General features: G+C 66.3%; 59 protein-coding genes and 1 tRNA gene (1 of these 60 running past the window's edge). 31 read left to right on the forward strand and 29 right to left on the reverse strand.

Features of this window, described 5'->3' with window-relative positions:
* Window positions 1–123 (reverse strand): manganese catalase family protein (locus IEW34_RS30830; RefSeq protein WP_244642303.1); only part of this gene is annotated, 123 nt, incomplete at its 3' end.
* 310 nt (window positions 124–433) lie between these two features.
* Here IEW34_RS30830 and IEW34_RS29050 point away from each other — a divergent pair.
* Genes IEW34_RS29050 through IEW34_RS29060 form a run of 3 tightly spaced genes read left to right on the forward strand, consistent with a single transcriptional unit; the run spans window position 434 to window position 1,779 of the window.
* On the forward strand, window positions 434–949 hold the full coding sequence (locus tag IEW34_RS29050; RefSeq protein ID WP_188612756.1) for a ferritin-like domain-containing protein: 516 nt from the start codon (window positions 434–436) through the stop codon (window positions 947–949).
* Window positions 946–1,206, forward strand: coding sequence for a hypothetical protein (locus tag IEW34_RS29055; protein ID WP_188612757.1), 261 nt, complete (start codon window positions 946–948; stop codon window positions 1,204–1,206). The genes IEW34_RS29050 and IEW34_RS29055 overlap by 4 nt, the downstream gene beginning before the upstream one ends.
* Window positions 1,207–1,266: 60 nt before the next feature.
* On the forward strand, window positions 1,267–1,779 hold the full coding sequence (locus tag IEW34_RS29060; RefSeq protein WP_188612758.1) for a DUF4142 domain-containing protein: 513 nt from the start codon (window positions 1,267–1,269) through the stop codon (window positions 1,777–1,779).
* Between the two features lie 178 nt (window positions 1,780–1,957).
* Here the strand turns inward: IEW34_RS29060 and IEW34_RS29065 are convergent, their stop codons facing one another.
* Window positions 1,958–2,224: a helix-turn-helix domain-containing protein gene (locus tag IEW34_RS29065; protein WP_194446533.1), complete on the reverse strand. Its 267-nt coding sequence runs from the start codon at window positions 2,222–2,224 to the stop codon at window positions 1,958–1,960.
* 295 nt (window positions 2,225–2,519) lie between these two features.
* On the opposite strand from IEW34_RS29065, the gene IEW34_RS29070 reads away from it, so the two are divergent.
* Window positions 2,520–2,891: a response regulator gene (locus IEW34_RS29070; protein ID WP_188612760.1), complete on the forward strand. Its 372-nt coding sequence runs from the start codon at window positions 2,520–2,522 to the stop codon at window positions 2,889–2,891.
* Window positions 2,892–2,936: 45 nt separating this feature from the next.
* Here IEW34_RS29070 and IEW34_RS29075 read toward each other — a convergent pair whose 3' ends face one another.
* Window positions 2,937–4,058, reverse strand: a complete 1,122-nt coding sequence (locus tag IEW34_RS29075) for a PAS domain S-box protein (protein WP_244642297.1) — start codon at window positions 4,056–4,058, stop codon at window positions 2,937–2,939.
* A gap of 650 nt (window positions 4,059–4,708) precedes the next feature.
* Here IEW34_RS29075 and IEW34_RS29080 point away from each other — a divergent pair.
* A complete protein-coding gene (locus tag IEW34_RS29080; RefSeq protein WP_188612761.1) occupies window positions 4,709–4,978 on the forward strand; it encodes a hypothetical protein in 270 nt (89 codons plus the stop codon).
* Between the two features lie 484 nt (window positions 4,979–5,462).
* On the opposite strand, the gene IEW34_RS29085 is transcribed toward IEW34_RS29080, so the two are convergent.
* Entirely contained in the window at window positions 5,463–5,771 is a 309-nt protein-coding gene (locus IEW34_RS29085; protein WP_188612762.1) for a hypothetical protein, read from the reverse strand.
* A gap of 398 nt (window positions 5,772–6,169) precedes the next feature.
* Between IEW34_RS29085 and IEW34_RS30995 the strand changes: the two genes are divergently transcribed.
* On the forward strand, window positions 6,170–6,301 hold the full coding sequence (locus tag IEW34_RS30995) for a hypothetical protein (RefSeq protein ID WP_280516349.1): 132 nt from the start codon (window positions 6,170–6,172) through the stop codon (window positions 6,299–6,301).
* Window positions 6,302–6,309: 8 nt separating this feature from the next.
* On the opposite strand, the gene IEW34_RS31185 is transcribed toward IEW34_RS30995, so the two are convergent.
* Window positions 6,310–6,414, reverse strand: a complete 105-nt coding sequence (locus IEW34_RS31185) for a peptidoglycan-binding domain-containing protein (RefSeq protein ID WP_210324620.1) — start codon at window positions 6,412–6,414, stop codon at window positions 6,310–6,312.
* Window positions 6,374–6,676 carry a hypothetical protein gene (locus IEW34_RS30380; RefSeq protein ID WP_210324621.1) on the reverse strand — a complete coding sequence of 101 codons (303 nt, stop codon included), beginning with the start codon at window positions 6,674–6,676 and terminating at the stop codon, window positions 6,374–6,376. Before IEW34_RS30380 ends, IEW34_RS31185 begins: the two co-directional genes overlap by 41 nt.
* A gap of 508 nt (window positions 6,677–7,184) precedes the next feature.
* On the opposite strand from IEW34_RS30380, the gene IEW34_RS29095 reads away from it, so the two are divergent.
* Window positions 7,185–7,259: transfer RNA gene (locus IEW34_RS29095), tRNA-Gly, on the forward strand.
* 135 nt (window positions 7,260–7,394) lie between these two features.
* On the forward strand, window positions 7,395–7,649 hold the full coding sequence (locus IEW34_RS29100) for a hypothetical protein (protein ID WP_188612763.1): 255 nt from the start codon (window positions 7,395–7,397) through the stop codon (window positions 7,647–7,649).
* A gap of 364 nt (window positions 7,650–8,013) precedes the next feature.
* On the opposite strand, the gene IEW34_RS29105 is transcribed toward IEW34_RS29100, so the two are convergent.
* Complete coding sequence (locus tag IEW34_RS29105) at window positions 8,014–8,265, reverse strand: GlsB/YeaQ/YmgE family stress response membrane protein (protein ID WP_188612764.1); 252 nt, start codon at window positions 8,263–8,265, stop codon at window positions 8,014–8,016.
* 91 nt (window positions 8,266–8,356) lie between these two features.
* On the opposite strand from IEW34_RS29105, the gene IEW34_RS29110 reads away from it, so the two are divergent.
* Window positions 8,357–8,863: a YidB family protein gene (locus IEW34_RS29110; RefSeq protein WP_188612765.1), complete on the forward strand. Its 507-nt coding sequence runs from the start codon at window positions 8,357–8,359 to the stop codon at window positions 8,861–8,863.
* A gap of 110 nt (window positions 8,864–8,973) precedes the next feature.
* On the opposite strand, the gene tyrS is transcribed toward IEW34_RS29110, so the two are convergent.
* Window positions 8,974–10,230 carry a tyrosine--tRNA ligase gene (tyrS, locus tag IEW34_RS29115; protein ID WP_188612766.1) on the reverse strand — a complete coding sequence of 419 codons (1,257 nt, stop codon included), beginning with the start codon at window positions 10,228–10,230 and terminating at the stop codon, window positions 8,974–8,976.
* A 288-nt stretch (window positions 10,231–10,518) separates the two neighbouring features.
* Window positions 10,519–10,671: a DUF3309 family protein gene (locus IEW34_RS29120; protein WP_373288356.1), complete on the reverse strand. Its 153-nt coding sequence runs from the start codon at window positions 10,669–10,671 to the stop codon at window positions 10,519–10,521.
* Between the two features lie 188 nt (window positions 10,672–10,859).
* Here IEW34_RS29120 and IEW34_RS29125 point away from each other — a divergent pair, with 188 nt between their 5' ends.
* The 4 genes from IEW34_RS29125 (at window position 10,860) to IEW34_RS29140 (ending at window position 16,021) form a co-directional block, all read left to right on the forward strand.
* On the forward strand, window positions 10,860–11,675 hold the full coding sequence (locus IEW34_RS29125; protein WP_188612767.1) for an enoyl-CoA hydratase/isomerase family protein: 816 nt from the start codon (window positions 10,860–10,862) through the stop codon (window positions 11,673–11,675).
* Window positions 11,676–12,612: 937 nt separating this feature from the next.
* Entirely contained in the window at window positions 12,613–13,413 is an 801-nt protein-coding gene (locus IEW34_RS29130) for a hypothetical protein (protein ID WP_188612768.1), read from the forward strand.
* 288 nt (window positions 13,414–13,701) lie between these two features.
* Window positions 13,702–14,136 (forward strand): hypothetical protein, encoded by a 435-nt coding sequence (locus IEW34_RS29135; protein WP_188612769.1) that lies wholly within the window; start codon window positions 13,702–13,704, stop codon window positions 14,134–14,136.
* Window positions 14,137–14,299: 163 nt separating this feature from the next.
* Window positions 14,300–16,021, forward strand: a complete 1,722-nt coding sequence (locus tag IEW34_RS29140) for an AMP-binding protein (RefSeq protein ID WP_188612770.1) — start codon at window positions 14,300–14,302, stop codon at window positions 16,019–16,021.
* A 15-nt stretch (window positions 16,022–16,036) separates the two neighbouring features.
* On the opposite strand, the gene IEW34_RS29145 is transcribed toward IEW34_RS29140, so the two are convergent.
* The 5 genes from IEW34_RS29145 to IEW34_RS29165 form a co-directional block, all read right to left on the reverse strand.
* Window positions 16,037–17,584, reverse strand: coding sequence for a SpoVR family protein (locus tag IEW34_RS29145; RefSeq protein ID WP_188612771.1), 1,548 nt, complete (start codon window positions 17,582–17,584; stop codon window positions 16,037–16,039).
* 23 nt (window positions 17,585–17,607) lie between these two features.
* The gene (locus IEW34_RS29150; RefSeq protein ID WP_188612772.1) at window positions 17,608–18,864 is read right to left on the reverse strand and encodes a YeaH/YhbH family protein; all 1,257 of its coding nucleotides are present in this window, start codon (window positions 18,862–18,864) and stop codon (window positions 17,608–17,610) included.
* A gap of 21 nt (window positions 18,865–18,885) precedes the next feature.
* The gene (locus IEW34_RS29155; protein ID WP_188612773.1) at window positions 18,886–20,829 is read right to left on the reverse strand and encodes a PrkA family serine protein kinase; all 1,944 of its coding nucleotides are present in this window, start codon (window positions 20,827–20,829) and stop codon (window positions 18,886–18,888) included.
* Window positions 20,830–21,191: 362 nt separating this feature from the next.
* A complete protein-coding gene (gene hutX, locus IEW34_RS29160) occupies window positions 21,192–21,701 on the reverse strand; it encodes a heme utilization cystosolic carrier protein HutX (protein ID WP_188612774.1) in 510 nt (169 codons plus the stop codon).
* A gap of 64 nt (window positions 21,702–21,765) precedes the next feature.
* Window positions 21,766–21,933 (reverse strand): hypothetical protein, encoded by a 168-nt coding sequence (locus tag IEW34_RS29165; protein ID WP_188612775.1) that lies wholly within the window; start codon window positions 21,931–21,933, stop codon window positions 21,766–21,768.
* 273 nt (window positions 21,934–22,206) lie between these two features.
* Between IEW34_RS29165 and IEW34_RS29170 the strand changes: the two genes are divergently transcribed.
* The 4 genes from IEW34_RS29170 (at window position 22,207) to IEW34_RS29185 (ending at window position 26,130) form a co-directional block, all read left to right on the forward strand.
* Window positions 22,207–22,800, forward strand: a complete 594-nt coding sequence (locus tag IEW34_RS29170) for an SCO family protein (RefSeq protein WP_188612776.1) — start codon at window positions 22,207–22,209, stop codon at window positions 22,798–22,800.
* 189 nt (window positions 22,801–22,989) lie between these two features.
* A complete protein-coding gene (locus IEW34_RS29175) occupies window positions 22,990–23,838 on the forward strand; it encodes a transporter substrate-binding domain-containing protein (protein WP_188612777.1) in 849 nt (282 codons plus the stop codon).
* A 127-nt stretch (window positions 23,839–23,965) separates the two neighbouring features.
* The gene (locus IEW34_RS29180) at window positions 23,966–25,711 is read left to right on the forward strand and encodes a lysine--tRNA ligase (protein ID WP_188612778.1); all 1,746 of its coding nucleotides are present in this window, start codon (window positions 23,966–23,968) and stop codon (window positions 25,709–25,711) included.
* Entirely contained in the window at window positions 25,708–26,130 is a 423-nt protein-coding gene (locus IEW34_RS29185; RefSeq protein WP_188612779.1) for an FKBP-type peptidyl-prolyl cis-trans isomerase, read from the forward strand. The genes IEW34_RS29180 and IEW34_RS29185 overlap by 4 nt, the downstream gene beginning before the upstream one ends.
* 276 nt (window positions 26,131–26,406) lie before the next feature.
* Here IEW34_RS29185 and IEW34_RS29190 read toward each other — a convergent pair whose 3' ends face one another.
* The gene (locus IEW34_RS29190; RefSeq protein WP_188612780.1) at window positions 26,407–27,090 is read right to left on the reverse strand and encodes a S24 family peptidase; all 684 of its coding nucleotides are present in this window, start codon (window positions 27,088–27,090) and stop codon (window positions 26,407–26,409) included.
* Window positions 27,091–27,296: 206 nt separating this feature from the next.
* On the opposite strand from IEW34_RS29190, the gene apaG reads away from it, so the two are divergent.
* Window positions 27,297–27,689, forward strand: a complete 393-nt coding sequence (gene apaG, locus IEW34_RS29195) for a Co2+/Mg2+ efflux facilitator ApaG/CorD (protein ID WP_188612781.1) — start codon at window positions 27,297–27,299, stop codon at window positions 27,687–27,689.
* A 7-nt stretch (window positions 27,690–27,696) separates the two neighbouring features.
* Window positions 27,697–28,863 (forward strand): acetylornithine deacetylase, encoded by a 1,167-nt coding sequence (gene argE / locus IEW34_RS29200; protein ID WP_188612782.1) that lies wholly within the window; start codon window positions 27,697–27,699, stop codon window positions 28,861–28,863.
* A gap of 232 nt (window positions 28,864–29,095) precedes the next feature.
* On the opposite strand, the gene IEW34_RS29205 is transcribed toward argE, so the two are convergent.
* From IEW34_RS29205 to IEW34_RS29215, 3 genes are read right to left on the reverse strand one after another with little or no spacing between them, the layout of a single operon-like run.
* Window positions 29,096–30,142 (reverse strand): Hsp33 family molecular chaperone, encoded by a 1,047-nt coding sequence (locus IEW34_RS29205; protein WP_188612783.1) that lies wholly within the window; start codon window positions 30,140–30,142, stop codon window positions 29,096–29,098.
* On the reverse strand, window positions 30,139–31,131 hold the full coding sequence (gene argF, locus IEW34_RS29210; RefSeq protein WP_188612784.1) for an ornithine carbamoyltransferase: 993 nt from the start codon (window positions 31,129–31,131) through the stop codon (window positions 30,139–30,141). Before argF ends, IEW34_RS29205 begins: the two co-directional genes overlap by 4 nt.
* Window positions 31,131–32,333 carry an aspartate aminotransferase family protein gene (locus tag IEW34_RS29215; RefSeq protein WP_188612785.1) on the reverse strand — a complete coding sequence of 401 codons (1,203 nt, stop codon included), beginning with the start codon at window positions 32,331–32,333 and terminating at the stop codon, window positions 31,131–31,133. Before IEW34_RS29215 ends, argF begins: the two co-directional genes overlap by 1 nt.
* Window positions 32,334–32,970: 637 nt before the next feature.
* Between IEW34_RS29215 and IEW34_RS29220 the strand changes: the two genes are divergently transcribed.
* Window positions 32,971–33,498 carry a GcrA family cell cycle regulator gene (locus tag IEW34_RS29220; protein WP_188612786.1) on the forward strand — a complete coding sequence of 176 codons (528 nt, stop codon included), beginning with the start codon at window positions 32,971–32,973 and terminating at the stop codon, window positions 33,496–33,498.
* Between the two features lie 295 nt (window positions 33,499–33,793).
* On the opposite strand, the gene phoB is transcribed toward IEW34_RS29220, so the two are convergent.
* The 8 genes from phoB to IEW34_RS29260 all read right to left on the reverse strand — a co-directional run bounded on the left by phoB (window position 33,794) and on the right by IEW34_RS29260 (window position 41,803).
* Window positions 33,794–34,492, reverse strand: coding sequence for a phosphate regulon transcriptional regulator PhoB (gene phoB / locus IEW34_RS29225; protein ID WP_188612787.1), 699 nt, complete (start codon window positions 34,490–34,492; stop codon window positions 33,794–33,796).
* Between the two features lie 15 nt (window positions 34,493–34,507).
* On the reverse strand, window positions 34,508–35,224 hold the full coding sequence (gene phoU / locus IEW34_RS29230) for a phosphate signaling complex protein PhoU (RefSeq protein ID WP_188612788.1): 717 nt from the start codon (window positions 35,222–35,224) through the stop codon (window positions 34,508–34,510).
* A 124-nt stretch (window positions 35,225–35,348) separates the two neighbouring features.
* Window positions 35,349–36,167, reverse strand: a complete 819-nt coding sequence (gene pstB, locus IEW34_RS29235) for a phosphate ABC transporter ATP-binding protein PstB (protein ID WP_188612789.1) — start codon at window positions 36,165–36,167, stop codon at window positions 35,349–35,351.
* Window positions 36,164–37,009, reverse strand: coding sequence for a phosphate ABC transporter permease PstA (gene pstA, locus IEW34_RS29240; protein ID WP_188612790.1), 846 nt, complete (start codon window positions 37,007–37,009; stop codon window positions 36,164–36,166). Before pstA ends, pstB begins: the two co-directional genes overlap by 4 nt.
* Before the next feature lie 4 nt (window positions 37,010–37,013).
* Window positions 37,014–38,012: a phosphate ABC transporter permease subunit PstC gene (gene pstC, locus IEW34_RS29245; RefSeq protein WP_188612791.1), complete on the reverse strand. Its 999-nt coding sequence runs from the start codon at window positions 38,010–38,012 to the stop codon at window positions 37,014–37,016.
* 137 nt (window positions 38,013–38,149) lie between these two features.
* On the reverse strand, window positions 38,150–39,199 hold the full coding sequence (gene pstS, locus IEW34_RS29250; RefSeq protein WP_188612792.1) for a phosphate ABC transporter substrate-binding protein PstS: 1,050 nt from the start codon (window positions 39,197–39,199) through the stop codon (window positions 38,150–38,152).
* Between the two features lie 161 nt (window positions 39,200–39,360).
* Window positions 39,361–40,650 (reverse strand): ATP-binding protein, encoded by a 1,290-nt coding sequence (locus tag IEW34_RS29255; RefSeq protein ID WP_244642298.1) that lies wholly within the window; start codon window positions 40,648–40,650, stop codon window positions 39,361–39,363.
* Window positions 40,651–40,738: 88 nt separating this feature from the next.
* Complete coding sequence (locus tag IEW34_RS29260) at window positions 40,739–41,803, reverse strand: lysylphosphatidylglycerol synthase domain-containing protein (RefSeq protein WP_188612793.1); 1,065 nt, start codon at window positions 41,801–41,803, stop codon at window positions 40,739–40,741.
* 161 nt (window positions 41,804–41,964) lie between these two features.
* On the opposite strand from IEW34_RS29260, the gene IEW34_RS29265 reads away from it, so the two are divergent.
* The 3 genes from IEW34_RS29265 to IEW34_RS29275 all read left to right on the forward strand — a co-directional run bounded on the left by IEW34_RS29265 (window position 41,965) and on the right by IEW34_RS29275 (window position 43,766).
* Window positions 41,965–42,954 carry an NAD-dependent epimerase/dehydratase family protein gene (locus IEW34_RS29265; protein WP_188612794.1) on the forward strand — a complete coding sequence of 330 codons (990 nt, stop codon included), beginning with the start codon at window positions 41,965–41,967 and terminating at the stop codon, window positions 42,952–42,954.
* Window positions 42,955–43,037: 83 nt separating this feature from the next.
* A complete protein-coding gene (locus IEW34_RS29270; protein ID WP_188612795.1) occupies window positions 43,038–43,466 on the forward strand; it encodes an Hsp20 family protein in 429 nt (142 codons plus the stop codon).
* A gap of 48 nt (window positions 43,467–43,514) precedes the next feature.
* Window positions 43,515–43,766, forward strand: coding sequence for a BQ00720 family protein (locus tag IEW34_RS29275; protein ID WP_188612796.1), 252 nt, complete (start codon window positions 43,515–43,517; stop codon window positions 43,764–43,766).
* 218 nt (window positions 43,767–43,984) lie between these two features.
* Here the strand turns inward: IEW34_RS29275 and IEW34_RS29280 are convergent, their stop codons facing one another.
* Window positions 43,985–44,767 (reverse strand): alpha/beta hydrolase, encoded by a 783-nt coding sequence (locus IEW34_RS29280; RefSeq protein ID WP_244642299.1) that lies wholly within the window; start codon window positions 44,765–44,767, stop codon window positions 43,985–43,987.
* A 130-nt stretch (window positions 44,768–44,897) separates the two neighbouring features.
* On the opposite strand from IEW34_RS29280, the gene IEW34_RS29285 reads away from it, so the two are divergent.
* The 3 genes from IEW34_RS29285 (at window position 44,898) to IEW34_RS29295 (ending at window position 47,189) form a co-directional block, all read left to right on the forward strand.
* Window positions 44,898–46,094, forward strand: a complete 1,197-nt coding sequence (locus IEW34_RS29285; protein ID WP_188612798.1) for a glycosyltransferase family 4 protein — start codon at window positions 44,898–44,900, stop codon at window positions 46,092–46,094.
* A 170-nt stretch (window positions 46,095–46,264) separates the two neighbouring features.
* Window positions 46,265–46,786: a translation initiation factor IF-3 gene (infC, locus tag IEW34_RS29290; RefSeq protein ID WP_244642300.1), complete on the forward strand. Its 522-nt coding sequence runs from the start codon at window positions 46,265–46,267 to the stop codon at window positions 46,784–46,786.
* A gap of 1 nt (window position 46,787) precedes the next feature.
* Window positions 46,788–47,189 carry a hypothetical protein gene (locus IEW34_RS29295; RefSeq protein WP_188612800.1) on the forward strand — a complete coding sequence of 134 codons (402 nt, stop codon included), beginning with the start codon at window positions 46,788–46,790 and terminating at the stop codon, window positions 47,187–47,189.
* Window positions 47,190–47,216: 27 nt separating this feature from the next.
* On the opposite strand, the gene IEW34_RS29300 is transcribed toward IEW34_RS29295, so the two are convergent.
* Window positions 47,217–48,551, reverse strand: a complete 1,335-nt coding sequence (locus tag IEW34_RS29300) for a TAXI family TRAP transporter solute-binding subunit (RefSeq protein ID WP_188612801.1) — start codon at window positions 48,549–48,551, stop codon at window positions 47,217–47,219.
* Between the two features lie 272 nt (window positions 48,552–48,823).
* Between IEW34_RS29300 and rpmI the strand changes: the two genes are divergently transcribed.
* The 5 genes from rpmI (at window position 48,824) to IEW34_RS29325 (ending at window position 53,681) form a co-directional block, all read left to right on the forward strand.
* Entirely contained in the window at window positions 48,824–49,024 is a 201-nt protein-coding gene (gene rpmI, locus IEW34_RS29305) for a 50S ribosomal protein L35 (protein ID WP_188612802.1), read from the forward strand.
* Between the two features lie 35 nt (window positions 49,025–49,059).
* Window positions 49,060–49,428 (forward strand): 50S ribosomal protein L20, encoded by a 369-nt coding sequence (rplT, locus tag IEW34_RS29310; RefSeq protein ID WP_188612803.1) that lies wholly within the window; start codon window positions 49,060–49,062, stop codon window positions 49,426–49,428.
* A 268-nt stretch (window positions 49,429–49,696) separates the two neighbouring features.
* On the forward strand, window positions 49,697–50,779 hold the full coding sequence (pheS, locus tag IEW34_RS29315; protein WP_188612804.1) for a phenylalanine--tRNA ligase subunit alpha: 1,083 nt from the start codon (window positions 49,697–49,699) through the stop codon (window positions 50,777–50,779).
* 16 nt (window positions 50,780–50,795) lie between these two features.
* Window positions 50,796–53,216: a phenylalanine--tRNA ligase subunit beta gene (gene pheT / locus IEW34_RS29320; RefSeq protein WP_188612805.1), complete on the forward strand. Its 2,421-nt coding sequence runs from the start codon at window positions 50,796–50,798 to the stop codon at window positions 53,214–53,216.
* Window positions 53,217–53,300: 84 nt separating this feature from the next.
* Complete coding sequence (locus IEW34_RS29325; protein WP_188612806.1) at window positions 53,301–53,681, forward strand: hypothetical protein; 381 nt, start codon at window positions 53,301–53,303, stop codon at window positions 53,679–53,681.
* A gap of 192 nt (window positions 53,682–53,873) precedes the next feature.
* Here IEW34_RS29325 and IEW34_RS29330 read toward each other — a convergent pair whose 3' ends face one another.
* Window positions 53,874–54,069: the final stretch of a HesA/MoeB/ThiF family protein gene (locus tag IEW34_RS29330; protein WP_188612807.1), read on the reverse strand. Its footprint extends 596 nt past the window's final position; the window shows 196 of its 792 coding nt (coding positions 597–792); its start codon lies beyond the right edge, outside the window; its stop codon occupies window positions 53,874–53,876.

A 54,069-nucleotide genomic window follows, 5' to 3' on the forward strand; every position in this document is an offset into this window, starting at 1 on the left:
TTGCATGGCAACACGGATCTCGCCCTCGACGCCCCCGATCGCCTGCTGTAGCGCGCGGGCAAAAACCGGGTTGGGGGTGTCGACGCGGACCGGATACTGCAGCAACCCATCAGTGTAGAACATTTTCATAGCCTCAGCGCTGGGACATTTCGGTCAGGCGCACAATTGGGATGGAGGGCATGGCTAGCCAGCAGACGGCTGCCACGACGGCCTAACGTGGAGAACCGAGGCATGTTCCGACGTCTTTGTACGCTGTTGCTCAGAATACGCTCATCCCGTACACCTAAGGTTACGTATAAATTTCCAAGCGCCACGTTTAGACCGAGCTTGCTAATAAAAAAATTAGCCGTGGCGGCACGATTATCTGCAATTTCAGTGTAACTTCGGCGCAGCTGAACGGTTGTACCCCATCATCGAAGAAGGAAGCTACGCCATGACCGCGAATCAGGAGACCCGGAACTTCTTCGTTGTGGGCTTGCGCGACGCCCATGCGTTAGAGAACCAGGCCCTCTCCCTAATCGATCGGCAGCTTGACCGGTCAGAAAGCTATCCAGAAGTCGCTGAGATGCTTAGGCAACATAGGGGCGAGACCGAGCAGCAGATTCTCCGCCTTCGAGAGATATTGACAAAGCTGGATGAGTCTCACTCGGGCATGAAGGACGTGGCCTTGTCCTTCGTCGGCAACGTCGCTGCGCTGGCGCACACTGTAGCGGACGACGAGATCATCAAAAACTCTCTCGCGAACTTTGCCTTTGAGAACTACGAAGTTGCCAGCTACCGGAGCCTGTTGACCGTAGCGGAAGCGGGAGCGTTCGCATTCGCGACGTCTCTGCTTAGCCAGTCTCTCAACGAGGAGCAAGCGATGGCCGACTGGATTGGCAGCAACCTTCCCGCGCTGACGACGAAGTATTTGTCGTTGCGTTCGCATGGCATGCAGGCCGACCGATGAGCGGCCCGAACCCCAGCCGCGCCGATTTGGCAGGTTGGACCGTGGGTTACTTCAAGTTTGAATTGACCTGCGGTTCAGTCGTCCGCACGGTCATTAGGAATAGTGCTTCTGATTTGCTTTCTGAAATGCAGGCTGTGGACCGTCATGACGAGACGTTCAGAATTTGCGCTGTCCTTGAATTGACCTATGACCAGCTCGTTGACTTGGCGTCCGCTGAAAGCATGCAGCACGATGAACCGCTGATTTCGGGCAACTAATCGGTTGCCCTTTTGGGCTGCACTTTGATGTCCCGCCTCACCAATAGATTGGAGCATTCCATGCAAAGACGCGCGTTTATTTTGGCAGCCGCAGGCGTACTCCCGATTGTCTCTGTTGCATATGCAGCACCGCCCACGGCAACCCCGATCGGATCAATGGAGGAAAAGCATGTCCGCGACACACTCGCTGCCGGCAAGCTCGCTCTCGAAACAAGCCGGATTGCGCTCCAGAAAGCCCAGGATGCGTGGGTGAAGAAATTCGCTCAGTTCGAGGTTGCGGAGCAGGAGACGCTGGCTGACGTTCTGCGGGTGGCCAACCCTGCGGCGACGTCGACTCCGCCTGCCGGCCAACCTGATGAGGTGGGCGAGTTGGCCAAATACGCCGGTGCTGAGTTCGACGCGGCCTATGTCGGGCTTCAGCTCGACGGGCACAACAAGCTGCTCGCCATTCAAGACGAGTACCTCAAATCAGGCAAGAACCCGCCACACGTGGGAATTGCTAAGCTGGCCCGCGGACAGATCAAGGAACATATCGAGCTGCTCAACACCATAAAGCAGCAGGCCAAGGGCTGAGCAACAAGAGGGCCGTGCGGATATAGCCCCCGCTGAACGAGTTGACCCGGAGCGGCGCCGGTCACCTGGCGGTGCCGGGGCACTTGATCCGCGCCGCCGAACATAGCAGCCGCGCCACACGACAGACTTGCGCCAGGGCGGTCGCCCCCTGAAGGGTCGAGACTTGGCATCGCCCGCTTCAGCCGGGGGGCTCGCGCTGCTCAGCATGGCGGAGACGCCACTCGGTGGGTGACATGCCAGCCCAGGCCTTGAACGCCCTGCTAAAGGCGAACGCATCAATAAGGCTCACGGCGGCACCCACCTCGGCCGCGGTAATCGCCGTGCCACTCAGGAGGTGCGCCGCAAACTCAAATCGTATCTCGTCCAACAAGCGCTGGAACGTCATGCCTTCGGCCGCGCGCGTTCGATGCAACGACCGGCGGCTCATCCCAAGTTGCTGCCGCATGTCGTCGACAGAGTGGGCGCCGTCGCAACAGCGGCGCGCTGCAAACAACGCGTATGCTCGACGATGTCGACAATCTCTTCCCCCCGTGGGGCCGTGCTTGCTCTCCACCCTTGCATCCGATCCGCGGCCAATTTGAACTCGGCCAGACCACAACGGCAAGGCGTCCGAGGGCCCCGCCCGCGGGAGCGCACCTCCGTCGCGAACAATCCCCAGGGGCTATCAAGGAACCGGAAGGGCCGGCGGAGATTATGGGGGGCCGATTGAAACTCAGGTGGGCGTTCGGCGTTCTCAAACCATGTCGCGGAACAAAGCTCTTATCATCGACGACGAAGCGTTAATCCGGATGATGGAGGCTGACACGGTTGAAGAGGTTGGTCTTGATGTCATCGAATGCGGGAATGCAGAGGCCGCTCTGGATTACCTTTCCGACCCCGCCAAGGCGAACGAAGTCTGCCTTGTGGTGACAGACGTTCGGATGCCGGGGCCGATGAATGGTGTGGAGCTAGCGCAGCACATCGCGGAGTATTTCCCCTGGATCCACCTCATCATCACGTCAGGTTGCCATGACAATCTGGGGCAGCGGCCGCCGAAGGCCGAGTTCCTGCCCAAGCCGTGGCCAATCGATCGGCTCACGCAAATTGCGAAGAAAGCGCAAGCTGAGTGCTAGGTCTGCTGAGAACACTTGGCGTTTGGCTCACAATACGCCAGAATCCTACAGATCATCGATGCCAGCGCTTAGAACACTGACGGGGATGGACATACGTACTACCATGCCATCGCGCCTCCATTCCCGCAGGATGGTCATCCTGAGCGCTTGCTTGATGGACTCCTCGAGGCGGGTGCCGAACCCGGCAATACCGGTGGGCGCGGTGACGGGCGGCCCACCCTGCTCCGCCCACGTCAAGTGCAGTATGTCGCCGCCGGCGATCCGGGCATCGATGGCGATACGGCCATCGGGCACCGAGAGCGCCCCGTATTTGGCCGCGTTCGTCACGAGCTCATGGAGCAGCAAGGCCAGGTTGACAAGGTTGCGCCCTCCGATCCCGACATCTTGCCCGGTAACGGCGGCTCGCGTCCCGTCCTCATTTGAATATGGGGCAAGGAGGCCGTCGAGCAACTTGAACAGGGTGGTGCTGGGCTCCGCCAGCATGTGGTCGACGGAGAGGCTCGGAAGCGTCATTTCATGCGCACGCGCCAGCGCGACGAGGCGCTCCTTCATCGCACGTGCGAGTGACGCGGGAGAGTCCGCGGTGCGGGCGGCCAAGGTGATGATACCGCCAGCAACTGCAAACAGGTTCTTGATTCGATGATGCATCTCCCGCAGCAACAGTGCCTGGCGCTCGGCCGCCCGCCTGCGCTCCGTGATGTCACGGGCCACCTTTGAGGCGCCCACGATCCGTCCATCATTGCTGCGCACTGGGGAAATCGTAAGGGAAATGTCGAGCAGCGTCCCGTCCTTCCGCCGCCTGATCGTCTCGAAGTGGTCGACGCGCTCGCCGGCGTGAATGCGGGCCAGGATGGCCGGCTCTTCACCGAGGCGATCTTCGGGGATGAGGATGGTAACGGACTTGCCGATGACCTCTTCGCCCGTGTAGCCGAAGAGCCGCTGTGCGCCCCCGTTCCAGCTGGTGATGATGCCCCTTAGGTCCTTGCTGAGGATTGCGTCTTCCGACGACTCTACGATGGCGGCAAGGAGGGCTGCCGGATCGTGCGCCTCGGGACGACCGTCCACGGCCTCTGGCGCCATTTTCGCCTGCGTGTTCCGTGCCTCTGCCGCCCCGGCAGCGGCGCCTCTCTCACCTTTTTTCGGCTCGAGGCTCGGTAGATCTACCATTTAGAGCATGCTCGTTCGAGGAGCGCGCCCCTCGCACGCTCGCCCGAGCGTATCCGACGGCTGCCCCTGTGCATAGAACCGGTTTGCTGGTGGTGAGTGCGCGGAGCCGGCACAATCGGCTCAGAAAGCGTGGCTCGATGGGCCTTCGAGCAGGCAGAGGCCAAACGAACTTCGTGACGCTCTAGACGTTTCTTAGGCTACTCAGGGAGGAGATCATGGCCGACGGCTGGTCACTTACCATCCGCGAGCGGTTTAGCGCCGAGGTTTGGTACGTGCGAATGCGTAACGCAGTCGATGCCGAGAAGGCGCTACGGGGGCTCCTGAACCTGGATCATGGAGCGCGAGTTGATGTCCGGAGACAGGTGCCGCAGGGCATCCTGGAAGCGAAAGGCGTAAGCGAAGGCGCCATGAGCAAGATCGCTTGCCGAGAGCCTTCTCCGGCGCGCGAAACAGATGGGCCCCCCCCGCAGCGGGGCAGCCGGGGCCTAGAGGGACTCGGGCTGGGTTAACGTGCGCCCAGCATTGTGGTTCCAGACCCGACGTCCGCGCCAACCGCCCTACATAACTTTCATCGTCGGCATGGGGATTCCCGGGCGCCGGCGGCTGCGAGACCAAGCGTGCTCCCGCCTGATGGCAATGGAGCAGACGCCTTGCCAAACATCGAGCATATGCTCGAGGAACTCGAGGCCGACATCGCGGCCGGCGAGGATCAACTGGTGCGACAGCGCGAGCTCATCGCCGATCAAGAAATCCGCGGTCAGAATCCAGCCTTCGCAAAGAGCATCATCAAGGAGCTCAAGGCGATACAGGCCAAACAGGTCGCCCTGCGCGAAAAGCTGCGGGCGGAAGTGACCCGACGCGCTTGGTCAGATCAGGACATGCGTGCGGCCGAAAGCTGGACCTCGAGCGAGCGGATGTAAGTTGGTCTGCCTTTCCGGCGTCGGTTGTCCATCATTCGCCGTAACGGCCGCCTGCGTGAATGCTCTCAAGGCGGCCTGCGCGGTTTTACATCGGGAAGCCTCCTCGGCAGTTGCGTGGGCGTGCTGGCAACCAACTGCTCTGCCCTCCTCCGATTCCGCGCACAGTCTCCAGCCCGGTGTCCCGTTTCCCCCAACTAGACGGACAGTGAAGACCCGCATCCTCCCGACTCCAAATTTTAGAACGCTTATAGAGATCAAATGTCCTAACGCGGAGTTCGTCCATTCAAACTCGTGTGAGTGAAGCGCCGCCCGCCGCGAGCTTCATGCTCTCAGCCGGCGTCCTTCAGATCTTCAGCGGCTCTCCCCGATCGGGAACGGCCGGCACCGCAACGCTGGCAGCGTGCAGGGCGCCCGCGAGCTGGAGGATGCGCTTGGCAAGCTCGCGCCTGGCGTAGCGGAAGCGTGTGATTAGTGTTCATCCTGGTCAGGCCTTCGTGGCAGCGGCACCGGCCGCGAGCAGCGAGCCGTAGGCGTTGAGGACGGCAGCGCAGGACTGCACGTCGACGACCTGGCCGGCCTGGAGCGCGGTGCAGGTGGTGATGACCGCGGGCGCGACCTTGGCGGCAGCGCTCTGGACCTTGGCGTTGCCGGTGGTGGCTGCGATGGCCGCGTAGGGGCAGGCGGCAGCGGCCTTGCCGGCCGTGCTCGACACTGAGGCATCGATACGGGCGGGGTCGCACGCGGCGAGCACCAGCGCGCACACGGCAGTGGCCGCGAGAGCGGTGAGCTTCATGTCTTAGGCGTGGTGGAACTTTGCGGGGTCGTCGGCTCTTCATGCCGCTCGCGAGGAGATTTTCAATGTCGGATAGCGAACAGAGCCAGGCCGAACTCGGCACTTGGTTCGTGATGAGGGGTGACAGCTTCGCCACCGGGGGGTTGGTAGCCTTGCGACTACATCTAGTTGAGCCGAGCGCGGAGCAAGAGCGCTCTGCGCCCGCGACGGAGCGATCCCTCGCATTGTTCCTTCCGAGGGAACGCGCCGCTGCTATCGCGCGCTCGATTCTGTCCGCCACGGCGGACTTGCCGGCGGCCGGGCCTCGCGCCCACTGAACGGGTGTCAGGATATCGCAGCCCGGCCGCCGGGAACAACGAGGGTCGGTGCGGCTTCCCCAGGCGAAAGGGAGCCGACGCATGGAAAGCAGCTTTGCCGAACACCTGTGGGCGTACGCCATCATCGGCGGCCCGATCCTTCTCGGGATCATCCTCGTGCTGGGCATCATCCGGACCCGCCGGCGGCGGCATCGCCCTGGCATGGAGGACTAAGGCCTGGGCTATGTGGCAGCCGGCGGCGGCGCGGTGCGCAGCGCGCGCCAAGTTTCCGGCCCGACAACGCCATCAACCGGCGACAGGCCGGCTTTGCCCTGGAAGCTCTTCACCGCCGTGATCGTCTTCAGGCCAAAGTCCGTCCTCGCCCACGCCGATCTGGTAGCCCGTGCGCGGGAGGTCGATGTCGGCGAGCTTCGTCGCCAAACCAATGAATTGCATATGAATTTCCAGAGGCGTATGCGCGCTCGGTTGCAACGCCGGAACGAGGACTCGACGTTGCCGGAAAGGGAAGCAGAAATTGGAAAGCACTGAGTTTTCGCTTGGCTTCTTTGCCGCCTTGACAGCCGCGATCCTGGCAATTTTATATTTCACTAGACGGATCGTTTATTGATATAGACTTTTGGATAAAGGCTATCGATGGAGCGATATTCTTCTTCGGCCGCCGCGTCCTTCTTCTGAGGGACTGGCTGGACATGCAGGTCCAAGCGGAAGCGCGCGCCCAGGGGGGCAGTTCGCCAAAAGGGGAATAGAAACGGCGAGCGCCCACGCGCTATGAATCGCGCAGGGCGGGGGCTCGGCGATGATCAATCAGCTGGTTCGGATTGTGGCGACAGCAGGCTATGCAGCGGGCACAGCCGGCCTCTATTTCAGCATCTGCGCCAGGCTTCTGGGATAATCGATGGTCATCTTTGGCTGGACCGAGCCGAAGATGGCTACCCGGTACACGCAAAAAGGCCCCAACGAAAGAAGCTCGCCGGGGCCGCAATGGGCTTGATCGACGTGGGGGAAAGCTAGTACACCTGGGTCCAACTTGAGCCGGACCCTTCGGTCCAGTTGGACACTTCGGGCGAAAACATCAACGTTTTCAATGCCGAACCTAGCGGGCGTAGTTCAGTGGTAGAACGACAGCTTCCCAAGCTGTATGTCGTGAGTTCGATTCTCATCGCCCGCTCCAGTTTTCCTCAACGTTTCAAACAGATACCGGCTTATTGACGGAGCAGGCGACGGCCTCGCAGAGCGGGTGTCCGGCGATCGTGTTCCCTGCCAAGCTCGAGCGGCTGCCGGCCGTGGCGAGTTTCGCCGGCGGCTGATGGCGGTGGTGTTCAAGGCGTTTGGCGCCGAAGCTGTCTCCATCATCAGCATGCGGCCGGCGTCGCGAGCGAAAGGAGGACCTATCGTGGCTAAGATGAAGGAATTCGAACCGGGCCGCGGCTACACCAGGGCGGATTGGGATGACGCGGAAACGCCGGAGGCGACCGCGGAGGAGCTTGCGGTCGGACCGTCTGAGAAAATAATGAAAGCTGTGGCACAGGCGGGCATCGCAGACCTTCGCCAGTCGGCCTAGCAAGCGCTCTACTCGCCTCGATCTCGTTGATCTTGACCACGCGCCGGATCTGACCGCGCGGCAGGCCAAGGACGCTGCGGCGGCACGGCGCGGCCGGCCGGAGTGCAAAGGCTCCCCGACCGGCTCATCCGCTAATCCCTGCACAGCGACATGCGTATTTCCCCGCCCAGACCGGCAATGATCAGGTCGTTCAAGACCACCGGGGAAGAGCCGCGCCCGCGGTTCGCACTGGCCGGCCGCGGTCGCGCTCGTCCTCGACGATCTTCGATGCCGGCCACCACCGCCTCGAGGCGCCGATCATCGACCCGCGGTCGGGAACCGTTGTTTGTGCGGGACCGGAGATCGGGCCGAGGCGGCGACCGCCCTATGTGCGGCGCGCGATGGCACCCCACCCAAGAAGGAGGATGACGGCGCCGACCACGGCGCCGACCAAGCCGGCACCTTCGCCGGGGCGGTACCAGCCCAGGGCCTGGCCGAGATATGTCGCGATGACCGCGCCGACGATGCCGAGGATGGTGGTGAGGATAAAGCCGCTCGGTTCATTGTCACCCGGGGTGATGAACTTGGCGATGACGCCGGCGACGAAGCCGATGATGATTGTCCAGATAATTCCCATAACTTAGCCCCCTTTTTTTGCCGAGCTGACGCCTATAGGAACTTTCTCGCGCTGTTCGGGTTCCGTCAGTCCAGCAGGAGGAGCATCTTCCATGAGCCGTGGCTTCCCATCAATGACCGCTCTGCTTGGCCTGTTGGCGGTCGCCGGTTTCCAGAATCGCGACAAGATCGCAGAGTTTCTCAATGGGCTCGGCAACAGCAAGCCTGCCGGGGGCCCCGAGGGTCCGGCGGCCCAAGGTGCGCAAGGAACCGCGGCTGGACAGGGCGGGTTGGGCGACATCTTCGAGAAGTTTCGTGACATGGTGAGCGGTGCCGGGACGAGCGCCGGCGGAGCCGGCGTCACGGGTGGCCTGTCTGAACTGCTGGAGCGCTTTCGCCAAAACGGCCAGGGCGAAACAGCCGAATCGTGGGTGAAGAGCGGGCCCAACAAGTCCATCGAGCCTTCCCAGCTCGAGCAGGCAATCGGACCCGACGTGCTCGATGCCCTGGTCGAGCGAACGGGGCTGAGCCGCCAGGAGCTGTTGGCGCGTTTGGCCAATGGCCTACCCGAAGCGATCGACAAATACACGCCCGACGGCCGGCTGCCGGCCGGCGGCTGATCGTCCGGGCTTTCCAACTCCGCCGAGGTCGGACGTGCGGCATGTCGATCAAGCCGGCGCTGGAAGCGGCGCTGCTGCGTGCAGCGCCGCTTCCAGATGGTTGGCGCAGTTCAAGGGTCCGAGGTACGGACGAGCGCGTGCCGCTTGCGCCCGGCGCTGAGCTTCAGCGCACCCGTTTTCAGATCGCCGGCGTTGACGGCCGCCGCCTCGTCGCCGATGCCGCGACCGTTCACCCGTGCACCGTTGCCGGCGATCAACCGCCGTGCCTCGCTCTTGGAGCCGACGAGCCCTGTCAGCACGAAGAGTTCCGCCACGGTGATGCCGCGATCGAGGCGGCTGCGCGGCACCGTGATCGTCGGCAGGCCGTCCAGGTCGTCTCCGCCTGCGAATGCCTGTCGCGCCGTCCCGGCCGCCTCGACGGCTGCCACCTCGCTATGGGCGAGCCCGGTCGCCGCGTGCGCCAGCACCTGCTTTGCCGCGTTGATCTCGGCGCCTTGCAATGCCTCCAGGCGCGAGATCTCGGCCAGCGGCAGGTCGGTGAACAAGCGCAGGAAGCGGCCCGCGTCGGCGTCTTCGGTGTTCCGCCAGAATTGCCAAAAGGCGTAGGGAGCGAGCCGGTCGGCGTTGAGCCAGATGGCGCCCCCAACCGTCTTGCCCATCTTCGCGCCGGATGCGGTGGTCAACAACGGCGTGGTGAGGCCGAAGAGCTGTCGTTGGTCGGCCCGGCGGCCAAGCTCCACGCCGTTCACGATGTTTCCCCACTGGTCCGCCCCGCCCATTTGCAGCACGCAGCCATGACGGCGCGCCAGCTCGAGAAAGTCGAACGCCTGCAGGATCATGTAGTTGAATTCGAGCAGCGTCAGCGGCTCCTCGCGATCGAGCCGCGTGCGCACGCTGTCGAAGCTCAGCATCCGATTGACCGTGAAGTGGCGCCCCACATCTCGCAGAAGCGGAATGAAGTGCAGGGCATCGAGCCAGTCCGCATTGTTGACCAGCACCGCGTCCGTGGGCCCGTCCCCGAAGGCGAGGTAGCGGGAGAACACCTGCTGCAAGCCAGCCAGGTTCCGGGCGATCTGCTGGTCATCGAGCAGCGGTCGCCCGCTGTCCCGGAAGCTGGGGTCGCCGATGCGGGTCGTCCCGCCGCCGACAAGCACGATCGGCTTGTGGCCGCTGCGCTGGAGCCAACGCAGCGACATCAGCTGCAGGAGATGGCCGGTATGCAGGCTGTCGGCCGTGGCATCGAAGCCAATGTAGGCGGCCACCGGCCCACCGCTCAGCGCATCGTCAAGCGCGGTGAGGTCGGTGCATTGGTGAATGAAGCCACGCTCATTGAGCGTGCGGAGGAATGCGGATCTTGGGCTGTGCATCGAGGTCTCTCACAGGGTGCATGCGGCACCCGGAGACCCTCAGACAGTTATGCAGAGCCGCCGGAGTGCGGCGGCTCTTGATCGTTGCTCGCAACAGATCGCAGCCGCCCTAAGGGGACGGCGCATAATACTGTGCGACGGAAAGCGAGCGGATCATGCCGTTCTGATAGTCAGGCCCCGGCCAGGCGTCAAGCACGAGAGATCCATTCGAACGCCTCGGAACGCGGTACACCGATCCGGCGCCAAGCCTAGCGCATTTGCATTCAATCGGGTCTTGCGTGACCTCTCCTACAGCTTGCCGGTGAGCAGCAAGACAAGCACGACGACGATCAGCACGCCGATGATGCCGGATGGGTAATAGCCCCATCCTGCCGAGTACGGCCAGGACGGGAGACCCCCGATCAGCAGAACGATGAGAATGAGCAGGAGGAGGATCGTCATCAGGCCCATGGGCGGATCCTTGGCTTGGCAGGCTGGCACATAGCGTCGGGGCAACGATCCGGACCCTTGCCGGCGGCTCTAGGCATGAGGCGCCGGGCCAGCATACACCCGGACCTCCGCCGCGCTCACTTCTTGGTGCCGCCAAACGCGTTAGACTGCCCCGACTGAAAGAACCACGAGGAAACGCCATGACTTACCAGACGATCTCGATCCGGCAGGACGGCCCGGTGGATTGGCTGACCCTGAACCGCCCCGATCGTCTCAACACCATCACCGGCCGGATGGTGGAGGAGCTTTGCGGCTACTTCGACGGGCTGAAACAGGACTACGGCGTCCGCATCGTCGTGATGCGCGGCGCCGGGCGGGGCTTCTGTGCCGGGCTCGACATCAAGGAGCACCAGCACGGCGAGCGCATGGACGGGGGCGGCGGCACGCTGCATCCGGGCTACCCCCTGTTCGACATCGTCAAGTTGATGCGGGATTGCCCCCAGCCCATCGTCGCCCTGCTGCACGGGCCGGTGTGCGGCGGCGGCATGGGTTTCGCGCTGGCCGCCGATATCCGCATCGCCGGCGAGAGCATGCGCATGAACGACGCCTTCGTGGCGCTGGGTCGCTCCGGCTGCGAGCTCGGCGTCACCTATTTCCTGCCGCGGATCGTCGGTCTCGGGATCGCGACGGAGCTCATGTACACCGGCGCCTTCATCGGCGCCGCCCGCGCCAAGGAGGTCGGCCTCGTCAACAAGGTGTCCGCCGACGACGACATGGAGGCCGCCGCTGCGGAGTATCTGGAGCCGATGCTTCGCACGGCCCCGCTGGGCCTGCGCATGACCAAGCAGACGCTGAACCGGGCCCTGCGGGTGAACGATCTGCTCGCGGTCATGGACCTGGAATGGCACGCGCAGGAGGTGTGCGGCGGCGGCCCCGACTTCGACGAGGCCATGAATGCCTTCATCGAGAAGCGCTCCGCCCGCTACACGCTGCCCGACCGGCGCACCTCCGCCTGACGGGCAGGGCGACGGCACAGGAAGCGCGTCCCAGCAACATCCGGTCCAATCGCGAAACACGCCGGCGATCGCGGCGCCGGGCAGCGGGTGCTGCGCCGGCTCTGCGACCCCTCCGCGGCCCCTTGGCCAGACGCAACAAGATCCCGCCCGCAAGCCGATGGGCGCGGCATGCCTTCCGGGGACAGGCCACGCGCGGGACATCGGATCGCCCGGCGGCAAGGAAAATCCGTCATGAACACAGCCCCGACGACCTGAACCGTTGAGGAATTGCAGCGGGACGCCCCCAGGGGTGTGGAGGCGCCGTCCCATGATCGCCTCCGGCGACGCTGCTGACCCGGTGCCATCTCCGGACCCGCGCTTGGTACCGGTCAATCCCACAGGCGCAGGCTGCGCACGCCCCGGCTACCTCATTCGGGCAGATTGCAGATCGACCCGCAGCCGCTCACCATCGCCCCAGGTTGGAGCTGCAGGGGCGGAGTGTGGCCGACAGGACGGTTTGGATGCTGTTGATGATGGCGGCGGGGCTGCTCACGTGCACCGTTTGCCTCTTCCTGGTCAACGCTCTGGTCGCCAGCGGATAGGTGAGGAGCCATAGCGCTGGGCCAAGCGGGACGCAGCCGCGTGGGGACGGCAACCCTGGTCGACCCGAGTGCGCCTCGCGATTGGGCGGAAATCACGCCATCGCCAGAGAAGCGGCTCAGATTCAATAGCTTGGATCATTTTTCCCAATCGGGAAATGCTCTAAGCACCCTGAATCCGGGCGCCCGCACCGATCGCCAGGTCCATCCGAGGGGTGAGTGATGCCTCGATCGGGGCCGTCGGCAACCGCGGGGCGGGTTGTGGCTGAGAAGAAGCTTACGCATGATCGTGGCGCGATGCGGCCACGGGCGACCGGCCGGCGTTGCTGCGGCTAGAACCGAAGGGGAACCGGATTTTGTTGAACCCTGTCGACCGCAGCTTCGGTGTTTCGCTCGCCCTCGCCTCCGAGAACGTCGTTCTCACAAGCGTGAAACCGCGGACGGGCGCCACCGAGGCTGGTGTCGCACTGCCGGCGCTCGACCTGCCGCTCGATCACGAGAAGGCGAACGAGGCTTCGGCGTGCATCGGGCACCGGGAGATGCTCATCGTCGAACGCATCGAGGCCGGGCTTCCGGATCGCAGCTATCACAACGTCAATGACATGATCGCGGCCCATGGCGGCGAGCTGGTGGCGGGATGGATGCTGGAATACGTTCCAAACGTCCTTATCCGCGCAGCGCGCCACGCCGTCTGGCGGGATCAGGACGGCGTGCTCTTCGACGTCACACCGGTCCGCCGCCCCGCCGACCAGACGCGGTCGACCTTCGCCCCGGACGAGGAGACATTGCTCGACTACATCGCGTCCCTGCCGGTCGAGGATCGCTATGTCGTCCTGGCCAGGGATGCCGACGTGCGCTCGGTGGCCGTCCAGTACAAGCGCAACATCGCAGCCCAGAGAAAGCTCCTGGCGCGAATAGTTGCCGACTTCAGGTACGAGATCCGACCGGGCGGGGGCTTGCAAGGGCCGTCGCTCCTCGAGAATTATCCGGATCTCAGCCAGGAGGTCGACGACAGTTACTTCAAGATGCACCGCTACCGCCGCCGGGTGCTCCAGCGTTACTTTCCCGAAGAGGCTGCCGCACTGGCGGCGATGGCGCCTTCGGCACGAGCGCGCAAGCCGGTCCCGACGTCAGGAAGGCCGAGCACCGCCGGCAGCTAAAGCGATTTGCGACGGGTGGAATCAGCCGATCGGCTTCGAAAAGCGGGAACATTTTGCTGCGGTCGGATGATGCTCGTCCAATCGCGAAATGCTCCTGGCGGCCGCGTGCCGCTGGCGCACTGGGGGCGATGAGCGACGATGACTGGGGGCGCCTCGCGCCCTTCGTCGACGCCGACGCCGGCCGGACGCCGCACTGCAGGTCGGCTTCGTCGGCTGGCTTCAGCGCGAGGCGAGCGCCGACGATCGGCACCGCGTGGCGGAGGGCTGGAACTGGGACCGGGACCGGGGGTGCTGGAGCGGATTGGGGCGCGGCCGGACTGCGAGCCGGCGACGGCCCTGCTGCTCTTCTGGCGCACCGCACCGGATTTCGACCTCCGCCATCCGCCGGACGATGCGTCCGCGAACGATGAGGCATGGCAGTTGCAAGAGCTGATCAGAGGCCGCTGGCGGCGCGGCCGCTACCGCCGCGCCGAGCTGTCGTTCGACATCGAGGACATTCCGCTCGTGAGTGACAAGGCATCGTACAATGCGGCCGCGCGGGCGCTGGAGGCGACGACGACGGCCGCGGAGCAGTTCGCCGAGCTTGAGCACCAGCTCGGACCCGACGCCGTCGCCGGGGCCATGCCGCCTTCCATGAGGATCTCGCTGCCGGTCCGGACGCCGGTGGGTGAACGGCTGATCGAGGGCATCCCGGCGCGGTTCTGGCCCGCGGCGTTGCAGTGACGGACCGAGCCGATTCGAGCGGAGATCCATCACACAGCAGCGGGAGCCCGGTTGCGCGCCCTCCCTTGGCGCAAGGCGCCCATTCGCTGAGCGCAGCTGGCGCGACCGCCAGGCCGTGCCATGGTCGTGGACGCTCCGCCCGCATGACGCCGACGAGGTTTCCATGGCACCCCCCCAGCCGATCGACGAGAATGCCTACCTCGGCGAGCTCCAGGCCCTCTACGCCAAGGCTTGGCCGGCGGGGCTCGACCGCACCATCGCCTATACGCACGGCGAAAGGCCCCTCACCGACTATCTGGGAATCTGGGCCCGCACCCGGCCGGACAAGCCGGCGGTCATCTTCTATGGCGCGGTGATGACCTACCGCGAGCTTGACGAGCTCAGCGATCGCTTTGCCGCCCTCCTGGCCGGGCACGGCATCGGCAAGGGCGACCGGGTCTCGCTGTACCTGCCCAATTGCCCGCAATTTCATGTCGCCTTCTTCGGCATCCTCAAGCTGGGCGCCGTCCACTGCCCTGTGAGCCCCCTGTCGAAGGCGTTCGAGCTCGCCTATCAGGTCAAGGATTGCGGCTCCCAGGTCATCCTGGCACAGGACCAGCTGATGCCGGTGGTGCGCGAGGTGCTGGTCGAGACGGGCATCCGCAAGATCTTCGTGACCAGCTTCGCCGATGTCGTCCCGGCCGAGCCGTCGATCCCAGCCCCCGCCGCCGTGCGCGCGCCTGCCATCCCCTGCCCCGACGCCATCGACCTGATGCCGGCATTGGCCGCCATCGACGACGCGACCTACCCCCCCGGCGCGACGCTCGATGATGTCGCCGCGCTCAACTACACCGGCGGCACCACCGGCCTGCCCAAGGGCTGCGTCCACACCCAGCGCGACATGATCTACACGGTGGCTGCCAACATGTCGCTGGCGCCGCCACCGGACGATTCCGTCTCGCTGAGCTTCTTTCCCGAGTTCTGGATGGCCGGCGAGAACAGCTGCCTCGTCTTTCCCGTCTACAATGGTGCTACGCTGGTGCTGCTGACACGGTGGGACCCCGTCACCGTCATGTCCGCCATCGAGCACTACCGGGTGACGGCGACGGCGATGCCGGTGGATGGCGCGCTGGAGATCATGGACCATCCACGCTTTCACGAGTTCGACTTGAGCTCGCTCGTCAACGTCCGCGTCGTCTCGTTCGTCAAGAAGCTGACCATCGACTACCGGCGCCGCTGGCAGCACATGGTGGGCACGACGCTGGCCGAGTCGGCCTGGGGCATGACCGAGACCCAGACCTCCGACACCTTCACCACCGGCATGCAGGACGACGATTTCGACCTGAAGTCGCGGCCGACCTTCGTCGGCCTCCCGGTGCCCGGCACCCAATTCAAGATCTGCGATTTCGAGACCGGGGCCATCGTGCCGCTCGGCACCGAAGGCGAGATCTGCTGCCGCTCGCCCTCCCTGCTCAAGAGCTACTGGAACAAGCCGGAAGCGACGCGGGACGCCTTGCGCGACGGCTGGCTGCACACCGGCGACATCGGCGTGATCGATGCACAGGGCTACCTGTTCTTCCTCGGACGCCGCAAGGAGATGATCAAGGTCAAGGGCATGAGCGTGTTCCCGGGCGAGATCGAGGCCATCCTCGGCCAGCATCCGGCGGTGGCGGCGAGCGGCGTCGTGCCGCGGCCGGACCCGGAGCGCGGACAGGTGCCGGTCGCCTTCGTGCTGCTGAAGCCCGAGCAGACTGCGGGCGCCGAGCCCGGCGCCATGGAGGCCTGGTGCCGGGAGCGCATGGCGAGCTTCAAGACGCCCGAGGTGCGCTTCGTCGCCGCCCTGCCCATGACGGCGACCGGCAAGGTCAAGAAGAACGAGCTGGGCGAGCTGCTGAAGCCCGCGTAGCGAAAGGCGTCGCGGTCAGGCCGCGAGTGCCGCCCGCCGCGGGCTGACGAGGTGCTCCTTGAGCACCGTATCGGAGCCGTCGACCTCCCGGAGCAGCACGTCGTAGCTCCACAGATCGGCCAGGTGCTGCAAGACGCGCTTCAGGTCCGTCTCGGCGAGCAGGCCGCCGTTCACCACGGTGTGGCGCAGAATGAGACGCCGGTCACCGGCGAGATCGACATCGACGATCTCGATGTGCGCGTCGATCCAGCCGACGTCATACTGGCGCGACAGCTGGCGGCGGATGCGCCGGTAGCCGCGCTCGTCGTGGATCGACCCGATCTTCATGCCCGCCTTGTCCGCGGGGTCGTCATTGAGATGGAACATGCGCATGCGCCGCATCAGATGCGGGCTGAGAAACTGGGCGACGAAGCTTTCGTCGCGGTAATTGGCCCACAGGTCGCGCAGCACCGCCATCGCATCGCCCGTGCCGGCGATGTCGGGAAACCATTCCCGGTCCTCGTCCTGCGGCTGGGTGACGATGCGCTCGATGTCCTGCATCATCGCGAAGCCGAGCGCATAGGGGTTGAGGCCGGAATAGCGGGGATCGTCGTATCCCGGCTGGAACACGACGTTGGTGTGCGACTTCAGGAACTCCAGAAAATCGCCATCGCCGATGGCGCCCAGCTGGTGCAGGCGGTTCATGACGCGATAGTGGACATAGGTCGCCGTCCCCTCGTTCATGACCTTGGTCTGCCCCTGCGGGTAGAAGTACTGGGCGACATGCCTGACGATGCGCAGCAGTTCGCGCTGCCACGGCGCCAGCCGCGGCGCCGCCTTCTCCAGGAAGTAGAGGATGTTCTCCTGGGGCAGGCCGGCCAGGGAGCGGCGGCGCTCCGCCTCCAGGTCGGGCGTCGCTCGCGCCGCGCCAGCCGGCAGGGTGCGCCAGAGATCGTTGAAGATGCGCTCGTTGTGCGCCTGGCGATCGCGTTCGCGCCGCTCCTCCTGGCGCAGGTCGAGCTTCTTCTTGCCGGCATAGCGGTGGACGCCGTGCGACATCAGCGCATGCGCCGCATCGAGGGTGCGCTCCACCGCGGCCGGCCCATAGCGCTCCTCGCAGCGGGCCACGTAGTTCTTGGCGAAGTCCAGATAGTCGAGGATGCCCTCGGCGTCGGTCCACAGCTTGAACAGATAGTTGTTCTTGAAGAAGTGGTTATGTCCGAACGCGGCATGTGCGATGACGAGCGTGTGCATGGTCGCCGTGTTCTCCTCCATGAGGTAGGAGATGCAGGGCGAGCTGTTGATGACGATCTCGTAGGCGAGCCCCATCAGGCCCTTGCGGTAGAAGGCCTGCTGGTGGGCGAAATGCTTGCCGAACGACCAGTGCTTGTAGAACAGCGGCATGCCGATCGAGGAATACGCGTCGAGCATCTGCTCGGCCGTGATCACCTCGATCTGATTGGGATAGATGTCGAGCCCGAGCTCGGACACGCCCACCGTGTGGCAGGCATCGTAGACGCGCTGCAAGGTGGCGAAGTCCCAATCGGCCCCCTGGAAAAGCCGCTCCATGCTCGTGACGGCCATGCTCACAGCCCCCTCAGAACCGACTACGCCGCACGACGCTGGAACAGCTCGTGGAACACCGGATAGATCTCCGTCCGGCTACAGACCCGGCGCAAAGACAGCAGCGGCCACTGCGTATTGATGCGCTCGTAGAGGGTCCACAGCGACGAGCCGGAGACCGGCGAGCTGCCCATCTCGTCGACCTCCAGATAGGCGAAGTACTGGCAGACCGGCAGGATGACGTCGTTCATCAATTGCTCGGTCGCAGCCGCGTCCGAATAGGAGTTGTCGCCATCCGAAGCCTGCGCCGCGTAGATGTTCCAGTCGGCCGGCGGATAGCGCTCGGCCACCACCTGCTGCATGGCCAGCAGCGCGCTCGATACCTGGGTGCCGCCGGTCGCCGGGCTGTGGAAGAAGGTGTCCTCGTCCACCTCCTCGGCACGGTCCGTGTGGCGGATGAAGACGATCTCGACCTGTCGGTACTGCCGGACGAGAAAAATGTAGAGCAGCATGTAGAAGCGCTTGGCGAGGTCCTTCATGTGCTCCGACATGGAGCTGGACACGTCCATGAGGCAGAACATGACCGCCTGTGCCACCGGCTTCGGCTCGTTCTCGAAGTAACGGTAGCGAATGTCGATCGGATCGATATAGGGAATCCGCCGCACCTTCGACTGCAGCGCCTTGACCTCGGCTTCCAGCGTCAGGCGGCGCTCGTCGTCATCGCAATCGGCGATCTCGGCATTCAGTCGCTCCAGGGTGTCCTGTTTGGGGCGGTGCAGGGCCACCCGTCGCATCATGGCGAGCCGCATGGTGCGGTTGACCGCGATGTTGGCGGGGGAGCCGACCACGGCGTAGCCGGCCCGCACGGGCTTGACCTGATCGGCGTTGGCCAGCTTCGTCTTAGCCAGGTCGGGCAGTTCCAGATCGTCGAGGAACAGGTCGAGAAATTCATCGCGCGACAGGATGAAGCGGAAGGCGTCCTCCCCGTCTCCACTGCCGCCCTCCCGCGGGTCACCACCCCCGCCCCCGTCGGGCCGGGGAATGACGTCACCCTCGATGAAGTGCTTGTTGCCGGGCAGAATATGCTCGCGCACGCCCTTGGCGCCGCGGTGCAGGCGCGGCTCCTCCAGACCGTCGAGTGGAATGCTGATTTCCCCGCCCTCCAGGATGTCCTGGATATTGCGCCCCTGGGCGGACTTGGCCACAGCGCGTTGCACCAGCGCCTTGGCCCGCCGCAGGAACTTCTGCCGATTCTCCAGGCTTTTACCGCCTGGATTCAAGCGCCGGTCGACAATGTGCATTCCCGCTCTCTTGGTTACCGCTCAGCCGGCCTGCTTCACCCGCATGTACCACTCAACGAGGCGGCGGACCTGCCGCTCGGTGTAACCGCGCGACGTCATGCGTTCGACGAACTCGCCGTGCTTCTTCTCCGTATCGCCGTCCTTCTTGGACCCGAAGGAGATCACGGGGAGCAGATCCTCGACCTGCGAGAACATGCGCTTCTCGATGACCTCCCGGATCTTCTCGTAGCTGGTCCAGCTCGGATTGCGGCCGGCATTGTTGGCCCGTGAGCGCAGGCAGAATTTGACGATCTCGTTGCGGAAATCCTTGGGGTTGGCGATGCCGGCCGGCTTCTCGACCTTTGTCAGCTCCTGGTTGAGCAATTCGCGATCGAGCAACTGCCCTGTGTCGGGATCCTTGAAGTCCACGTCCTCGATCCAGGCGTCGGCGTAGTCGACGTATCGATCGAACAGGTTCTGGCCGTAGTCGGAGTAGGATTCCAGATAGGCCTTCTGGATCTCGTGCCCGATGAACTCGGCGTAGCGCGGCGCCAGCTCGCTCTTGATGAACTCGAGATACTGCTTCTCGGTCTCGTCGCGCAGCTGTTCGCGGCGAATGGCCTGCTCCAGCACGTACATGAGGTGCACCGCATCGGCGCCGACCTCGGTCGTATCGTGATTGAACGTGGCCGCCAGCACCTTGAAGGCAAAACGGGTGGAGACCCCCTCCATGCCCTCGTCCACGCCCGCCGAGTCCCGGTACTCCTGCACGCTGCGCGCCTTCGGGTCCGTCTCCTTGAGGCTCTCGCCGTCGTAGACGCGCATCTTGGCGTAGGGCGTCGAGTTCTCGTGCTTGGCAAGCCGCGACAGCACCGAGAAGCGCGCCATGATCTCCAGCGTCGCCGGCGCGCAGGGTGCCTCGCTGAGCTCCGAGGTCTTGATCAGCTTCTCGTAGATCTTCTGCTCCTCGGTGACCCGCAGGCAGTACGGCACCTTGACGACGCAGATTCGGTCGAGGAACGCCTCGTTGTTCTTGTTGCCCTTGAAGCTCTTCCACTCGGCCTCGTTGGAGTGCGCCAGGATGATGCCGGAGAAGGGGATCGCGCCGATGTTTTCGGTGCCGATGTAGTTGCCTTCCTGCGTCGCCGTCAGCAGCGGATGCAGCATCTTGATCGGCGCCTTGAACATCTCCACGAACTCGAGGATGCCTTGGTTGGCGCGGTTGAGGCCGCCCGAGTAGCTGTAGGCGTCGGGATCGTTCTGGGCCAAACTCTCCAGCTTGCGGATGTCGACCTTGCCGACGAGCGAGGAGATGTCCTGATTGTTCTCGTCGCCCGGCTCGGTCTTGGCAATGGCGACCTGGCGCAGGCGCGACGGCTGGATCTTGGCCACGCGGAAGCGCGAGATGTCGCCGTCGAAGGCTTCGATCCGCTTCAGGCACCAGGGGCTCATCAGCCCGCTCAGACGTCGCACCGGGATGCCGAAGCGCTCCTCGATCATCGGCCCCATCGTCACCGGATCGAACAGGTTCAGCGGGCTCTCGAACACCGGGCTGAGCTCGTCACCAGCCTTCAGCACGTAGATCGGGTGCTCCTCCATAAGCGTCTTGAGCCGCTCGGCCAGCGAGGATTTGCCGCCCCCGACCGGCCCCAGCAGGTAGAGGATCTGCTTGCGCTCCTCGAGCCCCTGAGCCGCGTGCCGGAAGAACGAGACGATCCGCTCGATCGTCTCCTCCATGCCGTAGAAGCCGGCGAAGGCCGGGTAGACGCGGATCGTCCGATTCAGGAAGATGCGACCGAGGCGTGCATCCCTGGACGTGTCGATCAGCTCCGGCTCTCCCATGGCGGCGAGCAGGCGCTCCGCGGCATTGGCATAAAGCAGCGGATCGTCCCGGCACGCCTCCAGGTAATCCGAAAGCGTCATTTCAGTCGCGCGCCGCGCCTCGAAGGCGCGCGCGTACGAGTTGAACAGCGATTCTTCGAACATGGCGCCTCTGCGTATCACTCTTGCAATATACGTCGGCATCAGATACGGGGACGCAAGTCCTGGTGCGTCACTCTGCGACTTTTGCCCCTTGGGGCCTATTGCACCCGCACTCGGGCGGCGCAGCAACGCATTTAAACGTGCGATCCCGCGTTTTTGTTCAGGCACATGCACAAAAGATGTGCATATCTGGCTTTTCCAGAGCACAGTGTCGCAGTGGCCACGGCAACTTCGCCACGGCCGCGTGCCAAATTTCCGAAAAATGCCGATGTCAAGGGCTATCTGCGCACGACTTGCCGCATTGAAGCCCTAATATAATCGCGAGTCGGAGCGATTGAGACGCCTCGAAATCAGCTGGTCGCGCGTCAGCCGAACCGCGCGCGTAGCGCCTCGAAGCGTTGCACCTGGTCGGGTTCGAGCTCCCGTTCGGCATTGCGGCCGACGAACACCTTGAACATGGCCTCACCATCGCCGTTCACGAAGACGAGGGAGCAGGACCGGCGGCCGAAGAACGGGCGGTCGACGAAGTAGATGGCCACGCAGCGGTCGGCCCGCAGGTGGCCGCCGATGGGGCTGTCGCCGTGAATATTGAAGTAGCCGCGGCCGAAGTTGCCGGGGGGAATCGTCCCGCGGGTCTCGAACACACCGTCCCTGGTATGGACGATGAAGGTGATGGAGCCCCACTGCACCAGATCGGCCCACACGCCCTCGAAGCGCGCGCCCTCGACCGCCACCGCCTGGCCGGTGGGCAGACAGTCGAGGACGGTGCGCAGCGGCACCCCATGGGTCTCGGCCAGCGCCTCCAGCACGCCGTCGGGCTTCTCGGCGATCGCTGCCTTGAGGGTTTCGGTCGAACCGGCTGCGGGCATGTGCATGGATTGAGCCTCCGTCCGCGCGCGAATGACCATGAACGACCGTCCCCGTCAAACGCGGCCACGGTCAGAGCAGGGCGGCCAGCAAGTCGGCGACGCCCTCGCTGAGCACGGCGCCGGCTTTGGCTGCCATGGCGAGCATCGCCGCGGCAGCGATCAGCCCGGCGATCGCCGCCGTGCCTGCGACCAGCGGCACGAGGTGGTGATGGCGGTGGATGACGGAATGGATGATCATGGCCGTCTGCCCTCGCAACGTTAAGCAAAGGTTAACCACGGGCGAGTGCGGGGCGCGTGCGCTGGAGCACCCGGGACGGCGGCCGTGCGGTTCAACGCGTTGCACCCTGCGCCCACCGCTGCGCAGGCCGTCGATGCGACGATACGGCGCCGCAGGCGCGAGCGACGGCGCTCCAATTTCGCCCAACTGGCGGCTAAAGTGCGGTGCTTCATCGGCTTACGCAGGCAGGCCCACATCGCGCCGGAGGCCCGCCCGTCGGAGGATCGCTCGCCCATGCCGGCCCTGACCCAGCGGCGCATCGCGCTTCCGCTCGCCTGTTTCGTGCTCGGCCTCGTCATGCTGGGCGGCCTACTCGCCTACGTGATGACGCAAAGCCCCTCGTCTGCCGGCGGCGGCGTCGGCGGTCCCTTCACCCTCACCGATCAGAACGGCGATGCTGTGAGCGACGCGAGCCTGCGCGGCGAGCCGTTCCTGGTCTTCTTCGGTTTCACCCACTGCCCCGACGTCTGCCCGACCACGCTCTTTGACGCCTCCGAGATGCTGCGCGCGCTCGGTCCGTCGGCCAAGGCCAAGGTCCTCTTCGTCTCGGTCGATCCGCAGCGGGACACGCCGGAGGTCCTGAAAAGCTACCTCGGCAGCTTCGATCCGCGCATCGTCGGGCTGACCGGCTCCCAGGAGGCGGTCGACGCCATGGCCAAGGCCTATCGGGTCTATGCCCGCAAGGTGCCGCTGAAGGATGGCGATTACACCATGGATCATACCGCCTTGGTGTATCTCATGGATCGGACGGGTCGTTTCGTCGGCGGCTTCGATCTCAAGCGCGCGCCGGCGGCCGCGGCCGCGGAGTACCAGCGCTACCTCTCGTGAGTGCCGGCGGGCTTTGCGCAAAGCGCCTCAGACTCGAAGGGATTTGGGCATTCCGCCAGTGGACGCACCCATCGAACGGCGAAAGGCTCTCGCCCATGACGCCGCCGGGATAACGGCGTATTGCTTTCCGGGCTCGGAGCGAACTTGCCTCCGGCCGCTGTCCCGCAGCCGCCCTTGCACAGGCAACGGATGACCAGATTCCCGGCCCTTCGGTTGCTGTCGCTCGCCGTGGCAGCCGTCCTGCTTGCCGCTGTGAACGGCGTCGCTGCCGAAAGCGTCGCCATCCCCAACTTCTGGGATCCGAAGTCCCGCCTCGACAAGCCGGACCTCGCCGGCATCCGCACCATCCGCTTCCTTACCGACGACGAGTTCCCGCCTCTCCACTTCGCCAACCCCGACGGCCGGCCGGTGGGCTTCTCCGTCGACCTCGCGCGCGCCGCCTGCGACAAGCTGCGGGTCGCCTGCACCATCCAGACGCGGCGGTTCGATACCCTGCTCACGGCGCTCGAGGAGAAGCGGGGCGACGCGATCGCCGCCGCCATCCCGATCGCGCCGGCGCTGCTGGATCGCTTTTCAGTGACCCGTCCTTACCATCGCACGCCGGCGCGCTTTGCCGTGCGCGAAAGGGCCGGGCTGCCCGCCCCCAGCGTACAGAGCCTCGCCACGCATACGGTCGGCGTGGTGCAGGGTTCTGCCCACGAAGCCTACCTCAAGGCTTTCTTCGACGGCGCCAGGATCACGCCGTTTCCGGACATGGGGGCGGCCCAGGCAGCGCTGAAGGCGAGCCAGGTCGACTATCTGTTCGGCGACGGCATGTCCCTCTCGATCTGGCTCGGCGGACGCAGCGCCGAGGGGTGCTGCGCCTTCGCCGGCGGCCCCTATCTATCGCAACGCTTTTTCGGCGAGGGCGTCGGCTTCGTCGTGCGGCGCGACGACCTCCAGCTGCAGCGGGCGCTCGATTATGCGCTGCAGGCCCTGTGGGACGACGGCACCTATGCCGACCTCTACCTGCGCTATTTCCCGATCAGCTTCTATTGAGCCGGTTGACGTCCCGGCAGCCAAGCCACATTGAGGACGCAACCGTGCGTCACAGCACTCCCGTGCATTCCTGGTCGGGCCCCGGCTCGCCGCCGGCCGGCCGCCGGACGATCCAGCCCCTGGACTCATGACGACTTCGAAGATCGACCCGCAGCTGATCGAAGCTGCCCAGACATCGTCCGCGTGGCCATTCGAGGAGGCACGCAAGCTGGTGGCGCGGCAAGCTGCCAGCGGCAAGGACCACGTTCTCTTTGAGACCGGCTATGGCCCTTCGGGCCTGCCGCACATCGGCACCTTCGGCGAAGTCGCCCGCACCTCGATGGTCCGTCAGGCCTTCCGCCTGCTCACCGGCGACAGCATCCCCACGCGGCTGATCGCGTTCTCCGACGACATGGACGGCCTGCGCAAGGTGCCGGACAACGTGCCCGACCGGGCGTTGCTCGCCGCCCACCTCCACAAGCCGCTCACCGAGGTGCCCGACCCCTTCGGCACGCACCCGAGTTTCGGCCACCACAACAACGCCCGGTTGCGCGCCTTCCTGGACGCCTTCGGCTTCGACTATACCTTCATGTCGGCGACCGAGTGCTACAGATCCGGTATCTTCGACCCGACGCTCAGGCTGATGCTCGAGCGCTACGAAGAGGTGATGGCCATCATGCTGCCGTCGCTGCGGCAGGAGCGAGCCCAGACCTACTCGCCGTTCCTGCCGATCCACCCTGTCACCGGACACGTCATGCAGGTGCCGATCGACGAGGTGAAGCGCGATGCGGCGACGCTTGTCTGGCGCGATCCGGAGAGCGGCGAGCGTTACGAGACGCCGGTGACCGGCGGCCACGCCAAGCTGCAGTGGAAGCCCGACTGGGCCATGCGCTGGGTGGCGCTGGGCGTCGACTACGAGATGGCCGGCAAGGACCTGATCGACTCGGTCAAGCTGTCCGGGCAGATCGTCCGTGCACTCGGCGCGCCGCCGCCCGAAGGCTTCAACTACGAACTCTTCCTCGACGAGCGCGGCCAGAAGATCTCCAAGTCGAAGGGCAACGGGCTCACCATCGACGAGTGGCTCGCCTACGGCACACCCGAGAGCCTGGCGCTGTTCATGTACGCCAAGCCGCGCGAGGCCAAGCGGCTCTACTTCGACGTCATCCCGCGTATGGTGGACGAATATGGCAGCTTCCTCGACGCCTATGTGCGCCAGGATGTGAAGCAGCGATTGACGAATCCGGTCTGGCACATCCATGCCGGCCGGCCGCCGGCGCCCGAGGTGCTGAAGCAGCCAGACGCCGCCGCCGGCGGCGCCAAGCCGACGCAGATCTCCTTTTCGCTGCTGCTCAATCTGGCGACCGTTGCCAACGCGGAAAGCAAGGACGGGCTGTGGGGCTTCCTGAAGCGCTACGCTCCGGAGGCCTCACCGCAGACGCATCCCCGTCTCGATACGCTGGTCGGCTACGCGGTCCGCTACTTCCAGGACTTCGTGAAGCCGGACAAGGCTTACCGGGCGCCCGACGAGGAGGAGCGGCGCGCCTTGGAGCTGCTGTCGGCCAAGCTCGGCGAGCTGCCGGCGGGGGCCGGCGCCGAGGCGATCCAGGACGTCGTCTACGACGTCGGCCGCACGGTCCCACGCTACCAGGACTTCAAGGCCAAGGGGGCCACCCCCGAGCGCCCCGGGGTGTCGAACGCCTGGTTCAACACGCTCTACCAGATCCTCCTCGGCGAGGAGCGCGGACCGCGCTTCGGCTCCTTCGCCGCCATCCTTGGGCTGCCTGAGACTCGCGCGCTGATCGCTCAGGGTCTGTCGGGCGGCCTGATCGCCGCCCACGACGCCTTTCTGGCCGGCCGCGCCGGCATCCCCTCCCCCAAGGAAGCAAGGCAATGAAACGCCACCTGTTCACCCTCGCCGCAACCGCATTCATGGCCATGACAATGACCGCATCCGCACAGAACTACGTCACCACTCCGACGGGCCTGAAGTACAAGGACGACGTCGTCGGCACGGGCGCCGAAGCCAAGGCCGGCCAGACCGTCTCGGTCCACTACACCGGCTGGCTCGACGCCGGCGGCAAGCCCGGCGCCAAGTTCGACAGCTCGCGCGACCGCGGCCAGCCGTTCTCGTTCGGGCTCGGCAATGGCCAGGTCATCGCCGGGTGGGACAACGGCGTCGCCGGCATGAAGGTGGGCGGCAGACGCACCCTGGTCATCCCGCCGGACCAGGGCTATGGCGCGCGCGGCGCCGGCGGCGTAATCCCGCCCAATGCCACGCTGATCTTCGATGTGGAGTTGCTCGGCGTCCGCTAGAGCACGTCCAGCAAAAGTGTGCAGCGATTCTGCGTCCGGAGTTGCGCCAGAACAAATGAGATAGCTCGTGTCCGGCGAACCGGGTTTCGCCGGACACGAGTTAGAGCATTTCCGCGTTTCCTCGAATCGCCGAAATGCTCTATCTATTTGCTTTGTCGCGTTTTCTTCACGCGAACCGGCGTCCACTTCGCTCGAAAACGCTCTAAAGCATTGCGCAGCTGGATGAGCATCATCCAATTGCAGAGAATACCTCACCATCATTTGAATCTGGAGTGCTCAGTGGCGCGCCCAGATGATGCGCGCCATCCACGCGATATCGCCCAGGGGTACGACGTGGACCGGCCGCGCGGGGTCGATCGGGCGCAATTCAACGGCGTGCGCCGTGCGTCCCGCCAACTCGCGCGCCGTCACCTCGCCGGCCCGCGTGCGCACCACCACACGGTCGCCCTTGCGCACCCGCGCGCCGGGCGACACGACGATGATGTCGCCGTCGCGATAGAGTGGCAGCAGCGCCGGGCCCGACACCTTGAGCCCCAGCAGCCGCCCGGCCGACAGGCCCGGGAAGCTGACCTCGCCGTCGGCGGGCGCGGGACCGCCATGGAACGCGTCGGCGGTCGCTGAATGGGCAAGGTCCACCACGGGAACACTGGCCGGCCGGGGGCGCAGCGTCGCACGTCGCTTTGCTCCCCGCGTCTCGCCCGTGGCGGCCGCAGGTGAGCCGCCCGGATCGCGCCCGGCAACGAGCGCCACGAACTCATCCAGGCTGGCACCGGTCGCCTCGAGCACCTTGGCGATCGACTCCGTCGACGGCCAGCGCAGACGGCCGTCGGCTGCCGCCCGCTTCGACCGATTGAACGTGGTCGGATCCAACCCCGAGCGCCGCGCCAGCCCCGATGGCGACAGGCCGTAGCGCGTCGCCAGCATATCGAGCGCCCGCCAGATCTGGTCGTGCGACAGCATGATCGACCAATCCCTTGGCCCACGAGTCGGATCCCTAGGATTTATTACCTCAACCCGGGTCTGACAAGCGCGCCACGGATCGTGCGATGCCGCGAAAGCGCACCCGTACCGTCATATGTCCGCGCGGCCCACCTACTGCGTTGACGCGGCGCCGCATAACACCCTACGAATCGACGGCGACGCGTGACCATGGATGGAGCCTCGCCATGTACAGGGCCGTGACCCGCGGTATCCAGGTAACCGTCACCCCGCAATTCGTGGAAGAGCAGTCGTCGCCGGACCAGGCCCGGTTCTTCTGGGCCTACACGGTGGAGATCGCCAACCTCGGCATCGAGGTCGTGCATCTGCGAACTCGGCAATGGCAGATCATCGACGGCCACGGCTCGATGCAGGAGGTGAAGGGCCCCGGCGTCGTGGGCGAAGAGCCGCTGATCCTGCCCGGCCACAGCTTCACGTATACCAGCGGTTGTCCACTGTCGACGCCCGACGGCACCATGAGCGGCCACTACTTCATGGAAAATCGCGAAGGAGAGACATTCCCCGTCGACATCCCCTTGTTTCCGCTCGACAGCCCCTATGTGACCCGTGTCGTTCACTGACGCGCCCATGGCCGGACCGCGCTACACGCCGTTGGCGATGCTTGAGCGACTGGTCGCCTTCCCGACGGAAAGCACGACGTCCAACCTGGCGCTGATCGACTTCGTCGAAGACTATCTGCGCGCCTGGGGCGTCCCCGCGACGCGCATCCCCAACGCTGCGGGCGACAAGGCGGCGCTCTTCGCCACGGTCGGACCCGCCGGCGACGGTGGCATCGTGCTCTCCGGACACACCGACGTGGTCCCCGTGGCGGGCCAGGTCTGGACCAGCGATCCCTACGCGCTGCGCGTCGCCGACGGGAGGGCTTTCGGCCGCGGAGCCGTCGACATGAAGGGCTTCGTCGCTACCGCGCTGGCGCTCGTTCCCGATTTCCTGGCGGCGCCGCTGGCCATTCCGATCCACCTCTTCCTCTCCTACGACGAGGAGATCACCTGCCTCGGCGTGGTCGACGGGATCGCCCGCATGGGCCGCGATCTGCCGACGCCGGCTATGGCGATCGTGGGCGAGCCCACCTGCCTGGCGGTCACCGACGCGCACAAGTCGGTGGTATCCCTGCGCACCACGGTGGTGGGCCAGGCGGGCCACTCCTCCCGCCCCGCGGCTGGGGCCAGCGCCGTCATGGCGGCCGGCGAGTTGATCGCCGAACTGGTCCGCATGCAGGAGCGGCTGATCGAGGAAGGGGATCCGAGCCACCGGTTCGATCCACCCTACAGCACGGTTCATGTGGGCGTGGTGTCGGGAGGCGTCGCGCGAAATATCCTGGCGCCTCAATGCCAGTTCCTGTGGGAGTTCCGCGGACTGCCCGGCCGGACGCACGAGGCGGTCATGGCCGAGTTCGATCAGTTCGCCACCGATGTCGTGCTGAGGCGGATGCGGCGCGGCGCGCCAGGCGCGGCCATCGAAACGATCTGTGAAGTGGCCGTGCCGCATCTGTCGCCCCGGCCGGGCTCGCCGGCCGAGGTCTTGGCCTTGCGACTCGTCGACAGCAATCGCACCATCACGGTGCCCTATGCGACCGAGGCCGGGCACTTCCAGGATGCCGGCATTCCCACCGTCGTCTGCGGCCCGGGCTCGATCGATCAGGCTCATCAGGCGGACGAATTCATCTCGCTAGCCGACCTGGACGCGGGCGAGCGGTTCCTGCGCCGACTGGCCCACGAGATCAGCCGGCCGTGATCGGCGGCCACCCCTGGGGCGCCTCGCGATTGGGTGGATTCACCTAGCGCATTTCCGCGTTTCTTCAAAGCGCCGAAACGATCTATCTATTTGATTTGTCGCGTTTTCTTCCCGCGAACCGGCGTCCACTTCGCTCGAAAGCGCTCTAGTCTAAGCGCTCCAGGTTCAAAGGCGCGGAGCATTTCCCGATCAAGCGGAGCCGCCGGATCGGCAAACCGCATTCGCGATCATCTCAACGGGAGGCGGCCACCTCGCGCTCGACCTCGACCGGATCGAGATCGTAGTGGCGCGAACAGAATTCGCAGGTCACACCGATGCGGCCGTCGTCCCCCACCATGTCGCTCCGCTCCTGGGCGCTGAAGCGTGTAAGCATGGACATGATGCGCTCGCGCGAGCACTGGCACGCCTCATGGACCTCCTGCGCCGCGAACACGCGCACGCCGCGCTCGTGGAACAGGCGGAACAGCAGGCCCTCGCTCGACACTGTCGGATCGATGAGCTCGTGATCCTCGGTCGTGTCGACCAGCATCCGCGCCTCGGTCCAGCCGTCGTCCTCGCCATCCGGCGCTGGGGCGTCGGCCGCGCCCTCCGGCGCATCGCCCGGCGGCAGGTCAGGCCGGCGCAGCCGGTCCTGCGCCTTCGGCATGAACTGCACCATCAGCGCGCCGGCCCGGAAATGGCCACCGGCCTCACCGGGTACCACCTCTTCGCCCACCGCCAGGCGAATGCGCGTCGGGATCTGCTCCGACTGGCTGAAATAGTGGTGAGCCGCGTCCTCGAGGTTCTGCCCCTCCAGGGCAACAATGCCCTGGTAACGGCTGGCCTCGCTGCCCTGGTCGATGGTCATGGCCAGGTGGCCGTTGCCGAGCAGCGCGCCGGTGTCGAGCGCGTGCTCCGCGGCCGCCTGCTCCAGCCGTCCGGCGTCGAAGCGGGCGCAGGCGCGCACCCGGTCCGGCGCGTCGAAGTCGACGACGATCATGTCGATCGGGCCATCCGAGCGCGTTTGCAGCTGGAAGCGGCCATCGAGCTTGAGCGAGGCGCCGAGCAGGACGGTCAGCGCCGTGGCCTCACCCAGGACACGCGAGACCGAAGGCGGGTATTTGTGGCGGCCGAGGATGCGATCCACCGCCGAGCCGAGCCGCACGACTCGCCCGCGCACGTCCAGGCCCTCGATGGCAAACGGCAGGACCCGGTCGTCGCCGGCATGGCCGTGGCCGGCGTCCGGCACCGGCGACGTGTCCGATCCTTCCGGGATGAACGGGCGATCGCCGCCGCTCATCCCTCGACCGCTCCCAGGCACCACGCCAGGATGCCCTTCTGGGCGTGCAACCGGTTCTCGGCCTCGTCGAAGACCACCGACTGGGCGCCGTCCATCACCTCGTCCGTCACTTCTTCACCGCGGTGGGCGGGCAGGCAATGCATGAAGATGGCATCCTCGGCTGCCGCGGCCATGAGCTTGGCGTTGACCTGATAGGGCTTGAGCAAATTGTGGCGACGGCCCTCGTCCTCGTCGCCCATGGACACCCAGCAATCGGTGACGACCGCCTCCGCCCCCCTGACCGCCTCGAACGGATCGGTGGTCAGCGAAACACGCCCATCGGCGATGGCCAGAAGCTCGTCGGCCGGCCGCAGTTCGGGCGGCGTGGCGATGGCTAGCTCGAAATCGAAGCGCGCGGCAGCCTGGATCCAAGAGGCCAGCACATTGTTGGCGTCCCCCGTCCAGGCCACCTTGCGGCCTTCGATACGACCCCTGTGTTCCTCGAAGGTGAGCACGTCGGCCATGATCTGGCAGGGATGCGAGCGCTTGGTGAGCCCGTTGATGACCGGTACGGTGGCGTGCCGGGCAAGTTCCAGCATGGCCTCGTGATCGAGGATGCGGATCATCATCGCGTCCACATAGCGCGACATGACCCGGGCGGTGTCGGCGATCGACTCGCCTCGCCCGAGTTGCATCTCCGCCCCGGTCAGCATGATGGCATCGCCGCCGAGCTCGCGCATGGCCAGGTCGAACGACACACGCGTGCGGGTCGACGGCTTGTCGAAGATCATCGCCAGTGTCTTGCCCGCCAGCGGCCGCTCGCCCGTGCGGCGGCGGGCCTTGAGACGGGCGCTGGCATCGAGCACCAGCCGCAGTTCCTCGCGCGTGAAGTCAGCGAGGTCGAGGAAGTGGCGGGCCTGCTCCGTACGCCCATTGGCGGGCACACCCTGGCCAGGCGCCGCATGGCCGGCGCTCTGCCGGTTCACCGCGGCCTTCTTGCTGAGAGACATCAGGCTGCTCCCCGCCTCTCGCCCCGCAGGTCGGCTTCGAGCCGCCCCGCTGCTGCTGCGATCCGTTCGATGCCCTCGGCCACCTCGGCTTCCCCGATGATGAGCGGAGGCAGCAGGCGAACCGTGTTTTCACCTGCGCCGATCAGCAGCAGATGCTGCGCCTGCGCGGCAGCGATGAAGTCGGTGTTGGGAACGTTCATCTTCAGCCCGAGCATGAGGCCTTCGCCGCGCACCTCGACGATGAGCGAGGGGAAGCGGTCCTTGATCTCGGCGAGACGCTGCTTCAACAGCAGGCCCATGGCGCGCACATGCTCCAGGAAACCGGGCGCCAGGACGACGTCAAGCACGGCGTTGCCGACCGCCATGGCAAGCGGGTTGCCGCCAAAGGTGGTACCGTGCACGCTGGCCGTCATGCCCTTGCCCGCCGCCTCGGTGGACAGGCAGGCGCCGAGCGGAAAGCCGCCGCCGATGCCCTTGGCGATGCCCATGATATCCGGCGTGACGCCCGTCCATTCGTGGGCGAAGAGCTTGCCGGTGCGGCCGACGCCGGTCTGCACCTCGTCGAAGATGAGCAACAGCCCGTGCTCGTCGCACAGCGCCCGCAGCGCCCGCAGCTTGGCCGGCTCGACGACGCGAACGCCACCCTCGCCCTGGATCGGCTCGATCAGGATAGCGGCGGTCTCCGGCCCGATCGCGGCCCTGAGCGCCTCGTCGTCACCGAGCTCGACCTGATCGAAGCCGTCGACTTTGGGGCCGAAGCCCTCCAGATATTTGGCTTGGCCGCCCGCGGCGATCGTGGCCAGCGTACGGCCGTGGAACGCGCCCTCGAAGGTGATGACGCGGTAGCGCCCGGGCTCGCCGTTTGCGGAATGGTATTTACGCGCCATCTTGATGGCGCACTCCAGCGCCTCGGCGCCCGAATTGGTGAAGAACACGCGATCGGCAAAGGTGGCGTCGACCAGCCGTTGTGCCAGCCGCTCGCCTTCGGGAATCCGGTAGAGGTTGGATGTGTGCCAGACCTTGGCCGCCTGCGTGGTGAGCGCTTCTACCAGGTGCGGGTGGGCATGGCCGAGCGAGTTCACCGCGACGCCGGCCCCGAAATCGAGATATCGCTCGCCGTCACGGGTGACGAGCCACAGGCCCTCTCCCCGGTCGAATTGCAGATCGGCGCGCGCAAAGGTCGGCAGAAGCGGCGAGGTCACGGGTCGGATCTCCTCATGCGGGATCACTTCGGTTCAATCGACGGGTGTCCACAAGTACCCGTCCGCATGTCGAAGCCGCGGTCCGCAACTGGGGCAATGCCGTCCGGATCCGGCGCAATGCTCCAGCTCATCGAAACAGGAGCCCCGCGTTCCGCCGGCGTGGTCCCACGCAAACGGCCAGTTGCTCCGCAGCGGCGTGAATTCGGACGGCCTCGCGGCCAGCGAAATCCCCAAAAACCAAGTGCCGCCCAGCGGGGGCGGCACTATGCCTATTCTAGGGATGAGGCTCCGACTGTCAATTCAAAGCGTACATTTGGTGCCTTGCGTCGCTTTTGCAACGCGCCTCGACTTTATGCACAGGTTCGCAGGAGTGCGATTTCGATCGCTGCTGCGATTGCAGCATCTGCGGCGCAAAACGGCCGCACTTGGACTCGGTTTTGTCACCTTCCTGGGGAAAACATCCGCCGCACCGGGGCCGGTCTTGGCGCAGACTCGCGTCATCTTGTATGGTCCTGCGTGTAAGCCACGACATATCGTGGGTTAACCGGTCATTGGTGATGGTCCTGCTGCGCTGCGACGAGGAGCGTGCGCAATCGCGGAGGGATTCCCAATGGCGGCGCCGAGCGCGGAGGGGCGGATGAACGATCCTGGAAATATCTGGAGCGACGACCGCGTCGAGTTGCTGAAGCGGCTCTGGGCCGAGGGGCTCAGCGCCAGCCAGATTGCCACGGCCATGGGTGGCATCACGCGCAACGCCGTGATCGGCAAGGTGCATCGGCTGGGCCTCTCGGGGCGTGCCAAGGCAGCGGCATCCGGCGTGCCCAAGCCCCGCAAGAGTGTGGCGGCGCCGCCACGCTCCACCGCCGCGAGCCCGCGCCCGGCGCAGGGCCCGACGGTCCAGGGCAACACGGTACTCGCCGTCAGCATGCGCATCGAGACCGACGCCTACGAGCCTCACCCCGCGACGCAGGCGGCCGACGTCGTAGTCCCGCTCTCCGAACGGGTGACCATCACCGAACTGCGCGAGAACATGTGCCGCTGGCCACTGGGTGACCCGACATCGGCCGAGTTCCGCTTCTGCGGCAACCGCACCACGCCCGGTCAGCCCTATTGCGCCCATCACGCGCGCATCGCCTACCAGCCCCCTGAGCGGCGCCGCCGCTGACGCGCTCCCCCTTCGGACGGCGCTCGATCGCGTCGACGTGCCAGGGAGGCCTTTGTGCAGCGGCGGCCCCCATTCTGCCGCGCGCGGCGGGCCATGCCGACGCGGGCCGGCCTGGCCCTCAAGGCTGAGCTGGCGCATGTGCTCGCAAGAGATCGGATGATTCACCCGGTCGGATAGAAATGCACCAACCGCGGCCTTTGGGGTGCTTCTTGCCGACCGGGCGGTTCCGCCGACGGCGGCGCAGGCAGGCCCGATGCGGTCCCTACGTCGCGCCGGACGACTGTTCCGGCTTCGCTCAATCCCGCGCGAAGGTCTCGTCGAAAGCGTAGCCCGCGCCGCGCACGGTGCGGATCGGATCGGGCTTGCGCGGCCGGTTGATCGCCTTGCGCAGGCGGCCCACATGCACGTCCACGGTTCGTTCGTCGATGTAGACGTCGTGGCCCCACACCCCGTCGAGCAGTTGCTCGCGCGAAAACACGCGGCCGGGGCTCTGCATCAGGAATTCGAGCAGGCGGAACTCAGTCGGGCCAAGGTGCAGCTCACGGCTTGACCTGCGCACGCGCCGCGTCTCGCGATCGAGCTCGATGTCACCGGCAGTCAGCAGGTTGGCCACGTGCGACGGCTTGGCCCGGCGCAGCAGCGCCCGCACGCGTGCCAGCAGTTCCGGCACGGAGAACGGCTTGACGACGTAGTCGTCCGCGCCGGTGGCGAGTCCCCGTACGCGCTCCGTCTCCTCGCCGCGCGCCGTCAGCATGATGACCGGCAGCCGCTCCGTCTCCTGCCGCGAGCGGATGCGCCGGCACAGCTCGATGCCGGACAGGCCGGGCAACATCCAGTCGAGCAGCACGAGATCCGGCACCAGCTCACGCAGCCTGATCTCGGCGTCGTCCCCGCGCGCCACCGTGTCGACGTCGTAGCCTTCCGCCTCGAGGTTGTACCTCAGCAGCAAGCTCAACGGCTCCTCGTCCTCGACGATCAGAACGCGCGTCCCCATCCCCCCACCGTTCCGTTAGCTCTTCGCAATGTCCACGGTCGTGAAGCTCGACTTGTCGGCCTTCGGCCGCTCCGGCCCAAGCGTCTCGCCCGTCACGAGATAGTTGATCGTCTCAGCGATATTGGTCGTATGATCGCCGATCCGCTCGATATTCTTGGCGCTGAACAGGAGATGGGTGCAGAAGCCGATGTTGCGCGGATCTTCCATCATGTAGGTCAGGAGCTCGCGGAACAGCGAGGTGTAGAGCGCGTCGATGTCACCGTCCCGGTTCCAGACCGCGAGAGCGACGTCGGCGTCGTGCTGGGTGTAGCCGTCGAGCACATCCTTGAGCTGCTCCTGCACCAGATCGCTCATGTGCTGCACGCCGACGACGATCTTCGGAGGCTGGAACTGATTGCCGATGGCCACCGTCCGCTTGGCGATGTTCTTGGCAAGGTCGCCGATGCGCTCGATGTCGCCGGCGACGCGGATAGCGGAGACGATCTCCCGCAGGTCGACCGCCATCGGCTGGCGCCGGGCAATGGTGAGGATCGCCCGCTCCTCGACCTCACGCTGCAAATTATCGAGCCGGATGTCCGCCGCGATGATCGTCTGGGCAAGGTCCGGGTCGCGGCGCACCAGCGCCCGCGTCGCATCCTCGACCATCTTCTCGGCGAAGCCGCCCATCTCCACCACGGTGCTCCGCAGCGACGACAGCTCGGTATCGAAGGCGGAGACGGTATGTTCGGTCATCGCGCTCTGCTCCCAGTTCGTCGGGGCATGCCGCCGAGCCGCGCGACGCGGCTCGCCATGGCTTGCATGCCCACAGTATCGTAATGCGCGCCCCCGCCTCGACCGGAGCCGAGGGCACCGCAAGTCAGCCGAAGCGTCCGGTGATGTAATCCTGCGTGCGCGAGTCGGTCGGCGACGTGAAGATCTTCGATGTCGGGCCGAACTCGACGAGATCGCCGAGATACATGAAGGCGGTATTCTCCGACACGCGTGCCGCCTGCTGCATGTTGTGCGTGACGATGGCGATCGTGTAGTCGCTCTTGAGCTCGTCGATCAGCTCCTCGATCTTGGCCGTCGAGATCGGATCCAGCGCCGAGCAGGGCTCGTCGAGCAGGATGACCTCGGGCCGGATCGCCACGGTGCGGGCAATGCACAGGCGCTGCTGCTGGCCGCCGGAGAGGCTGAGGCCGCTCGCGTTCAGCTTGTTCTTCACCTCGTCCCAGATCGCCGCCCGCCGCAGCGAGGATTCAATGCGGTCGTCGAGCTCGCTCTTCGGCACCTTCTCGTAGAGGCGGATGCCGAAGGCGATGTTGTCGTAGATGCTCATCGGGAACGGTGTCGGCTTCTGGAACACCATGCCGACCCGCGAACGCAGGATGTTCACGTCCTGCTTGGGCGCCAGGATGTTGTTCCCGTCGAGCAGCACCTCGCCCTCGGCGCGCTGGCCCGGATAGAGATCGTACATCCGGTTCAGGACGCGCAGCAGGGTGGACTTGCCGCACCCGGACGGGCCGATGAAGGCGGTGACCTTGCGATCGTAGAGCGGCAGGTCGATGCCCTTCAGGGCGAGGCTATCGCCGTAGTAGAAGCGCAGGTTGCGGACCGTGATCTTCTCCTTGAGGCCCTGGGTGGAGGAGACCGGCCTGGCGGCTGCGATTTCGGCGGCGGAAACGGATTCGCTCATTTCTGTGTCCTCGCGGCGACGACCCGCGCCAAGATGGAAAGAGTCAGCACGGCCAGGGTGATGATCAGCGCGCCGGTCCACGCCAGCTTCTGCCAGTCCGCGTAGGGCGACAGGGCGAACTGGAAGATCACGACCGGCAGGCTCGCCATCGGCCCGTTCAGGTTGGTGCTGGCGAACTGGTTGTTGAGGGCGGTGAACAGCAGCGGCGCCGTTTCACCGGAGACGCGGGCGATGGCCAGCAGCACGCCGGTGATCATGCCGGCACGGGCCGCCCGGTAGGCGATCCGGCGGATGACGAAATGGCGCGGCATGCCGAGCGCCGACGCCGCCTCGCGCAACGGGTTGGGAACCAGGAGCAGCATGTCTTCCGTAGTGCGCACGACCACCGGGATCACGATGACCGCCAGCGCCACCGATCCGGCGATCGCCGAGAAATGGCCCATCTGGATCACCATGACCTCGTAGATGAAGAGGCCAACGACGATGGAAGGCGCGCTGAGCAGGATGTCGTTGATGAAGCGGACGACCGTGGACAGCCGGCTGTGCCGACCGTATTCGGCCATGTAGGTGCCGGCGAGGATACCGATCGGCGTGCCGATCACGACGCCGAGGCCGGTCATGATCAGGCTGCCGACGATGGCATTCAGCAGACCCCCGGCCGATCCGGGAGGCGGCGTGTTCTCGGTGAACACCGCGGTGCTGAGGCCGCTGAAGCCCTCCCACAACAGGGTTCCCAGGATGATCACGAGCCACGTCAGGCCAAAGACCGCGGCCGCCATGCAGAGGCCCATCATGACCCCGTTGGAGCGCTTGCGCCCCGCAAACGATACACGCGCGGTCATGCTCTCACTTCCCCTGCTGCTTTTCGAGACGCAGCAGCATGAGCCGCGCGAATGCGAGGACGACGAAGGTGATGACGAAGAGCAGCAGGCCCAGCGCGATCAGCGACGAGGTGTAGAGGTCGCCCACCGCTTCGGTGAATTCGTTGGCGATCGTGGCGGAGATCGTGGTGCCCGGCTGCAGGATCGATGCGGAAATCTTGTGAGCGTTGCCGATGACGAAGGTCACCGCCATGGTCTCGCCGAGGGCGCGGCCCAGGCCCAGCATGACGCCGCCGATCACGCCGACGCGGGTGTAGGGGATGACGACGTTGCGGACCACCTCCCACGTGGTGCAGCCGACGCCGTAGGCGGCCTCCTTCAGCACCGGAGGCACGGTCTCGAACACGTCGCGGGAGATCGAGGTGATGAACGGCAGTACCATGATCGCCAGGATGAGCCCGGCGGTGAGCACCCCGATGCCGTAGGGCGGGCCGGCGAAGACCGACGACAGGATGGGGATGTTGCCGAAGACCGAGATCAGGAACGGCTGCAACGTCTGCTGCAGGAACGGCGCGAAAACGAAGAGGCCCCAGATGCCGTAGATGATCGACGGAATGCCCGCGAGCAGCTCGACGGCGATGCCGATCGGCCGGCGCAGCACCGGCGGGCAAAGCTCGGTGAGGAAGATGGCGATGCCGAGGCCCACGGGGACGGCGATCAGCATGGCAATGAGCGAGGTCACCAGCGTGCCGTAGATCGGCGCCAATGCGCCGAACTTCTCGGTCACCGGGTTCCACGACTGCGACGTGACGAAGCCGAAGCCGAACGTTTGCAGCGCGGGCAGCGCGCCCGCGATCAGGGCGACGATGACACCGCCCAGGAGCACCAGCACCAGAAGGGCGGCGCCGCGGGTCAGGTTGAAGAAGGCGAGATCGCCCAGTCGAAAGCCCCGCAGCACCGACGCGCGGTCGACGGCCTTTGCCGCCGGCTCGGCCGTACTTGGGTTCAGCGCTACATCAGCCATCGGTGATCGTTCCTGGACATCGGACATGCGGTTCCCGCATTCACTCGAGAGACCCAATGGGGCGAGTGCCACGCACGCGATCGAAGTGAATGGTGCGGCAAGGCGCTGGCGCCTTGCCGCATTCTACGGACGGACGATCAGTTGGAGGCCGACGGCATCACCGGCTTGCCGTTGGCGTCAACCACCTGCACCCATTCCTTCTTGACCAGGCCCACCACCTTCTCGGGCATGGGGATGTAGTCGAGATCGTCGGCGAGGGTCGCACCCCGGGCATAGGCCCAGTTGAAGAACTTGAGGGCCTCGGCGGCGGAGGCCGGATCCTGCGGCTTCTTGTGCATCAGGATGAAGGTGGCGGCCGTGATCGGCCAGGAGTCGGCACCCGGCTCGTCGGTCAGGATCACGCCGAAGCCCGGAACGGAACTCCAGTCGGCATTGGCCGCGGCAGCCTGGAACGTCTTGGTCTCCGGGCCGACGACCTTGCCGTCCTTGTTCTTCATCTTGGCATGGGTGAGCTTGTTCTGCTTGGCGTAGGCATATTCGACGTAACCGATCGAGCCCTTGGTCTGCGCGACGTTGGCGGCGACGCCCTCGTTGCCCTTGGCGCCGAGGCCGACCGGCCACTCGACGGCGGTAGCGGAGCCGACCTTCGACTTCCAGTCCGGGCTCACCTTGCTCAGGTAGTCGGTGAAGTTGAAGGTGGTGCCCGAGCCGTCCGAGCGGCGGACGACGGCGATCGCGGTGGACGGCAGGGTCACGCCGGCGTTGAGCGCCTTGATGGCGGCGTCATCCCAGGTCTTGATGTCACCGAGGAAGATCTTGGCCAGGGTCGGACCATCCAGCACGAGCTGGCCGGGCTGAACGCCCTCAAGGTTCAGGACCGGCACGATGCCGCCCATTACCATCGGGAACTGGATCAGACCGTCCTTCTCGAGCTCCTCGCCCTTCAGCGGGGCGTCGCTGGCGCCAAAGGTCACGGTGCGGGCTTTGATCTGCTTGATGCCGCCGCCGGAACCGATCGACTGGTAGTTCAGACTGACGCCCGCGTCCTTCCTGTAGGCCTCGGCCCACTTCGCATAAACGGGATAGGGGAAGCTCGCGCCGGCGCCCGAGATTTCGGCGGCGAAGGACAGTGTCGCAAAGCCGACGGCAGCGATGCTGGCCGCAGCGATGAGCGATTGAAACTTCACGGGGGTCTCTCCTTAAGGGTTGCAGAAAGGCCTTCAGGCGGCGCCGACCGGCACCGCCAGTTGCTCGCGCACAATGAAGCCCCTTAGCGCGGCCTACGTATGACACCCAGATGACAGTCGAATGACACCGCGGGTCCTTTGCCCGCCAACGACCGGCGCGATCATCCGCGCATGCGGCCCGCAGCCTTCTGGTCGCCAAAGAGAGGCAGAACGACGCGAAACAGCGCCCCCTGTCCGAGCTCGCTCTCGATCTGCAAGCGCCCGCGGTGATGGTTGACGATATGCTTGACGATGGCAAGCCCCAGGCCCGTACCGCCCTTGTCCCGGCTGGCAGCAACGTCGACGCGGTAGAATCGCTCGGTCAGCCGCGGCACATGCTCGGGCCCGATGCCGGGGCCGAAATCCCGGACCGAGATGGAGATCTCATTGTCGTTCGCTGCCGCCCCTTCCGCGGGCGTCGACACGGTGATGACGACCCGCTTGCCCGACTGGCCGTACTTGACCGCGTTCTCGATCAGGTTCTCGAACACCCGCAGCAGTTCGTCACGGTCGCCGGGGACGATCACCGGCGTCGAGGGCGCCACCAGCTCGAGCGCCACGCCGCGGTCGCCGGCCAGCGGTGTGAGGGTGTCGATGATGTGCTTGACCAGGCCCAGCACGTCCACGGGAGTCGCCGGCTGCACGTGAGCACGCATCTCGATCCGCGACAGGGACAGCAGGTCGTCGATCAGGCGCGACATGCGCTGGGCCTGCTCGCGCATGATGCCGAGGAAGCGCTCGCGGGCGACCGCGTCGTTGCGCGCCGGCCCCTGCAAGGTCTCGATGAAGCCCATCACCGACGCGAGCGGCGTGCGCAACTCGTGGCTGGCATTGGCGACGAAATCGACGCGCATGTGCTCCAGACGCCGAGCGGCCGTCTCATCCCGGAAGAACAGCAGCGCGCCCTTGTCATCGCCCGCGGTCAGGGCGGTGATGGAGACCGCGTACACGCGCTCGGCCCCTCCCCGATGGGTGAACTCGACCGTCCGCGCCTCGCCCGACTTGAGCACGTCGTCGAGCCCCTCCAGCACCGCCGGGGCGCGCAGCGTGAACGACAACGGCTGGGCGATGCGCAAGGTCGGAAATGCGCCATAGGCCGCCGGCGTCGCACCGACGACCACGCTGCGGCGGTCGACGAGCAGCGCCGGATCGGGAACCGCCCCCAGCAGCGCCGCCACGCCGGCATCCGCCCTGTCGCCCGAGCGGCTGGCGGACGGCACCCCGATCGGCATGCGGTCCCTGAAGAGCAGCAGGGTCAGGAGGATCGCGGTGCCGCTCGCCGCCATCAACCAAGGGCTGAGGCCGTGCTCCGCCAGAGCGAACAGGGCGAAGACGACCGAGGTCGTCGCCGTCGCGCAGACGGCGGCCTCGCGGCCGCGCAGGCCCCGCGTCTGGGTCGTATCGGCAGGCATGCGTTGCTCAGGCGGCGCCAAGGTCACGGCCTCCCAGCCGGCGGTAAAGCATTCCCTGACGGCATCCTAATCGCGAGATGCTACCGATTTACGGAGGTGCCGCCCACGCCCTCGCGCGCAGACGCTTTCTGACCTCATGGGCGCCCAGCAGCAACAGCGCCACGACGAACGGCATCAAATAATAGTAGAGGCGAAATAGCAGCAGCGCCCCCAGCACCCGCTCTCCGGGCAAGCCGGACAGGGCAACGAGGATGGTGGCCTCGAAGACCCCCAGCCCGCCCGGCGCGTGGCTGGCGATGCCGAGCATGCAGGCGCAGACATAGATGGCCAGGAAGGTTTCGTAGCTCAGGCCATGTCCGGCCGGCAGCAGCACGTACAGCACGCCGGCACCGGCGCAGACGTCGCCGGCGCCGAGGATCATCTGGCCGATGGTCAGACGGAATCCCGGCAGCTCCAGGCGCCAGCCCTGGATCGTCGCGGCCCTATGCTTGATCGACACCCAGACGAGATAGCCGGCGACAACGGCGAAGACCACGAGGCCCGCGATCTGGTTCATCGCGATGCGCGTGTGTGCGAGCAAGGCAATGGCGCCCGCCTCCCGCACCAAGCTCCAGGCCAGGACCACGCCCATGCCCAGCCAGAAGGTGATGCCCGCGATCACGGTCAGCGTCGCCACCTGCGAGGCGCGCAGGCCCTTGGCCGAATAGATCCAGTAGCGCACCGTGCCGGCCGTCACGAGCGGGAAGCCGAGGGTGAAGCTGACGGCGTAGCTTGTGAACGAGGCGAGTGCCGTCGTGCGATAAGGAACGCGCAGGCGCATCTGTCGGAGCGCCAGGAAGTCGTAGCCGGTGAGCAGCACATAGCTGGTGCAGGTGAGCAACAGGGCGATGCAAGTCTGTCGGCCGGTGACGCCCGAGAAGGCCGCCCGCACGTCGGCGGCGTCGAGCTGGCTTACGGTACGCCAGAGGACGTATAGCGCGGCCGCGAACAGCACGGCGCTGGCGAAGCCGCCCAAAATCGAGAACCGTCGCCGGCGCGCGTGATGGACCACGTCGTCCGCGGCCCGGCCGGACGCCTGCGCCGCATCGGCGTCCGCCGCAACGGTGACCAGCGCCGCGCCCGATGCATCCGGCTCTTTGACCTCACTTCGCATCAAACGCCTTCAGCACGCCTTCATCATTGCAGCGACGCCAGCGGTGCCGCCCGTCTTGCCCGATGCGCCGGTTACGTGCATCGAGGCGGAACCCGGCTCGCATAGCCCGTCCGCTCCGACGACTCAAATCGGCATCGACGACCGGCACTGAGCAACAAGACATGGCCGAACCATATCAAGGCATCATCGCGATCACCGGCGGCACGGGTTTCGTGGGCACATATGCCACCGCCTATCTCGCGGCCAAGGGCTATGCGCCGCGTCTCATCACGCGCCGGGCCGGCGTCGCCGACCCCGCGGCATCGGTGACGATCGTGACGGCCGGCGATCTCGCCGCGCCCGGCACCGAGCTGGCGCCCGCGCTCGCCGGAGCAGATGCGGTCGTGCACCTGGCGGCGCGCGCCCACCGGGCCGTCGGCGAAGGCGCCGATGCGCTGGCTCTCTATCGCGCGGAAAACCGGGACCCGACGATCGCGCTGGCGCGCGCCGCGGCGACGGCGGGCGTGCGGCATTTCATCTTCGCCAGCACCGCCTATGTGCACGGGCATGGCGGCGACGGGCTCATCCACCCCGACATGCCGCTGGCGCCAAGCGGCGCCTACGCGGTGAGCAAGGCCGAAGCCGAGACGGCGCTGGCGGGCGTAGCCCGCGACACCGGTCTTGCGGTGACGATCATCCGGCCCACGATCGTCTACGGCCCGGATGCGAAGGCCAATATCCGTGCCCTGTCGCGGGCCGTTGCCCGCTCCCTGCCGCTGCCCTTCGCCGCGGTCAGCAACCGCAGATCCTTCCTCGGCATCGAGAACCTGGCCTCCTTCATCGACCACCGCCTGGCGCATCCGCCGGCCGCCGGCCGCTGCGAGGCGTTCCTGCTCGCCGATGCGGAGATCGTCTCGACGCCGCAGTTCATCCGCCTGCTCGCCGCCGCCCACGGCCGGCGGGCGCGCCTGCTGCCCGTCCCGGCGCGTGCCCTCGCCGCCGCGCTGTCGCTCGTCGGTCGCGCGGGCATGGCGCAAAGCCTGCTCGGCTCGTTCGCCGCCGACATCGGCCCGGCCCGGGCGCTCGGCTGGGCTCCGCCGGTGTCGCTCGCCCAGGGCCTCGTCGACATGGTGGGCGCGGACGGCGACGGCCGCCTGGGTCACGGCGCTTGAAATGCAGCCGGCAATGCCTAGATCTGGCCCGATGCCGCAGCAGCGGGTCACCCCTACGAAGTGCCTTCGAAAGGGCTTCGCCGATGAGCAGAGCTTCGCCGTTCTCACACCCGTTTTTGCTCGGTTTCGACGAGATCGAGCAAGCGCTCGATAGAGCAGCCAAAGCGGCGTCTGACGGCTATCCGCCCTACAATATCGAGCGCATCCCTCGCGAAGGGAACGAGCCGGAGCGGCTGCGCATTGTCCTTGCTCTGGCGGGCTTCACGCGGGAGCAGCTCGAGATCACGCTGGAGGAGAACCAGTTGGTGATTCGCGGTCGGCAAGTCGAAGACAAGACACGTCAGTTTCTGCACCGCGGCATCGCCGCGCGCCAGTTTCAGCGCTCCTTCCTGCTTGCCGACGGCATGGAGGTGCTCGGGGCCGACCTGTCGAACGGGCTGCTGTCCGTGGACTTGGCCAGGCCCGATGCCGAGCGCATCGTGCGGAAGATCGAGATTTCGGCGCGCAGCTGAAGCGGCCGAACAACCGCACCGCTCATCGGAGGGTGCGAGGAGGACGAGATGAACGACATCACCCACGCCGACGACGCCGAATTCGTGCTGACCGACGCCGATGAGAAGCTCGCCTACGTCCGGGCCATCCGCTCGGAAGACGTACAGCAGCTGTTTCCGCAGGCCCCTGCGCTCCAGCCCGGCATCGAGCTGTTTGCCCTGCTCACCGCCGACGGCACGCCCATCCTGCTGACCGATTCGCGCGCTTCGGCGCTGGCCAACGCATGGGCGCAGGACCTGACCACCGTCAGCGTCCACTGACGCCGGCGCAGGACCGATGGTTTTCAGAAGGCCGAGCGGCTGATGTCCGCTCGGCCTTTTCGCCGACGGACATCGGGGCCCGGATCGGCGAAACGGGAGGGTCTCCCCTCGGGTATTTCCCGATCAGATCGAAACACCTGATCGCTAGGAATGCTCCAAGTCTTTGAATTTGGATCGCTTCTCCCCGATCGGGTGATTCCACCCGTTCAAGAAATGCTCTAGGCGCGCGGATGCTCCGCCACCATCGCCTCGACGGCACCGACCAGGCGCTCGATGTCCTGCGGCCGCGACAGCCGATGGTCGCCATCCTTGACCAGGGTCAGACTGACCGAATCCCCCGGCAGATGCTCGACCACTTCCATGGCATGCGCCCACGGCACATCGGGATCCTGCATGCCCTGGAGAATGTGGACGGGGCAGCCCGTCGAGATCGGACGCCCGAGCATGAGGTGCTTGCGCCCATCGTCGATGAGCTTGCGCGAGATCGGATAGGGCTCGTCGGAATAGGCCGACGGACGATACCAGACGCCGGCGCCAGCGATCGCCCGCTTGCCCTCGTCCGGCATCGAGGCCCACATCCGCTCGGTGAAATCGACCGCCGGTGCGATCAGCACGAGCCCGCCGGGCGCCTGGGCGGGCCGCTCGCGCATCAGCGCCGCGGTGGCGAGCAGCGCGATCCACCCCCCCATCGACGAGCCGACCAGCACAGGCCGCTCACCGGCGAAAGCGCCGATGACGGCCAGCGCATCCTCGAGCCAGATGGACACGGTGCAATCCTCGAAGCGCCCCGGCGACTCGCCGTGCGCGCTGTAGTCCATGCGCAGAAACGGCCGGCCGGTGCGCGCGGCCCAGCGGTCGAGCTCTGTCGCCTTGGTGGCCCGCATGTCCGACCGGAACCCGCCGAGCCACACCACGGTGGGGCCCCGGCCCGGCCGGCGCAGCAGGGCGATCCGGCGGGCGGGCGCGCCCACCTCGATATAGTCGGGACTGGTATCGTTCACGCCCAAATATCCCCTGTGTGAGCAGCCGGTGCGGTTAGGCATTTGAAGTTCCTAAACGCGGATGCCATGAGAAGGAAGGCAGCACCGTCCGCAACCGCAGACCTCCGGGACCTTGATTCAGCAACTCACGATGGCGCATTTTCCGACCACAACCCACGCGCTTGCCGGCAGCACCATCCTGCAGATCGTGCCGGAGCTCGACGCCGGCGGCGCGGAGCGGACGGCAGTCGACATCGCGGCCGGGCTCGCCGCGGTGGGCGCCCGCGCCCTGATCGCGACCGAGGGCGGGCGGCTGGTGGGCGAACTGCAAGCCGAGGGCGGCATCTGGGTGCCGTTTCCGGCGCGGACCAAGAACCCGCTCGCCATGGCGCTGAATGTGCGCAAGCTGGCGCGAATCTGCCTGGACGAGGGGGTCAGCCTCATCCATGCCCGCTCGCGCGCCCCGGCCTGGGTGGCGCTGGCGGCGACGCGGGCACTCAACCTGCCGTTCGTCACCACCTACCACGGTGCCTATGCCGGCCGGTCGCCGATCAAGCTGCGCTACAATTCGGTGATGGCGCGGGGCGACGTGGTGATCGCCAACTCGCACTACACGGCCGGCCTGATCGGCGCGCTCTACCCGCAGGCACGCCCGCGCCTGCGGGTGATCTACCGCGGCACCGACCTGCGCGCCTTCTCGGCCCAGGCCGTGCCACCGGAGCGGGTGGAGCTGCTACGCCGGCACTGGGGGCTGGCACCGCACCAGCGGATCGTGCTCCTGGCCGCGCGATTGACGGCCTGGAAAGGGCAGCGCGTGCTGATCGATGCGGCGAAGAAGCTCGTGGACGGTGGCCTGCGCGATGTCGTGTTCGTGCTGGCCGGCGATCCCCAGGGGCGCGATTCCTACGTGAAGGAGCTTGATGCAGCGATCGCCGGCCATGGGCTGACCGGCATCGTGCGGCGCGTCGGGCACTGCACCGACATGCCGGCCGCGCTGCTCGCGGCGGCCGTCGTCACCGTGCCGTCGACGGAACCGGAGGCGTTCGGCCGCGTGGCGGTGGAGGCGCAGGCACTGGGGACGCCGGTGATCGTCAGCGACCTCGGGGCCGTACCGGAGACGGTGCAGTTTCCGCCGCGTGTGACATCCAGCGAGCGCACCGGCTGGTGCGTGCCACCCGGCGATGCGGAGGCGCTGGCGACGGCGATCGGCGGTGTGCTGGGAATGGGCGCGAGCGCCCAGGAGGCGATGACACGCCACGCCAGGGCCCATGTGGAGCACCATTTCTCGCTGGAGAGAATGGTCGCGGATACATTGGACACCTATATAGCCATCACGGCGCGCCGCTAACGCGCGCGAATTGATCGTCCGAGCCTTGTGCTCGGTTGACTTGGCGGGACTTTCTGCGAATGTCCCGAAGTTCAAGACCATGTGTGCGGGGCCGCTCCGGGCGGGAGCAGCGCGATGAGGCGTCCGCGCCGAAGCAGGAGATATGAGCCATTCGTCGACCGATGCGATCCATGCAGGCCCCGCAGAAGGACGGGCCCCGCGCGAACAGGGACATTCGGGGTGTCCGCGAAGTCCAGCTGATTGACGACAGCGGACAGAACCGGGGCGTCGTGCCGTTCTTCGACGCGCTGAGCGCGGCCGAAGAGGCTGGCCTCGACCTCGTCGAGATCGCCCCGAACTCGGTTCCGCCAGTCTGCAAGATTCTCGACCACGGCCGCTTCAAGTTCCTGGAGCAGAAGAAGGCCGCCGAGGCACGCAAGAAGCAGAAGACCGTCGAGGTCAAAGAGATCAAGCTTCGCCCGGGCATCGACGATCACGACTACGAGACCAAGATGAAGGCCGTGCATCGCTTCTTCGAAGAGGGTGACAAGGTCAAGATCACCTTGCGCTTTCGTGGCCGCGAGATGGCGCACCAGGATCTGGGTTACCGGCTGCTCGACAAGGTCAAGGGCGAGACCGCCGAAGTTGCCAAGGTGGAGAGTGAGCCACAGCTCGAAGGTCGCCAGATGATCATGATCCTGGCACCGAGATAATATGCTCGCGGAGCTCCTTCCGTTCGCTCTGCTGGTCCTCGCCGTATTGGTTTGGCCCTGGAAGATCGCAGCCGGGGTCATTTGGATGATCGCCTCGCTGCGCAAGGTGAGGTACCAGGAGGCAACCGCGGGGCGCCTCGCTCGCACGTCCATGGGCCCGTTTTCAGTGATGGTGCTGCCCTGGACTGTCCTGGCGGCATTCCATCTGCGCAACTACAATGGATCTTGCTCCACGGCTGGCTTCAAGCGGGTTCGCGCGCGCGATTGCGATTTGTTCGAATACCTCAACACCAATGTCTTCCATCCACTACCCTGGATCGAATCTATCGTATTCTTGGCTATACTTCTCTACTTCCTAGCCAAATTAGTTAACTCTCATGGGTACACGACGGACGTGAGCTAGGCCCACGTGTCCGGTCAGGCTCCGACATCACGTGGACACTCCTCGCGTCCCACGCCCCTCGTACCTTGACTGCTGCTCGACGATCAGCGTTCGCCTGGCGGCGATCGCCGCGCGCAGGTCGGTCAAGGCCAGGCCGAAGGCGGCGATATCCTCCCCCCTGAGCTCACCGTCCGCCGCCTTCCGGAAGGCCAGACGCGCCCGTTCGCTCGCCGCCTGCTCGATCGCGGTGAGCTCGGCCAGGGTGGTCGCTGCCGGCACCTTCGCGGCGACATCCTGGATGTCGAAGAGCGCGGCGAGCGTGCGTCGCCGCCGGCGGCTGGCGAGGCTGCCCATGCTCAGCGCGACGGCCGAGGCGAGGCCGCTGGCGAGCGAGGCACCGAGATACAGATAGTCGCTGTAGCGCTCGACGAAGCTGGTGTCGTCGCCGTCGAGATAGGCCTTCACGCCGGCGTGGAGCACCAGGCTGTTGTCGTCATCGGGATCGGGAGGAGCGATATTGGCGGCCGTCGAATGGCTCGCCGCCAGGCTCGACTTCATGGCCAGCAGCTGGCGCACGAGGGCCGCGACGGTGCTCTCGTCGAGCGCGTCGGTGGCGAAGAGCCTGACGCCGTAGCCGATCGTGCTCACGTCGGCGGGCGGCTGCAAAGGCCGCCCACTGAACGCGCCCTCGGCAATCTTGGTGGAGGCGAGGCCGTCATGCACGGCTGCGACGGCATCGGCGTCGTCGACGCCGACGAAGACCACGCGGTCATGCAGGACGGTGTCGACGGCATGGACGGTCTTGGTCAGGGCGCGCGCGCCGGGAACGCCCATGAGGATCGCCGCATCGATGCGGCCGTCCTTGAACGCTGCGGGCACGTCGGCGAGCGCCAGGTCGACGCGCGTCACCTGCCGCCCGGACAGGCCGTAATACGACAAGAGCGTCGTGAACACGTCGCCGGTGCCTGGAACGTCGGTGGAGATGCCGATGCGCCGGCCGGCGAATTCGGTCGTCTTGGTGATGCCGGAGGCCTTCGCGGCGATGATCACGGCCGCATCGTTGCGCAGGATCAGCACCACGCGGGCACTCGCCGGCACGGCTGCATCGGAGCGGGCGATGGCGAGATCGACTTTGCCGCCATCGAGGGCGGCGAGCGGCTGGCTCGGGTCGTCCTGGACGACAAGCTCGAGGCGCAGTGGTGACCGCCGCGTCTTGAGCTGCGCGGCCGCGGCCTGAAAGATGGCGCGGTCGATCGCGTCGTCGGCAAGAAGGGCCACGGTCAGCCTGGTGGGCAGCCGCAGCACATAGGCCGCCGCGGCGAGGACGGCCACCACCGCAAGGCCCGCGCCGACCGCCGCGAGCGCCATCCGCCAATGCCTCATCGCGCGCCTCCGAGCTCTGCTCGCTTACCTAGTGCATTTCGCAATTGAATGAGATCACCCAATGCACAGAGATGCTCCAGGTCTTCGAAGCGGCGGGGCCGGACAAGGCCGCCACGCCTGCGTGGGCTTGTCGCCCAGGGCCGTTTCTGCCATAAGCGCGGCTTCGTTCGAACCGCCCGGCTTAAAGGGCTGCCGTGGCCGTTCGTCTCGCTCATGAAAATCATGGGTTCGGGAGCGGTTTTGCCGCTCCCTCTCGTATTGAGGAGAGCCAAATGCCCAAACTCAAGACCAAGTCAGGCGCCAAGAAGCGCTTCAAGATCACTGGAACAGGGAAGGTGCTGGCGGCCCAGGCCGGCAAGCGCCACGGCATGATCAAGCGGACCAACAAGCAGATCCGCAATCAGCGCGGCACGGGTGTGCTGTTCGACGGCGACGCGAAGAACGTCAAGAAGTTCTTCCTGCCCAACGGTTGATCGTCCCAGTTCCCCGACATTCCAGGAGATAGACTATGGCCCGCGTCAAGCGCGGCGTGACCAGCCACGCCAAGCACAAGAAAGTCCTGAAGGCCGCCAAAGGCTTCTACGGCCGCCGCAAGAACACGATCCGCACGGCCAAGGCCGCCGTCGATCGCTCGATGCAATACGCCTACCGCGATCGCAAGAACCGCAAGCGCACCTTCCGGGCGCTGTGGATCCAGCGTCTCAATGCTGCGGTGCGCGAGCACGGGCTGACCTATAGCCGATTTATCGACGGCATCGCCAAGGCGGGCATCGAGATCGACCGCAAGGTGCTCTCGGATCTCGCCATTCGCGAGCCGGCGGCCTTCAAGGCCGTCGTCGATCAGGCCAAGGCCGCCCTGCCTGCCCCAGCGGCCTGACACGCCTGACCGCGTCCCGATCGGATGGGATCGTCCGATCGGCGACGAGCGTCCCCTCTTCAGCCAATCCGGGCATGCCGTCCGGCGGAGGCACCATCCGGCCGGATGGTGCCTCAGGGCGTCGGAGGGGGCCGCGGGGTGCACCCGGGCGGCGGCATGAGGCCGTTGCCTTCCGGCGCGCATATCCGCACCGGCAAAGCCTTCCAGCCGCGCCGCGTTCATGCGGCAGCCGGCGCTCGCGATGTCAACCGGAGCCGTCGAGGCACCCATGAGCGATATGTCCGTCCTTGAAGCCGGTCTCCTCGCCGAGATCGAGGGCGCGCCAGACGAGGCGGCAATCGAGAGCGTCCGTGTGGCGGCTCTCGGCAAGAAGGGCAGCGTTTCCGAGCTGCTGAAGACCCTCGGCGCCATGACGCCGGACGAGCGCAAGGCTCAGGGGCCGCTCATCAACGGCCTGCGCGACCGGGTGCAGGCGGCGCTCGGGAAGCGCAAGGATGCGCTGGCCGCGGCCGCGCTCAGCGCGCGGCTCGCCTCCGAGCGTCTCGATGTGACGTTGCCGGTGCAGGAGGCGCCGCAGACGCGCGGGCGCATCCATCCGATCAGCCAGGTGGTCGACGAACTCACCACCATCTTCGCCGACATGGGCTTCTCGGTCGCCGAAGGGCCGGACATCGAGACCGACTTCTATAACTTCACGGCGCTCAACTTCCCCATCGGCCATCCGGCGCGGGAGATGCACGACACCTTCTTCCTCCCGGCCGATGCGGCCGGCGAGCGCAAGGTGCTGCGCACCCACACCTCGCCGGTGCAGATCCGCACCATGCTGAGCGCGCCGCCGCCGATCCGCGTGATCTGCCCGGGACGGACCTACCGCACCGATTCCGACCAGACGCACACGCCCATGTTCCATCAGGTCGAAGGCCTGGTGATCGACAAGGGCTCGCACCTCGGCCACCTGAAATGGGTGCTGGAGGAGTTCTGCAAGGCCTTCTTCGAGGTCGACAGCGTCAAGATGCGCTTCCGGCCTTCGTTCTTCCCGTTCACCGAGCCGTCGGCCGAGGTCGATATCCAATGCTCGCGCAAGGGCGGCGAAATCCGCTTCGGCGAAGGCGACGACTGGCTGGAGATCCTGGGCTGCGGCATGGTGCACCCGAACGTGCTGCGCAACTGCGGCCTGGACCCCGACGAGTACCAGGGCTTCGCCTGGGGCATGGGCATCGACCGCATCGCCATGCTCAAGTACGGGATGCCGGACCTGCGACCGTTCTTCGACGCCGACGTGCGCTGGCTGGAGCACTACGGCTTCCGCCCCCTCGATCTGCCGACGCTCGCCGGCGGGCTGACGTCGTGATCATGGCAGAGACACGATGAAATTCACCCTTTCCTGGCTCAGGGACCACCTCGATACCTCCGCGTCGGTCGAGACCATTGCGGACACGCTGACGCGCATCGGCCTCGAGGTCGAGGGCATCCGGGACCCCGCCGCCGAGCTGGCCGCGTACCGCGTCGCACGGGTGATCTCGGCCGAGCAGCACCCCAACGCCGACCGGCTGCGCGTCTGCATGGTCGACGACGGGTCCGGCACACCGATCCAGGTGGTGTGCGGCGCGCCCAATGCGCGGGCCGGCATGACATCCGTGTTCGCCCCTCCGGGCACCTATATCCCCGCCAAGGACCTGACCCTGGCGGTGGGCACCATCCGCGGCGTGGAGAGCCGCGGCATGCTGTGCTCGGCCTTCGAGCTCGGCCTTTCGGACGACCATGACGGCATCATCGACCTGCCTGCCGATGCGCCCGTCGGCCAGCCCTACGCCGCCTGGGCCGGACTCGACGATCCGGTGATCGAGATCGCCGTGACGCCCAACCGCGCGGACGCGCTCGGCGTCTTCGGCATCGCGCGCGACCTCGCCGCGGCGGGCCTCGGCACGCTCAAGACGGCGGCGATAAAGCCCGTGCCCGGCCAGGCGCCCTGCCCCGTCGGCGTGACGCTTCCCGAGGGCGACGACCGCCGCCTGTGCCCCGCCTTCGCGCTGCGCCTCGTGCGCGGGGTACGCAACGGGCCCTCGCCCCAATGGCTGCAGCGCCGCCTTGCCGACATCGGTCTGCGGCCGATCAATGCGCTGGTCGACATCACGAACTATCTGACATTCGACCATGCCCGGCCGCTGCACGTGTTCGATGCGGCCAAGGTGGCCGGCAACCTCACCGTCCGCCGCGCGCGCGACGGCGAGGAACTGCTCGCCCTGGACGGCCGCACCTACCGGCTCGACCCGGGCGTGGTGGTCATCGCCGACGACGACGGCGTGGAATCGCTCGCCGGCGTGATGGGCGGCGAGCATTCCGGCGTCTCCGAGGCGACGACCGATGTGCTGATCGAAGCGGCGCTCTGGGATCCGCTCAACATCGCCCAGACAGGGCGGCGGCTGGGGATCTCGACCGACGCACGCTATCGCTTCGAGCGGGGCGTCGACCCGGCGATGACCCTGCCCGGGCTCGAGCTCGCCACCCGGCTCGTCCTCGACCTCTGCGGCGGCACGCCGAGCGACGTCGTGTTGGCCGGCGAGGTCACCCCCCCGCGGCGCGAGATCGCCTTCCCCTGGAGCGAGGTGGAGCGGCTCACGTCGCTCTCCGTACCGCAGGCCGACATGGAGGGCATCCTTGCCTCGCTGGGCTTTGCCGTGAACGGAAGCAGCGACGGCGCCACCGTCGTGCCGCCCAGCTGGCGCGCCGACGTGGAAGGCAAAGCCGACCTCGTCGAGGAGATCGTCCGCATCGCCGGCATCGACCGGGTGCCGTCGACGCCGCTCCCGCGGCTGAACGAGGGCGTGCCCAAGCCGGTGCTGACACTGCTGCAACGGCGCACGCGCGCCGCCAAGCGGCTGCTGGCCGCCCGCGGCCTGGTGGAGGCCGTCACCTACTCCTTCATTCCGGAGGACGAGGCCAAACTCTTCGGTGGTGGCACGGCCACTTTGAAACTCGTCAATCCGATCGCCGCCGACATGTCCGATATGCGGCCGAGCCTGCTGCCCGGGCTGCTGAAGGCGGCTCAGCGCAATGCCGACCGCGGCTATGCCGACACGGCGCTGTTCGAGGTCGGGCAGATCTTCGCGTCAGACGAGCCGGGTGGGCAGAGCATCAGCGCCACGGCGGTGCGACGCGGCACGGCCCGCCCGGCCGGCACCGGCCGGCATTGGGAGGGCGGCGGTGAACCGGTGTCGATCTTCGATGCCAAGGCGGACGCGTTCGCGCTACTGACCGCCCTCGGCGTGTCTACGGCCGGCGTGCAGATCGTGCCGGGCGGTCCGGCCTGGTACCACCCCGGCCGCTCGGCCAGGCTGCAGTTCGGGCCCAAGACCGTCATCGGGGCCTTCGGCGAGTTGCACCCCTCGACGCTCAAGGCGCTCGGCGCCAAGGGGCCGATCGTCGCGTGCGAGATCGTGCTGGACCTGCTGCCAGCGCCCAAGGCGAGGCCAACCAAGGTCAAAGCCAAGCTTGTCTTGTCCGATCTCCAGCCGGTCACCCGCGACTTCGCCTTCGTCGTCGACAGCACGGTCGCAGCCGGCGATATCCTACGGGCAGTGGCCGGCACGGACCGAGCGCTGGTGGCGGACACCACCGTCTTCGACGTCTACGAGGGTCCCCATGTCGGCGACGGCAGGAAGTCGATTGCCGTGAGCGTCCGCCTGCAGCCGACCGAACGCACCCTGACCGACGCCGACATCGAAGCCGTCTCGACCAGGATCGTCGAGGCCGTGGCAAAGCGGACCGGCGCCACGTTGCGGACATAAGATTGGCGCTTCTCTTTGCGCTATAGGCCGGGCGCCCGATGTGCCGGCGAGCCATCGGCGGGCGTTCGAAGGAGACCTCGCACCGTGAAGGCCGCTCTCGTCCTTGCTCTCCTGGTCGTACCCGCCGCGGCGTGGGCGCAGGCGCCGCTGCGGACGATCGACGATTGCGAGCGCTTCGAGGAGCCTCTCGCCTACAATGCGTGCCTGGCCAAGTTCGGCCCCGAGCGGGGCGCCGGCCCGCAGACGACGTCGGAGGTGTCGGACGACAAGGATGACGGTCGCGGCAGGGAACGCAAGAGTGCCGCGCTCGGCAGCGGCGGCGGCCAGGAAGCGAAGGCAAGGCCGTGGCGGACGTCGCGGAGCCGCAACGGCCGCGTGTCCGCGAGCTTCGATGTCTCGCCCTACTTCTCCGGCAAGTCGTCGCGGCGGCACTACGGCAAGCGCTCCTATGGACGCCGCCATTAGAGCATTTCGAGCGGAGTGGACGCGGGTTCGCGTGAATAAAATGAGACAAAACAAATAGATAGTGCATTTCCGCGATTCGGAGAAACGCAGAATTGCTCAAGTGGGCTCTGCGATTGGATAGAACCACCCGATTGCAGAGAAGCGCTTCGGATTCAAAAACCTGGCGCATCTCCATCCGGTCGGATGGGCCTCTCAGCCCGCAGCGTTCGACACGGCGGCAATCCCGGACAGGGGATTGTCCGGGTCCCAGGCGTAGCGCAGCGTCTCGAACCGCATCGAACGGGCGTCCACCATCAGCAGCCGGCCGACCAGACCCTCGCCGAAGCCCACGACCTCCCGCACCACCTCGATCGCCATCAGCGATCCCATCAGGCCGGCCAGCGCGCCG

The organism is Chelatococcus reniformis, assembly GCF_014640075.1.
Classification (GTDB): Bacteria; Pseudomonadota; Alphaproteobacteria; order Rhizobiales; family Beijerinckiaceae; genus Camelimonas; species Camelimonas reniformis.

Coding starts and splice junctions, on each gene's coding strand:
- IEW34_RS29050 (WP_188612756.1), top strand. CDS start 434: ATGACCGCGAATCAGGAGACCCGGAACTTCTTCGTTGTGGGCTTGCGC.
- IEW34_RS29055 (WP_188612757.1), top strand. CDS start 946: ATGAGCGGCCCGAACCCCAGCCGCGCCGATTTGGCAGGTTGGACCGTG.
- IEW34_RS29060 (WP_188612758.1), top strand. CDS start 1,267: ATGCAAAGACGCGCGTTTATTTTGGCAGCCGCAGGCGTACTCCCGATT.
- IEW34_RS29065 (WP_194446533.1), bottom strand. CDS start 2,224: ATGCGGCAGCAACTTGGGATGAGCCGCCGGTCGTTGCATCGAACGCGC.
- IEW34_RS29070 (WP_188612760.1), top strand. CDS start 2,520: ATGTCGCGGAACAAAGCTCTTATCATCGACGACGAAGCGTTAATCCGG.
- IEW34_RS29075 (WP_244642297.1), bottom strand. CDS start 4,058: ATGGTAGATCTACCGAGCCTCGAGCCGAAAAAAGGTGAGAGAGGCGCC.
- IEW34_RS29085 (WP_188612762.1), bottom strand. CDS start 5,771: ATGAAGCTCACCGCTCTCGCGGCCACTGCCGTGTGCGCGCTGGTGCTC.
- IEW34_RS30995 (WP_280516349.1), top strand. CDS start 6,170: ATGGAAAGCAGCTTTGCCGAACACCTGTGGGCGTACGCCATCATCGGC.
- IEW34_RS29100 (WP_188612763.1), top strand. CDS start 7,395: ATGGCGGTGGTGTTCAAGGCGTTTGGCGCCGAAGCTGTCTCCATCATC.
- IEW34_RS29105 (WP_188612764.1), bottom strand. CDS start 8,265: ATGGGAATTATCTGGACAATCATCATCGGCTTCGTCGCCGGCGTCATC.
- IEW34_RS29110 (WP_188612765.1), top strand. CDS start 8,357: ATGAGCCGTGGCTTCCCATCAATGACCGCTCTGCTTGGCCTGTTGGCG.
- tyrS (WP_188612766.1), bottom strand. CDS start 10,230: ATGCACAGCCCAAGATCCGCATTCCTCCGCACGCTCAATGAGCGTGGC.
- IEW34_RS29120 (WP_373288356.1), bottom strand. CDS start 10,671: ATGACGATCCTCCTCCTGCTCATTCTCATCGTTCTGCTGATCGGGGGT.
- IEW34_RS29125 (WP_188612767.1), top strand. CDS start 10,860: ATGACTTACCAGACGATCTCGATCCGGCAGGACGGCCCGGTGGATTGG.
- IEW34_RS29140 (WP_188612770.1), top strand. CDS start 14,300: ATGGCACCCCCCCAGCCGATCGACGAGAATGCCTACCTCGGCGAGCTC.
- IEW34_RS29145 (WP_188612771.1), bottom strand. CDS start 17,584: ATGGCCGTCACGAGCATGGAGCGGCTTTTCCAGGGGGCCGATTGGGAC.
- IEW34_RS29150 (WP_188612772.1), bottom strand. CDS start 18,864: ATGCACATTGTCGACCGGCGCTTGAATCCAGGCGGTAAAAGCCTGGAG.
- IEW34_RS29155 (WP_188612773.1), bottom strand. CDS start 20,829: ATGTTCGAAGAATCGCTGTTCAACTCGTACGCGCGCGCCTTCGAGGCG.
- hutX (WP_188612774.1), bottom strand. CDS start 21,701: ATGCACATGCCCGCAGCCGGTTCGACCGAAACCCTCAAGGCAGCGATC.
- IEW34_RS29165 (WP_188612775.1), bottom strand. CDS start 21,933: ATGATCATCCATTCCGTCATCCACCGCCATCACCACCTCGTGCCGCTG.
- IEW34_RS29170 (WP_188612776.1), top strand. CDS start 22,207: ATGCCGGCCCTGACCCAGCGGCGCATCGCGCTTCCGCTCGCCTGTTTC.
- IEW34_RS29175 (WP_188612777.1), top strand. CDS start 22,990: ATGACCAGATTCCCGGCCCTTCGGTTGCTGTCGCTCGCCGTGGCAGCC.
- IEW34_RS29180 (WP_188612778.1), top strand. CDS start 23,966: ATGACGACTTCGAAGATCGACCCGCAGCTGATCGAAGCTGCCCAGACA.
- IEW34_RS29185 (WP_188612779.1), top strand. CDS start 25,708: ATGAAACGCCACCTGTTCACCCTCGCCGCAACCGCATTCATGGCCATG.
- IEW34_RS29190 (WP_188612780.1), bottom strand. CDS start 27,090: ATGCTGTCGCACGACCAGATCTGGCGGGCGCTCGATATGCTGGCGACG.
- apaG (WP_188612781.1), top strand. CDS start 27,297: ATGTACAGGGCCGTGACCCGCGGTATCCAGGTAACCGTCACCCCGCAA.
- argE (WP_188612782.1), top strand. CDS start 27,697: ATGGCCGGACCGCGCTACACGCCGTTGGCGATGCTTGAGCGACTGGTC.
- IEW34_RS29205 (WP_188612783.1), bottom strand. CDS start 30,142: ATGAGCGGCGGCGATCGCCCGTTCATCCCGGAAGGATCGGACACGTCG.
- argF (WP_188612784.1), bottom strand. CDS start 31,131: ATGTCTCTCAGCAAGAAGGCCGCGGTGAACCGGCAGAGCGCCGGCCAT.
- IEW34_RS29220 (WP_188612786.1), top strand. CDS start 32,971: ATGAACGATCCTGGAAATATCTGGAGCGACGACCGCGTCGAGTTGCTG.
- phoB (WP_188612787.1), bottom strand. CDS start 34,492: ATGGGGACGCGCGTTCTGATCGTCGAGGACGAGGAGCCGTTGAGCTTG.
- phoU (WP_188612788.1), bottom strand. CDS start 35,224: ATGACCGAACATACCGTCTCCGCCTTCGATACCGAGCTGTCGTCGCTG.
- pstB (WP_188612789.1), bottom strand. CDS start 36,167: ATGAGCGAATCCGTTTCCGCCGCCGAAATCGCAGCCGCCAGGCCGGTC.
- pstA (WP_188612790.1), bottom strand. CDS start 37,009: ATGACCGCGCGTGTATCGTTTGCGGGGCGCAAGCGCTCCAACGGGGTC.
- pstC (WP_188612791.1), bottom strand. CDS start 38,012: ATGGCTGATGTAGCGCTGAACCCAAGTACGGCCGAGCCGGCGGCAAAG.
- IEW34_RS29255 (WP_244642298.1), bottom strand. CDS start 40,650: ATGCCTGCCGATACGACCCAGACGCGGGGCCTGCGCGGCCGCGAGGCC.
- IEW34_RS29260 (WP_188612793.1), bottom strand. CDS start 41,803: ATGCGAAGTGAGGTCAAAGAGCCGGATGCATCGGGCGCGGCGCTGGTC.
- IEW34_RS29265 (WP_188612794.1), top strand. CDS start 41,965: ATGGCCGAACCATATCAAGGCATCATCGCGATCACCGGCGGCACGGGT.
- IEW34_RS29270 (WP_188612795.1), top strand. CDS start 43,038: ATGAGCAGAGCTTCGCCGTTCTCACACCCGTTTTTGCTCGGTTTCGAC.
- IEW34_RS29275 (WP_188612796.1), top strand. CDS start 43,515: ATGAACGACATCACCCACGCCGACGACGCCGAATTCGTGCTGACCGAC.
- IEW34_RS29285 (WP_188612798.1), top strand. CDS start 44,898: ATGGCGCATTTTCCGACCACAACCCACGCGCTTGCCGGCAGCACCATC.
- infC (WP_244642300.1), top strand. CDS start 46,265: ATGCAGGCCCCGCAGAAGGACGGGCCCCGCGCGAACAGGGACATTCGG.
- IEW34_RS29295 (WP_188612800.1), top strand. CDS start 46,788: ATGCTCGCGGAGCTCCTTCCGTTCGCTCTGCTGGTCCTCGCCGTATTG.
- IEW34_RS29300 (WP_188612801.1), bottom strand. CDS start 48,551: ATGAGGCATTGGCGGATGGCGCTCGCGGCGGTCGGCGCGGGCCTTGCG.
- rpmI (WP_188612802.1), top strand. CDS start 48,824: ATGCCCAAACTCAAGACCAAGTCAGGCGCCAAGAAGCGCTTCAAGATC.
- rplT (WP_188612803.1), top strand. CDS start 49,060: ATGGCCCGCGTCAAGCGCGGCGTGACCAGCCACGCCAAGCACAAGAAA.
- pheS (WP_188612804.1), top strand. CDS start 49,697: ATGAGCGATATGTCCGTCCTTGAAGCCGGTCTCCTCGCCGAGATCGAG.
- pheT (WP_188612805.1), top strand. CDS start 50,796: ATGAAATTCACCCTTTCCTGGCTCAGGGACCACCTCGATACCTCCGCG.